This window comes from Pseudarthrobacter sp. R1 (assembly GCF_024494415.1).
In the GTDB taxonomy this organism is placed as follows: Bacteria; Actinomycetota; Actinomycetes; order Actinomycetales; family Micrococcaceae; genus Arthrobacter.
Genome location: NZ_JAMKFI010000011.1, coordinates 270,324 through 325,835 on the forward strand (window position 1 = coordinate 270,324; position 55,512 = coordinate 325,835).

At 65.6% G+C, this 55,512-nt stretch carries 55 protein-coding genes and 4 pseudogenes (1 of these 59 cut by a window edge); 29 read left to right on the plus strand and 30 right to left on the minus strand.

Annotated elements, in window-relative coordinates:
• From M8J71_RS22215 to M8J71_RS22225, 3 genes are all read left to right on the plus strand, one after another.
• A protein-coding gene (locus tag M8J71_RS22215) for a Rieske (2Fe-2S) protein (RefSeq protein WP_256250026.1) crosses the window boundary here: on the plus strand, positions 1 to 35 show its 3' portion. 304 nt of this gene lie to the left of the window's left edge; the window shows 35 of its 339 coding nt (coding positions 305–339); the start codon falls outside the window, past its left edge; its stop codon occupies positions 33 to 35.
• Between the two features lie 174 nt (positions 36 to 209).
• Entirely contained in the window at positions 210 to 1,670 is a 1,461-nt protein-coding gene (locus M8J71_RS22220; protein ID WP_256250027.1) for an amino acid permease, read from the plus strand.
• Positions 1,671 to 1,808: 138 nt separating this feature from the next.
• A complete protein-coding gene (locus M8J71_RS22225; protein ID WP_441338918.1) occupies positions 1,809 to 2,879 on the plus strand; it encodes a DNA polymerase IV in 1,071 nt (356 codons plus the stop codon).
• Positions 2,880 to 2,976: 97 nt separating this feature from the next.
• On the opposite strand, the gene M8J71_RS22230 is transcribed toward M8J71_RS22225, so the two are convergent.
• A complete protein-coding gene (locus M8J71_RS22230) occupies positions 2,977 to 3,153 on the minus strand; it encodes a CsbD family protein (protein ID WP_104998934.1) in 177 nt (58 codons plus the stop codon).
• Between the two features lie 140 nt (positions 3,154 to 3,293).
• On the opposite strand from M8J71_RS22230, the gene M8J71_RS22235 reads away from it, so the two are divergent.
• The 5 genes from M8J71_RS22235 (at position 3,294) to M8J71_RS22255 (ending at position 7,482) form a co-directional block, all read left to right on the plus strand.
• A complete protein-coding gene (locus M8J71_RS22235) occupies positions 3,294 to 3,755 on the plus strand; it encodes an SRPBCC family protein (RefSeq protein WP_256250028.1) in 462 nt (153 codons plus the stop codon).
• Positions 3,755 to 4,432: a pentapeptide repeat-containing protein gene (locus tag M8J71_RS22240; RefSeq protein ID WP_256250029.1), complete on the plus strand. Its 678-nt coding sequence runs from the start codon at positions 3,755 to 3,757 to the stop codon at positions 4,430 to 4,432. Before M8J71_RS22235 ends, M8J71_RS22240 begins: the two co-directional genes overlap by 1 nt.
• A 130-nt stretch (positions 4,433 to 4,562) precedes the next feature.
• Complete coding sequence (locus tag M8J71_RS22245) at positions 4,563 to 5,789, plus strand: thiolase family protein (RefSeq protein WP_256250030.1); 1,227 nt, start codon at positions 4,563 to 4,565, stop codon at positions 5,787 to 5,789.
• Positions 5,789 to 6,613, plus strand: a complete 825-nt coding sequence (locus M8J71_RS22250) for an enoyl-CoA hydratase/isomerase family protein (RefSeq protein WP_256250031.1) — start codon at positions 5,789 to 5,791, stop codon at positions 6,611 to 6,613. Before M8J71_RS22245 ends, M8J71_RS22250 begins: the two co-directional genes overlap by 1 nt.
• The gene (locus tag M8J71_RS22255) at positions 6,610 to 7,482 is read left to right on the plus strand and encodes a 3-hydroxyacyl-CoA dehydrogenase family protein (protein WP_256250032.1); all 873 of its coding nucleotides are present in this window, start codon (positions 6,610 to 6,612) and stop codon (positions 7,480 to 7,482) included. The genes M8J71_RS22250 and M8J71_RS22255 overlap by 4 nt, the downstream gene beginning before the upstream one ends.
• Positions 7,483 to 7,491: 9 nt before the next feature.
• Here M8J71_RS22255 and M8J71_RS22260 read toward each other — a convergent pair whose 3' ends face one another.
• A complete protein-coding gene (locus M8J71_RS22260; protein WP_256250033.1) occupies positions 7,492 to 7,725 on the minus strand; it encodes a DUF6480 family protein in 234 nt (77 codons plus the stop codon).
• Between the two features lie 75 nt (positions 7,726 to 7,800).
• On the opposite strand from M8J71_RS22260, the gene M8J71_RS22265 reads away from it, so the two are divergent.
• Positions 7,801 to 8,409 (plus strand): GNAT family N-acetyltransferase, encoded by a 609-nt coding sequence (locus tag M8J71_RS22265; protein WP_256250034.1) that lies wholly within the window; start codon positions 7,801 to 7,803, stop codon positions 8,407 to 8,409.
• On the opposite strand, the gene M8J71_RS22270 is transcribed toward M8J71_RS22265, so the two are convergent.
• On the minus strand, positions 8,406 to 9,278 hold the full coding sequence (locus tag M8J71_RS22270; RefSeq protein ID WP_256250036.1) for an SGNH/GDSL hydrolase family protein: 873 nt from the start codon (positions 9,276 to 9,278) through the stop codon (positions 8,406 to 8,408). The two genes, M8J71_RS22265 and M8J71_RS22270, sit on opposite strands and share 4 nt — an antisense overlap.
• A gap of 158 nt (positions 9,279 to 9,436) precedes the next feature.
• Between M8J71_RS22270 and M8J71_RS22275 the strand changes: the two genes are divergently transcribed.
• Both M8J71_RS22275 and M8J71_RS22280 read left to right on the plus strand, forming a co-directional pair.
• The gene (locus M8J71_RS22275) at positions 9,437 to 10,156 is read left to right on the plus strand and encodes a tyrosine-protein phosphatase (protein WP_256250040.1); all 720 of its coding nucleotides are present in this window, start codon (positions 9,437 to 9,439) and stop codon (positions 10,154 to 10,156) included.
• Positions 10,153 to 12,249 (plus strand): S1 family peptidase, encoded by a 2,097-nt coding sequence (locus tag M8J71_RS22280; RefSeq protein ID WP_256250042.1) that lies wholly within the window; start codon positions 10,153 to 10,155, stop codon positions 12,247 to 12,249. The genes M8J71_RS22275 and M8J71_RS22280 overlap by 4 nt, the downstream gene beginning before the upstream one ends.
• 21 nt (positions 12,250 to 12,270) lie before the next feature.
• On the opposite strand, the gene M8J71_RS22285 is transcribed toward M8J71_RS22280, so the two are convergent.
• Positions 12,271 to 12,717: a PaaI family thioesterase gene (locus tag M8J71_RS22285; RefSeq protein ID WP_256250045.1), complete on the minus strand. Its 447-nt coding sequence runs from the start codon at positions 12,715 to 12,717 to the stop codon at positions 12,271 to 12,273.
• A gap of 144 nt (positions 12,718 to 12,861) precedes the next feature.
• On the opposite strand from M8J71_RS22285, the gene paaZ reads away from it, so the two are divergent.
• Positions 12,862 to 14,973, plus strand: a complete 2,112-nt coding sequence (paaZ, locus tag M8J71_RS22290) for a phenylacetic acid degradation bifunctional protein PaaZ (protein WP_256250046.1) — start codon at positions 12,862 to 12,864, stop codon at positions 14,971 to 14,973.
• 187 nt (positions 14,974 to 15,160) lie between these two features.
• Complete coding sequence (locus M8J71_RS22295; protein WP_205484679.1) at positions 15,161 to 15,568, plus strand: VOC family protein; 408 nt, start codon at positions 15,161 to 15,163, stop codon at positions 15,566 to 15,568.
• Positions 15,569 to 15,637: 69 nt separating this feature from the next.
• Here M8J71_RS22295 and M8J71_RS22300 read toward each other — a convergent pair whose 3' ends face one another.
• From M8J71_RS22300 to M8J71_RS22320, 5 genes are all read right to left on the minus strand, one after another.
• Complete coding sequence (locus M8J71_RS22300) at positions 15,638 to 15,928, minus strand: hypothetical protein (protein ID WP_163168054.1); 291 nt, start codon at positions 15,926 to 15,928, stop codon at positions 15,638 to 15,640.
• Positions 15,929 to 15,952: 24 nt separating this feature from the next.
• Complete coding sequence (locus tag M8J71_RS22305) at positions 15,953 to 17,065, minus strand: S1C family serine protease (RefSeq protein ID WP_256250047.1); 1,113 nt, start codon at positions 17,063 to 17,065, stop codon at positions 15,953 to 15,955.
• A 96-nt stretch (positions 17,066 to 17,161) separates the two neighbouring features.
• Positions 17,162 to 17,785: a TetR/AcrR family transcriptional regulator gene (locus tag M8J71_RS22310; RefSeq protein ID WP_256250048.1), complete on the minus strand. Its 624-nt coding sequence runs from the start codon at positions 17,783 to 17,785 to the stop codon at positions 17,162 to 17,164.
• Between the two features lie 47 nt (positions 17,786 to 17,832).
• On the minus strand, positions 17,833 to 19,203 hold the full coding sequence (gene paaK, locus M8J71_RS22315; protein WP_256250049.1) for a phenylacetate--CoA ligase PaaK: 1,371 nt from the start codon (positions 19,201 to 19,203) through the stop codon (positions 17,833 to 17,835).
• Between the two features lie 7 nt (positions 19,204 to 19,210).
• Positions 19,211 to 19,678, minus strand: coding sequence for a hotdog fold thioesterase (locus M8J71_RS22320; RefSeq protein ID WP_256250050.1), 468 nt, complete (start codon positions 19,676 to 19,678; stop codon positions 19,211 to 19,213).
• Positions 19,679 to 19,900: 222 nt separating this feature from the next.
• Here M8J71_RS22320 and pta point away from each other — a divergent pair, with 222 nt between their 5' ends.
• The gene (gene pta / locus M8J71_RS22325; protein WP_256250051.1) at positions 19,901 to 21,979 is read left to right on the plus strand and encodes a phosphate acetyltransferase; all 2,079 of its coding nucleotides are present in this window, start codon (positions 19,901 to 19,903) and stop codon (positions 21,977 to 21,979) included.
• A 32-nt stretch (positions 21,980 to 22,011) separates the two neighbouring features.
• Here pta and M8J71_RS22330 read toward each other — a convergent pair whose 3' ends face one another.
• Positions 22,012 to 22,317 (minus strand): hypothetical protein, encoded by a 306-nt coding sequence (locus M8J71_RS22330; protein WP_256250052.1) that lies wholly within the window; start codon positions 22,315 to 22,317, stop codon positions 22,012 to 22,014.
• A 140-nt stretch (positions 22,318 to 22,457) separates the two neighbouring features.
• Between M8J71_RS22330 and M8J71_RS22335 the strand changes: the two genes are divergently transcribed.
• Entirely contained in the window at positions 22,458 to 23,624 is a 1,167-nt protein-coding gene (locus M8J71_RS22335) for an acetate kinase (RefSeq protein WP_256250053.1), read from the plus strand.
• 10 nt (positions 23,625 to 23,634) lie between these two features.
• A complete protein-coding gene (locus M8J71_RS22340; protein ID WP_256250054.1) occupies positions 23,635 to 24,210 on the plus strand; it encodes a GNAT family N-acetyltransferase in 576 nt (191 codons plus the stop codon).
• A 98-nt stretch (positions 24,211 to 24,308) separates the two neighbouring features.
• Here M8J71_RS22340 and M8J71_RS22345 read toward each other — a convergent pair whose 3' ends face one another.
• From M8J71_RS22345 to M8J71_RS22360, 4 genes are read right to left on the minus strand one after another with little or no spacing between them, the layout of a single operon-like run.
• On the minus strand, positions 24,309 to 25,505 hold the full coding sequence (locus M8J71_RS22345; protein WP_256250055.1) for an NAD(P)/FAD-dependent oxidoreductase: 1,197 nt from the start codon (positions 25,503 to 25,505) through the stop codon (positions 24,309 to 24,311).
• Between the two features lie 4 nt (positions 25,506 to 25,509).
• A complete protein-coding gene (locus M8J71_RS22350) occupies positions 25,510 to 25,716 on the minus strand; it encodes a DUF2945 domain-containing protein (protein WP_163168045.1) in 207 nt (68 codons plus the stop codon).
• 8 nt (positions 25,717 to 25,724) lie between these two features.
• Positions 25,725 to 28,160 (minus strand): hypothetical protein, encoded by a 2,436-nt coding sequence (locus M8J71_RS22355; RefSeq protein ID WP_256250058.1) that lies wholly within the window; start codon positions 28,158 to 28,160, stop codon positions 25,725 to 25,727.
• Positions 28,161 to 28,166: 6 nt separating this feature from the next.
• On the minus strand, positions 28,167 to 28,919 hold the full coding sequence (locus M8J71_RS22360) for a peptidoglycan-binding protein (protein ID WP_256250108.1): 753 nt from the start codon (positions 28,917 to 28,919) through the stop codon (positions 28,167 to 28,169).
• Positions 28,920 to 29,208: 289 nt separating this feature from the next.
• Between M8J71_RS22360 and M8J71_RS22365 the strand changes: the two genes are divergently transcribed.
• Positions 29,209 to 29,661 carry an SRPBCC family protein gene (locus M8J71_RS22365; RefSeq protein WP_256250059.1) on the plus strand — a complete coding sequence of 151 codons (453 nt, stop codon included), beginning with the start codon at positions 29,209 to 29,211 and terminating at the stop codon, positions 29,659 to 29,661.
• Positions 29,662 to 29,733: 72 nt separating this feature from the next.
• Here M8J71_RS22365 and M8J71_RS22370 read toward each other — a convergent pair whose 3' ends face one another.
• Positions 29,734 to 31,971: a S9 family peptidase gene (locus M8J71_RS22370; RefSeq protein ID WP_256250060.1), complete on the minus strand. Its 2,238-nt coding sequence runs from the start codon at positions 31,969 to 31,971 to the stop codon at positions 29,734 to 29,736.
• 195 nt (positions 31,972 to 32,166) lie between these two features.
• On the opposite strand from M8J71_RS22370, the gene M8J71_RS22375 reads away from it, so the two are divergent.
• Positions 32,167 to 32,358 carry a hypothetical protein gene (locus M8J71_RS22375; protein ID WP_139030241.1) on the plus strand — a complete coding sequence of 64 codons (192 nt, stop codon included), beginning with the start codon at positions 32,167 to 32,169 and terminating at the stop codon, positions 32,356 to 32,358.
• 208 nt (positions 32,359 to 32,566) lie between these two features.
• Positions 32,567 to 32,989 (plus strand): Hsp20/alpha crystallin family protein, encoded by a 423-nt coding sequence (locus tag M8J71_RS22380; RefSeq protein WP_163168041.1) that lies wholly within the window; start codon positions 32,567 to 32,569, stop codon positions 32,987 to 32,989.
• A gap of 253 nt (positions 32,990 to 33,242) precedes the next feature.
• Here M8J71_RS22380 and M8J71_RS22385 read toward each other — a convergent pair whose 3' ends face one another.
• The 5 genes from M8J71_RS22385 to M8J71_RS22405 form a co-directional block, all read right to left on the minus strand.
• Positions 33,243 to 34,217, minus strand: a complete 975-nt coding sequence (locus M8J71_RS22385; protein WP_256250061.1) for an NAD(P)H-hydrate dehydratase — start codon at positions 34,215 to 34,217, stop codon at positions 33,243 to 33,245.
• The gene (locus M8J71_RS22390) at positions 34,195 to 34,980 is read right to left on the minus strand and encodes a histidine phosphatase family protein (RefSeq protein WP_256250062.1); all 786 of its coding nucleotides are present in this window, start codon (positions 34,978 to 34,980) and stop codon (positions 34,195 to 34,197) included. The genes M8J71_RS22385 and M8J71_RS22390 overlap by 23 nt, the downstream gene beginning before the upstream one ends.
• Before the next feature lie 217 nt (positions 34,981 to 35,197).
• Positions 35,198 to 36,874, minus strand: coding sequence for an alkaline phosphatase D family protein (locus tag M8J71_RS22395; protein WP_256250063.1), 1,677 nt, complete (start codon positions 36,872 to 36,874; stop codon positions 35,198 to 35,200).
• Positions 36,875 to 36,954: 80 nt separating this feature from the next.
• Positions 36,955 to 38,070, minus strand: coding sequence for an LCP family protein (locus M8J71_RS22400; RefSeq protein WP_256250064.1), 1,116 nt, complete (start codon positions 38,068 to 38,070; stop codon positions 36,955 to 36,957).
• 365 nt (positions 38,071 to 38,435) lie between these two features.
• Entirely contained in the window at positions 38,436 to 39,098 is a 663-nt protein-coding gene (locus M8J71_RS22405) for an arsenate reductase/protein-tyrosine-phosphatase family protein (RefSeq protein ID WP_256250065.1), read from the minus strand.
• Between the two features lie 243 nt (positions 39,099 to 39,341).
• Here M8J71_RS22405 and M8J71_RS22410 point away from each other — a divergent pair, with 243 nt between their 5' ends.
• Positions 39,342 to 40,562, plus strand: coding sequence for an FAD-dependent oxidoreductase (locus M8J71_RS22410; RefSeq protein WP_256250066.1), 1,221 nt, complete (start codon positions 39,342 to 39,344; stop codon positions 40,560 to 40,562).
• 75 nt (positions 40,563 to 40,637) lie between these two features.
• Here M8J71_RS22410 and M8J71_RS22415 read toward each other — a convergent pair whose 3' ends face one another.
• On the minus strand, positions 40,638 to 41,255 hold the full coding sequence (locus M8J71_RS22415; protein WP_256250067.1) for a DUF305 domain-containing protein: 618 nt from the start codon (positions 41,253 to 41,255) through the stop codon (positions 40,638 to 40,640).
• 151 nt (positions 41,256 to 41,406) lie between these two features.
• On the minus strand, positions 41,407 to 43,566 hold the full coding sequence (locus M8J71_RS22420; protein ID WP_256250068.1) for a copper-translocating P-type ATPase: 2,160 nt from the start codon (positions 43,564 to 43,566) through the stop codon (positions 41,407 to 41,409).
• Positions 43,567 to 43,849: 283 nt separating this feature from the next.
• Between M8J71_RS22420 and M8J71_RS22425 the strand changes: the two genes are divergently transcribed.
• Together M8J71_RS22425 and nhaA are read left to right on the plus strand one after the other, a co-directional pair.
• Positions 43,850 to 44,521, plus strand: a complete 672-nt coding sequence (locus M8J71_RS22425) for a PAS and ANTAR domain-containing protein (protein WP_256250069.1) — start codon at positions 43,850 to 43,852, stop codon at positions 44,519 to 44,521.
• A gap of 134 nt (positions 44,522 to 44,655) precedes the next feature.
• The gene (nhaA, locus tag M8J71_RS22430; protein ID WP_256250071.1) at positions 44,656 to 45,996 is read left to right on the plus strand and encodes a Na+/H+ antiporter NhaA; all 1,341 of its coding nucleotides are present in this window, start codon (positions 44,656 to 44,658) and stop codon (positions 45,994 to 45,996) included.
• A 95-nt stretch (positions 45,997 to 46,091) separates the two neighbouring features.
• Here the strand turns inward: nhaA and M8J71_RS22435 are convergent, their stop codons facing one another.
• From M8J71_RS22435 to M8J71_RS22460, 6 genes and pseudogenes are all read right to left on the minus strand, one after another.
• Positions 46,092 to 46,355 carry a GlsB/YeaQ/YmgE family stress response membrane protein gene (locus tag M8J71_RS22435; protein WP_256250072.1) on the minus strand — a complete coding sequence of 88 codons (264 nt, stop codon included), beginning with the start codon at positions 46,353 to 46,355 and terminating at the stop codon, positions 46,092 to 46,094.
• 98 nt (positions 46,356 to 46,453) lie between these two features.
• Positions 46,454 to 47,242, minus strand: coding sequence for a GAF and ANTAR domain-containing protein (locus M8J71_RS22440; protein WP_256250073.1), 789 nt, complete (start codon positions 47,240 to 47,242; stop codon positions 46,454 to 46,456).
• 77 nt (positions 47,243 to 47,319) lie between these two features.
• Positions 47,320 to 47,544: a hypothetical protein gene (locus tag M8J71_RS22445; protein WP_163167431.1), complete on the minus strand. Its 225-nt coding sequence runs from the start codon at positions 47,542 to 47,544 to the stop codon at positions 47,320 to 47,322.
• A gap of 160 nt (positions 47,545 to 47,704) precedes the next feature.
• The gene (locus tag M8J71_RS22450; protein WP_256250074.1) at positions 47,705 to 48,475 is read right to left on the minus strand and encodes an MBL fold metallo-hydrolase; all 771 of its coding nucleotides are present in this window, start codon (positions 48,473 to 48,475) and stop codon (positions 47,705 to 47,707) included.
• Positions 48,472 to 49,062 carry a hypothetical protein gene (locus M8J71_RS22455; protein ID WP_256250075.1) on the minus strand — a complete coding sequence of 197 codons (591 nt, stop codon included), beginning with the start codon at positions 49,060 to 49,062 and terminating at the stop codon, positions 48,472 to 48,474. Before M8J71_RS22455 ends, M8J71_RS22450 begins: the two co-directional genes overlap by 4 nt.
• A gap of 13 nt (positions 49,063 to 49,075) precedes the next feature.
• Positions 49,076 to 49,459: pseudogene (locus M8J71_RS22460) on the minus strand (glutathione-dependent formaldehyde dehydrogenase); the annotation flags it as partial.
• 19 nt (positions 49,460 to 49,478) lie between these two features.
• On the opposite strand from M8J71_RS22460, the gene M8J71_RS23755 reads away from it, so the two are divergent.
• Complete coding sequence (locus M8J71_RS23755; RefSeq protein WP_374114885.1) at positions 49,479 to 50,030, plus strand: metal-dependent transcriptional regulator; 552 nt, start codon at positions 49,479 to 49,481, stop codon at positions 50,028 to 50,030.
• A gap of 49 nt (positions 50,031 to 50,079) precedes the next feature.
• Here M8J71_RS23755 and M8J71_RS22470 read toward each other — a convergent pair.
• Together M8J71_RS22470 and M8J71_RS22475 are read right to left on the minus strand one after the other, a co-directional pair.
• Positions 50,080 to 50,337, minus strand: a pseudogene (locus M8J71_RS22470) (Nramp family divalent metal transporter); the annotation flags it as partial.
• Positions 50,338 to 50,420: 83 nt separating this feature from the next.
• Positions 50,421 to 50,783, minus strand: coding sequence for a hypothetical protein (locus M8J71_RS22475; RefSeq protein WP_308292974.1), 363 nt, complete (start codon positions 50,781 to 50,783; stop codon positions 50,421 to 50,423).
• On the opposite strand from M8J71_RS22475, the pseudogene M8J71_RS22480 reads away from it, so the two are divergent.
• The 6 genes and pseudogenes from M8J71_RS22480 to M8J71_RS22500 form a co-directional block, all read left to right on the plus strand.
• A pseudogene (locus tag M8J71_RS22480) lies at positions 50,691 to 50,899 on the plus strand (cupin domain-containing protein); the annotation flags it as partial. The gene M8J71_RS22475 and the pseudogene M8J71_RS22480 sit on opposite strands and share 93 nt — an antisense overlap.
• Before the next feature lie 60 nt (positions 50,900 to 50,959).
• Positions 50,960 to 51,085: pseudogene (locus tag M8J71_RS23800) on the plus strand (transposase); the annotation flags it as partial.
• 16 nt (positions 51,086 to 51,101) lie between these two features.
• Positions 51,102 to 51,488 (plus strand): transposase, encoded by a 387-nt coding sequence (locus tag M8J71_RS23805; protein ID WP_441338919.1) that lies wholly within the window; start codon positions 51,102 to 51,104, stop codon positions 51,486 to 51,488.
• 168 nt (positions 51,489 to 51,656) lie between these two features.
• Positions 51,657 to 51,980 (plus strand): hypothetical protein, encoded by a 324-nt coding sequence (locus M8J71_RS23760; RefSeq protein ID WP_374114886.1) that lies wholly within the window; start codon positions 51,657 to 51,659, stop codon positions 51,978 to 51,980.
• Between the two features lie 54 nt (positions 51,981 to 52,034).
• Entirely contained in the window at positions 52,035 to 53,495 is a 1,461-nt protein-coding gene (locus M8J71_RS22490) for a hypothetical protein (RefSeq protein ID WP_256250076.1), read from the plus strand.
• 1,059 nt (positions 53,496 to 54,554) lie between these two features.
• Positions 54,555 to 55,280, plus strand: a complete 726-nt coding sequence (locus M8J71_RS22500; RefSeq protein WP_256250077.1) for a glycoside hydrolase — start codon at positions 54,555 to 54,557, stop codon at positions 55,278 to 55,280.
• Positions 55,281 to 55,512 lie beyond the last annotated feature (232 nt).

Here is a 55,512-nt window from a genome sequence, read left to right on the forward strand (position 1 = left end):
GGGACCGGAACGTGGTGCTGCGGACGGGCGTGTAGTGCGCGTCACGTAGCATCCCTGCGCGTCTTGTAAGATAGACGAGCCGCGCGAAGCTTCGGCGCCACGAGAGATTCCGATCACATTCGGTTGCCCAACAGGGCATAACGCCGAATTTGTGAGCGGAATCATCCGTGCTCCGGATGCGGCCAACCCCCAACCCACAAGGAATCGTTGTGCCTCAAAGTACCCCCACAGATCTCCAGAACACCACGGCACCATCCACCGCCGTCGACCCCACCCTCAGCGCCGAGGGTTATAGCAAGACCCTGGGCAGGCGCCACGTCACCATGATCGCCATGGGCGGCGCCATCGGCGTCGGCCTCTTCATGGGTGCCGGCGGACGCCTGGCCTCCACCGGCCCGGCCCTGATTTTCTCCTACGCCATCGCCGGCGTCATCGCCTACCTGCTGATGCGGGCACTGGGCGAGCTCATCATGTACCGCCAGACCTCCGGCTCGTTCGTGAGCTACGCCGGTGAGATGTTCGGCAAGAAGGGCGCGTTCCTTTCGGGCTGGATGTACTTCATCAACTGGGGCATGACGGGCATCGCCGAACTGATTGCCATCGGCCTCTACTTCCAGTTCTTCTTTCCCAACGTTCCCGTGGAAGCCTCGGCCATCGCCGCGCTGGCTCTCCTGGTGGCGGTTAACCTGCTGAGCGTCAAAGCGTTCGGCGAGTTCGAGTTCTGGGCTTCCTGCCTCAAGGTGGGTGCCATCCTGATCTTCCTGGTGGTGGGCACCTTCATGGTGGTCACCAACGCCCAGGTGGGTGACGGCAACGCATCGGTGGCCAACCTCTTCGCCGCAGAAGGCGGGATGTTCCCCAAGGGCGCACTGGTGATGGTCCTGGTCCTCAACGCCGTGATCTTCGCCTACAACGGCATCGAGCTCGTGGGCATCACCGCCGGCGAGATGCAGAACCCGGAACGCGAAGTGCCCAAGGCGATCCGCGCCGTCGTCCTCCGCATTGTGGTGTTCTACGTCGGCTCCGTGACCCTGCTGGCCATGCTGCTGCCGTCCGACCAGTACGTGGCGGGAACCTCGCCGTTCGTTACCGTGTTCGGCCAGATGGGCCTTGCCTGGGTGGGCGACGTGATGAACATGATCGTGATCACCGCGGCACTGTCCTCCTGCAACTCCGGCCTGTACTCCATTGGCCGTGTGTTCCGCACCATGGCCAACAACGGCCACGCCCCGCAGTGGCTCACCCGCATGTCCAAGCGGCATGTTCCGTACGCGGCCATCCTCGCCATCGCGGCCTTCTACCTGGTGGGCATCATGCTGAACATCTGGCTGGGCGGCTCGCACGCGTTCGATCTGGCCCTGAACACCGCCTCCATCGGCGTGATCTTCACCTGGGGTGCCATCTTTGCCAGCCAGATCGCGCTGCGCCACAAGAAGGGCGTCACGTCCACGCTGCCGATGCCCGGTTCGCCGTGGACCAGCTGGGCCGGCCTGATCGGACTGCTGGCCATCACGGTGCTGATCGGCTTCGACACGATGACCAGCAAGAGCGGCGAGGTCTTCTACCTGGGCCTCTGGACCCTGGCCACCATCCCATTCTTCGCCGTGGTCCTGTGGCTGGGCTGGCAGAAGGTCAAGCAGAACGAACCGAAGAACGCGCTGTACAGCTAACGGTTCACCCAAGCAGTACGACGACGGCGGGATTCCCTGGGAGGGGATCCCGCCGTCGTCGTTTCCCTGGCCAGCGGTTTCGACGGCGGCACGCCGGGAGTGTGGTGCGGGGCGCCCGACCGGGGCAGACTAAGGCTTGTGGGCGAACCCTGGGTGCTGCATGTGGACCTTGACCAGTTCATAGCAGCGGTGGAAGTGCTCCGCCGGCCCGAACTCGCGGGCAAGGCGGTGATCGTTGGCGGCCGCGGCGATCCCACCGAGCGGGCGGTGGTGTCCACGGCGTCCTACGAAGCGAGGGTCTTCGGCGTCGGCTCGGGAATGCCCCTGCGCGTCGCCGCACGGAAAGTGCCCGACGCCGTCATCCTGCCGGTCGACCAGGAGGCCTACCTCGCTGCGTCCGAGCAGGTCATGGCGGTGCTGGGCTCGCAGCCGGGTGCCACGGTCCAGGTGCTTGGCTGGGACGAAGCGTTCGTTGGCGTGCAGGCGGCGGAGCCCGAGGCCTACGCCCGGCAACTGCAGCGGGCCGTCCTGGAGGAAACCCGGCTGCACTGCAGTGTGGGCGTTGGCGATACCCTGCTCCGCGCAAAGGTAGCCACCACGTTCGGCAAGCCGGCCGGCGTCTTCCGGCTCACCGAAGAGAATTGGCTCGAGGTCATGGGAAGCAGGCCCACCATCGAGCTGTGGGGCGTGGGAACCAAGGTGTCGCGGCGCCTGGCCACGCTGGGCATCAAGACCGTTGCTCAGCTTGCGGCCTCCAATCCTGATGATCTGATCCCAGAGTTCGGCCCGAAGATCGGCCCTTGGTACGCGCAGCTCGGACGGGGCGACGGGTCACGAATCGTCGATGACACACCCTGGGTGGGACGCGGGCACAGCCGGGAAACCACCTTCCAGCACGATCTGACTGAACCCGGGCAGATTAACGACGCCGTCCGGGAGTTGGCAGCGCACGTCCTGAAGGATGTCGCAGCCGAGGGGCGGCCGGTAGTCGGATTGACCCTCAAGGTCCGGTACGCGCCGTTCATCACCAAGACCTACGCCCGGAAGATTCCCGAGACATCCGACCCCGCGGAAGTGCTTGCGCGCACGCTCGACCTCGTGGCGAAGATCGAGCCGGGCCGCCCCATCCGGCTCCTCGGACTGCGCGCCGAAATGACGATGCCCGAAGACTCCCGGCAGGGGCATACTCCAACCCGCAGCGGTTGGTGAAACTGGCTGGACAGCAGAATGGCGGCGGATCCGTGGGATCCGCCGCCATTTCTGGCTGTTGCAGCACGCCGTTCGCTGCGGCTGCATCAGCGAGGAGCTAGTCGCGCTTGAACTCGTCCTTGACGCTTTCGCCGACCTTCTTGGCGTCGGCCTTGACCTGGTCCGCCTGGCCCTCTGCCTTCAGGCGGTCATTGTCGGTTGCGTTGCCCGCAGCTTCCTTGGCCTTGCCGCCCATATCTTCTGCTGCGTTACTGATCTTGTCTCCGAGGCCCATGGTGGTGGCCTCCTTTCGTTTCTGTTGATCAAACAATGCATTTTCACACTAACACGAAGCTTGCTTACTATTTCAAGCCCGGGCTTTCCTTCCTGGAGGGGCGTCTGTTGAATGTCTGTACCCGCGGCTAGGCTCGGAACATGGAGCACACCACCAGCCTCACCCAGCACATTCAGGCGTCACCGGAGAAAGTCTGGTCCGTCATCACGGACATCCCTGGCTCGGCGGCAACGCTGTCCGGAGTCGATTCAGTGCAGCTCCTCACCGACGGCCCCTACGGGGAAGGGACACGCTGGAAGGAGACCCGGAAGATGCTGGGCAAGTCCGAAACGGTGGAGATGTGGGTGGCGGAAGCAGAGCGACACCGCAGCGCCACCGTCAAGGCCGTCCAGGGCGGCGCGGACTACACCACGAGGTTCAACCTTGCCCCGCGGGACGGCGGCACCGAGCTCACCCTCACCTTCGGCGCCGAGGTCATCAAGCCCACGGTAGCGAGCCGGCTCCTGATGCTGCTGTTCGGCAGGATGGGTATGGCCGCCACCCGCAAAGCCCTGACCAAGGACCTCGCGGAGATTGCAGCCAAAGCAGAATCGCTTCCGTAGTGGCTGCGCATCCTTCCAAGGCCGCTGACCCGAAGGTTATTGCCCCCAGGCTCACGCCGGTGCGGCTGGAGAACCTTACTGACCAGCCGGCGTCGGACTTCCGCCGCGGTGAAAGGTACGACGGCGGCCGGTACAGCCGCACCGAGGCTGATGGTCTGGAACTCAGTGGGACAGACTTCGCAGAGTGCGAGTTCCAAGGGGTGTCCTTCAATGACACGCAGCTCCGTGGGTCCTCGTTCCGGGACTGCATCCTGGGCGAGCTGTATGCGCCGGTGTTCAAGGCCGCCCGCTCCACCTGGCGGGACGTCGAGCTGCGGAACCCGCGGCTTGGCTCCGCTGAACTGTACGAGAGCGGCTGGCAGTCAGTCCGTATCGAGGGCGGCAAGCTGGACTTCCTCAACCTGCGCGGCGCCAAGCTCACCGACGTCCTCATCAGCGACTGCATCATCAACGAACTGGACCTGGGCTCAGCCATGGGCACCCGCGTTGGGCTCAAGAACTGCACCATTGGATCCCTTGACCTCAGTGGGGCCAAACTCAAGGACTTTGATATCCGGAGCACGGGGTTCCGCAGCATCAGCGGGCTCGGCAGCATGGCGGGCGTCGTGGTGGACGAGTACCAGTTGGGGCTCCTGGCACCCCTCCTGGCCGCGCATCTGGGCGTAACGGTGCTCTAAAGCCTTCGCGGCAAGCGCCGGTACCCATCCAAGACCCGCCCGTGTACTATTTACAGAACGAACGGTCGGTAAGTGCTGAGCTCTGCCTGCCGCCGATGACAGTGCTGTTTATCGCGTGAAGGGTGTTTCCATGGCTGCAACCGCAGGTCCGCAGGCTTTCCTTGTTGGCGGGGTCCGAACGCCGGTGGGCAGATACGGCGGGGCGCTGTCCTCCATCCGCCCGGACGACCTGGCGGCCCTGGTAATCCGGGAGACCGTGAACCGGGCCGGGCTTGATCCGGACAGCATCGATGAGGTGATCCTGGGCAACGCCAACGGCGCTGGGGAGGAAAACCGGAACGTCGCACGGATGGCCACCCTGCTTGCCGGTTTGCCCCTCCACATCCCCGGCATCACCGTCAACCGGCTCTGCGCCTCCGGCCTCAGCGCCATCATCCAGGCGAGCCACATGATCAGGGCCGGCGCCGCGGACATCGTTATCGCCGGTGGTGTGGAATCCATGAGCCGCGCGCCCTGGGTCCAGGAAAAGCCCACCGCCGCCTTTGCCAAGCCCGGCCAGATCTTCGACACCTCCATCGGCTGGCGCTTCACCAACCCCCAGTTCCACAAGGGCGAACTGTCCCGGGACGGCAAGATGACGTACTCCATGCCCGAGACGGCCGAAGAAGTGGCCCGTGTGGACGGCATCTCCCGGGAGGACGCCGACGCCTTCGCGGTCCGCTCGCACCAGCGCTCCCTTGACGCCACCGCTGCGGGCCGGTTCAAGGACGAAATCGTCCCGGTCGCCGTCAAGACCCGGAAATCTGAGCATGTTGTGGACACGGATGAAGGTCCCCGGGCGGACACCACCATGGACGTCCTGGCCGGGCTGAAGCCGGTGGCGAACGGCGGCACCGTGGTCACGGCCGGCAACTCGTCGTCCCTTAACGACGGCGCGTCAGCCATCATCGTGGCGTCGGAAGCGGCCATCGAAAGGCTGGGGCTGACACCCCGCGCCCGCATCATCGATGGTGCCTCGGCCGGTTGTGAGCCCGAAATTATGGGTATTGGCCCGGTGCCGGCAACGCAGAAAGTCCTGAAGCGGAGCGGCCTCAGCGTCGGTGACCTCGGCGCCGTCGAACTTAACGAAGCGTTTGCCACGCAGTCCCTCGCCTGCATCCGCCGGCTGGGCCTGGAACCTGAAATTGTGAACAACGACGGCGGCGCCATCGCTTTGGGGCACCCGCTGGGTTCCAGCGGGGCAAGGATCGCCATCACCCTGCTGGGGCGGATGGAGCGTGAGGACGCGCGGATCGGGCTGGCCACCATGTGCATCGGCGTCGGCCAGGGGACCGCCATGCTGCTGGAGAAGGTCTAATGCCGGGCGCTGTGGACCTGGCGTCGGAAAAGTTCCATGCGCTGCTGGTGGAAGAGCGCGGCGACCGCGTGGTGGTGCTCCTCAACCGCCCCGAGGTCCGAAACGCCATCGACCAGCAGATGGTGGATGAACTCCACGTCGTCTGCGCTGCCCTTGAGCAGAACCCGAAGGTGCTCATCATCGCCGGCGTGGACGGTGTTTTTGCCTCGGGAGCGGACATCGCACAGCTGCGGGAACGCCGCCGGGACGATGCCCTGCAGGGAATCAACTCCACCATCTTCGTCCGGATCGCCAAGCTGCCCATGCCCGTGATTGCCGCTTTGGACGGTTACTGCCTCGGCGGCGGGGCAGAGCTCGCCTACGCGGCTGACTTCAGGATCGGCACACCGAACGTGCGCATCGGCAACCCGGAAACGGGGCTGGGCATCCTGGCCGCAGCCGGGGCCAGCTGGCGGCTGAAGGAACTGGTGGGGGAGCCGGTGGCGAAGCAGATTCTGCTGGCCGGCAGGGTCCTCGGGGCCGAGGAAGCCCTTGCGGTGAACCTCATTAGCGAGGTCCATAGCCCCGCCCAGCTTCTGGACGCTGCGCATGACCTGGCGGACAGGATCGGCCGGCAGGATCCACTGGCCGTGCGGATCACCAAGTCGGTGTTCCATGCACCGGCGGAAGCCCACCCCCTGATTGACCAGCTGGCCCAAGGCATCCTCTTTGAATCCGAGGCCAAGTTTGACCGGATGCAGCGGTTCCTGGATAAAAAGGCCAGCAAGGCCAACAACAGCGCCGGTGCGAAGGCCGGCACCGAGACCGGAGAGAAGAATCCATGAGCACACCGCAACCTGCCCCTGGCCTGCCTTCCCGCATCGGCGTCCTGGGCGGCGGCCGCATGGGTGCCGGCATCGCGCACGCCTTCCTGGTGAAGGGGGCGGACGTGCTGGTGATTGAGCGCGACGAGCAGTCCGCCGAGGCAGCCCGGGAACGGGTCGAATCAGCCGCAGCCAAGAGCATTGAGCGCGGCGCCGTCGACGCCAGCCTCGATGAGCTCGTTTCACGGCTTACCGTGGGCGTGGACTACGACGCCTTCAAGGACCGGCAACTGGTGGTCGAAGCGGTGCCCGAGGACTGGGACCTGAAGGTCACCGCGCTGCAGGGCATCGAGGAGCGGTTGGCGGATGATGCCTATTTGGCGTCAAACACGTCATCGCTGTCCGTGAATGGACTGGCCGGGGAACTGAAGCGGCCGGAAAACTTCCTGGGCCTGCATTTCTTCAACCCGGTGCCCGCGTCCACCCTGATCGAGGTGGTGCTGGGCGAACGCACGTCTCCCGGCCTTGCCGCTGCGGCGAAAGGGTGGGTGGAGGCACTCGGCAAGACCGCCGTCGTCGTCAATGATGCGCCGGGGTTCGCGTCCTCCCGACTGGGCGTGGCGGTCGCCCTGGAGGCGATGCGCATGGTGGAGGAGGGGGTGGCGTCCGCCGAGGACATCGACGCCGCCATGGTGCTTGGGTATAAACACCCCACCGGACCGCTTCGAACCACGGATATCGTCGGGCTGGATGTGCGTCTGGGCATTGCCGAATACCTGCACTCCACGCTGGGGGAGCGCTTCGCCCCGCCGCAGATCCTCAAGGACAAGGTGGCCCGCGGCGAACTGGGACGCAAAACCGGGAAGGGTTTTTTTGACTGGCCCAGCTAGGACCGCCGGCTAGTCGAAAAAGCCCACAATGTAGCCGACGAAGTATAGGAGTGACAGCAAAACCACTACTGCGATGGCTGCAATCACGAAGAACTGCGTGCTCTTCTTGGTGCCGTGTTCATCATGGCCCTGGGTGGTGGTTGTGGAGGCTTCGCCCGGCGGCGTTTCCCCTGGCGGCACTCCGCCGCCTGGCTCCAGGCCAGTGAGCTTGTCGTCTTCCGGGTCCGGATTGTGTCCTGACACGTTATCTCCCTCGTTTGCCGTCCTGGTGCTTTGCCCAGCGTAACCGGCCCTGTTGGTTGGACCTAGGCTGGTGCAGTGACCTTCCTTGAACCCCTTACCCTGACTGGCCGGTATGTAACCCTGGAGCCGCTGAATCCGGACCATCACGACGGCCTGGTTGATGCTGCACGCGACGGCGAGCTGTGGCGCCTCTGGTACACGTCGGTGCCGTCGCCGGACGAAATGGCAGCGGAAATCGAGCGGCGGCTCGCCCTGCAGGAGCAGGGCTCGATGCTGCCGTTCACTACCCGGCTGATCGATCCGGCCACCGGCGGCCCCGGCAGGATCATCGGGATGACCACCTACATGAATGTCGACGCCGGCACTCCCCGTGTTGAGATCGGCTCCACCTGGAACTCCGCTTCCGTGCAAGGGACCGGGACAAACCCGGACTCCAAGCTGCTCCTCCTGCGGCACGCGTTTGAGGTTCTTGGCTGCCCTGCCGTGGAGTTCCGGACGCACTGGCTCAACCACCAGTCGCGCGAGGCCATTGCGCGGCTGGGTGCCAAGCAGGACGGCGTACTCCGCAACCACTCTAGGACGCGCGACGGCCTCCTGCGCGACACGGTGGTGTTCTCCATCCTCGAACACGAATGGCCCATGGTCCGCGCCGGGCTGGAGTACCGGCTGGCCCGGCGGGGCTAGGAAACCGAGTAGGCGCCGGCGGCACGCAGGACCTTAAAGTACGCCTCGTAGCCGTCCTCATTGGGGTGGAAGTTATCCGGATTGACGGGTTCACCTGGGCCGGAAGGGATCAGGTTGATCCAGGGATCCGTGGGTGACAAAGCGCCATGGCCGAGGAAGGCCGACCGCACATCAACAAACTGGACGTCGGGGTCTTCCTTAGTGGCGGCGTTGGCGGCAGCCGCCGCCGCCAGGATGTTTCCATTGAGGAGGTCAGACAGTTGCGTGGCCTGGTAAATGAACTGCGCTGCCGGATCGGTCCTGCCTGCTTCGATGGGATCGAGGAGGTAGGGGTAGCCGGTGACCACGATCTTGGCATTGGGCGCTGCAGCCTGTACGCCCCTGATCATCGAGAGCAGCTCGCTGTACAGCTGTCCGCCCTGAAGCTTCGTCATCGCACCGGTAATGGCAGTGTTGCAGGCCTCGCCGGGGGTGGCCCCTGCCAGGGCCACGCCGCATGCGGTGATGATGGCGCCGAAGCCGATGTTGTTGCCGCCTGCCGTGATGGTTACCAGCTCGGTGCTCTTGTTCAACTGACGGAGCTGGTCGCTGACCACATCCTGGGTGGTCTTGCCGCTGCAGGCCGCGTTAACCACAAGCTTGATGGCCTTGGACTCATCAGCGAGCTCGGAATACGCGTTGTCGCTGCGGAAGCAATCATCCAGGTACGGCCCGGCGCCCTGCCCGGCGGCAAAGGAGTCTCCGAGCGCAATGTATCTGGTCTTGTCCGCAGCCTCGGCCGGGGCAGTGGCCACCCCTGCAGCCATGGCGAGGGCGGCGAGGCCGGCAACAAAAGCCGAGTGGCGCCGTCGTACTACTGGATTTCCCATTTTGTTCCCCTTCGAACGTCCGCCGCGAACTGGGCGCAGTCAGCTAGTCGCCACCGTATACCTCGCTAACCGGTCACTGGTAGGCCGCACCCCAATGTCGGCCGGGCCTCTACCCGTTAGAGGTGCAACGGATGTGACTCATGTGATTAGCTGTGCGGATGAACAGAGCGGACGGACCGATGGGCTGGGACGGCGCTGTCAACGCGTGGCACGTGGCCGGCGGGGTTTACCGGATGGGGCGGCGGGAGTGGCTGACCACGGCTGGATGGCGGCACGCCTACAGCGACGGCGTCCGCACCGTGATAGATCTCCGCAACACTCCCGAGGCCCGGCGCCGGGACAGCGATCCCCTCGTGGCGGATTCGGCGTTGGCTGGGATCATCCTAGTTTCGGCGCCCACCGAAGAGCCCGGCCATCCGCGCTTTACAGAAATTTCCGGCCCTTACCTCAACGACCCCGCCTATTATGCGGACAACGCCAGGATCTTCCCGGAGAAGCTGTCGGGAGTTTTTCGTGAGCTGGCCGCAGCATCGACGCGGGGCAACGTGGTGCTGCACTGCGCCGCCGGAAGGGACCGCAGCGGCATGGTGGCCGCCATGGTCCAGGACCTCGCAGGGCACTCCGACCAGGAAATCGCAGAGGGCTACCGGCGCGCCGCCCGCGGCATCAATGAGCGCTACCGCACCCACGGCCCGCCGCACGACCGCGAACGCTATGTTGAGGAAGCCGAGCTGGCCCCTGTGCTCGAGCAGCGCGGAGACGCAGTCGTGGAGTTTGTGCGGAGCCTGGACACCCGGGCCTTCTTGCTGCGGCACGGCCTCAGCCCTGCTGAGCTGGACGCGGTGATGGCACTCTGCGGAGCCGGAGTGTCACGATGAGCGCCGACAACCTGCGGAGCGCCGGAAATCTGCGGCGTTTCCTTGCCTCTGGCGCCGCCGCGGGAGTATTGGCGTCGTCGGCTTTTGCCGTAAGTCCGGTGTGGGCGGCGGACGCCACTGAGTTGCCCGAGCCTCCTGCAGCCGTCACTGATGCACAACATTCCGGCCTGTCTGCGGCTGCCCTCGAGGAAGCTGTCCTGCGTGATCTGGGAATGACGCCCGAGGAGTTTGCTGCGGCGGGAGAGCGGGGTATCGAGGCAGCAGGGGTGGCCAACCGGCTGCGGGACGTCCCTGGCTACTCGGGGATCCGGCTCCAGGACGGGCAGATTCTGGTGTCGGGCTCCGGGGCGGAGCTGCTGGCGGAAGTTGCTGTGCTTGCACAGACCGTCCCCGCCCTTGCAGTGGAGGACGCCGCCGGTCCGGTGGCGGCCGAAGCACGTGTCGATGACAATGCGCCAAGCCCGGGCTCCGAACTCGCCGTCAGTACTGAGCAGCTGTTCCAGGCGTATATCCGTGAGGTGGGCACCGAGGGCCTGCAGGCCGTAGTGGCCTCGGGCGGAAAGTTTGTCATCCGGACCGGTGGCGTAAATTCGCCGGAAGCGGGGTCGGATGCTGTTGAGGGCGGTACGGCTGAGTCTGGCTCAGCGCCTGGCGGTCCGACGGCTGCCACTGCCCCTGTGGGCTCCGGCAAGAAGTCGCCTTCCGAGTTCGTGGCTCGGTTTGCCAATGTGGAGCTCGACGGCGGCGCTCCGCTGGCGCCAGAGGCCGACGTTCCCGGGGGAGTCGGCTACATTGCGGATACGGGGTGGTTCTGCTCGACAGGCTTTTCTGCCTTTGACCCTGCCGGGCTGCCGGCAGTTCTTACCGCAGGGCATTGTGCTTCGGACGGTGCTGCCCAAACGGCCGACCTGGAATCCCAGTTCAACAGGTTAGGGCTGCTGGGCAGGTTTGGCTTCAGCCAGTTCGGCGGCACTGGCAACTCGTGGGTGCTCGATCCCAACACCGCCATCGGCCCTGACAACACTGCAGTAACCGATCCAGGCAACGTCGGAACCGATATCGCCGTCATCGAGTCCCTCCGCCCCGACCTGGACCCGCTGCCCGCCACCAGTACCTGGGGGGACACCTCGGAGCCTGAGCCTAATGTCAAGATCATCGGCACGACCGATCCCGTAGCAGGGATGCCTGTCTGCCGTTCGGGCAGAACCTCCGCCTGGTCCTGTGGCAAAGTCGACGCGGTTGGGATTTTTATTGTCCCCGGGCCGACGTATGTTGAGCCCACTGAAACCAGCGATCCCGGTGAACCCCTCGACCTGAGGGCGGTCCGGGGCTTCATGTCCTACGGCGTGCAGTCCAGCGGTGGAGACTCCGGCGGACCCTACGTCAGCGGAAACTACGCTGTGGGAACACACGCTGCCGGGGACACACCCGATGAGTTCGGCAACGTCATCCAGAATTTCGCCGTTGGTGCCACCCTCACTGACGGCCTCAGCGTCCTGCCCGGCTACCAGCTGGAGCTGTTCCTCAATAAGCCGGTGGTGGCATCCCCGGCGCCGGGCGCCGTGTACGAGGCTGGCCAGGCAATCAGCGGCAGCGTCCCGGCAGCGCCGGCCACAGCGATTGCAGCCGGGTCGAAAGTCCGCATCAGGGTCGAGGGGAAGGAGCTGTTCGAGGTCCCCGTTAACGCTGACGGAACCTGGGCCTTTCCAGCCCCCGAGGGGAATGGGCCGCTCCGCTTCACGGCCGAGACGGTCAACGGGTTCAGCGTCTCCGGAACCAGCAGCTTCGAATTCACCGCCCCCGCTGCATCGGCTGAACCCTCTGCCGCGGCTGACCCAGCCCCGCTGGCACGGCCGGCTTCCGCGGACGGCCCGCCCGCCGTCGTCGTGACCCCGCCCGTCAGAACCCCTCCTGCCGGCCTCGCCAATACCGGAGGCAACGCCGACCGGAGGGATACCGGCAACCTGGCCTACACCGGCCCGTCCGCGCTTCTCCCCGCGGCAGGCGCTGCCGCAACCGCAATCGCCGTCGGTGCCGTGCTGATGGCGCTGGTCCGCCGTCGGAGGACCCAGACGCCCGAGAAAAGGTTCTGACACGCTCGAGCGCCGGCCGGGTTACTTGTGCCGCCGCATCAGCAGGTTGGTGATGCGCATGGTGCAGAGCCGTTGGCCGGCCTCGTTGGTGATGACCACCTCGTGCGTTGTGAGCGTCCCGCCCAGATGGATGGGTGTGGCGGTGATGGTCACCTGGCCCTCCCGCGCCGAGCGGTGGTGGGTGGCGGAGACATCCACACCCACGGCCGTCTTGCCCATGGTGCTCGCATGGATCACGGCAGCCCAGGACCCGACGGCTTCGCCCACGGCCAGCGACGCCCCGCCGTGCAGCAGCCCGAAGGACTGCCTGTTTCCCTCCACAGGCATGGTGGCCACCACGCGCTCCACCGACTCCTCGAGGATCTTCACACCCATCTTCTCGTCGAGCTCACCGAGGGTAATCTTCCACAACTCGTGTGCATCAGGGTGGTTCTCCACAGCTGCATCCTTCGGTGAGGCGGCGCTCATGTGATCTCCTTCTGGGTGGTCATTTCGGGCCCGGCCTTCTAGTCTGCACCACGGCCTGTCATGTATGGTGAATATATTACCGAACGGACGGTCAGTAATCACTGGCCGCCTTTGTATGCCCCTTGTTGGAAGGACCCGTCAACGATGACCACCACCGCCACAGCTCCCCAGGCCACGGTCGACACCGTGGAGACCGTGCCCAGCTTCATCATGGATGCGTGGTGGACGCCCGACGACGGTTCCACCGGTTCCGCTGTCCCCGTACGCGACGCGAGCACCGGGGAGATCCTGGCCAAGGTGAGCACGGAGGGGCTGGACCTTTCCACCGTCGTCGACTACGGCCGCACCACCGGACAGGCCGAACTCGGGCAGCTGACCTTCCACCAGCGCGCCCTCAAGCTCAAGGAACTGGCGCAGTACCTCCACGCCCGGCGCGAACACTTCTACTCCTTCTCCGCCCAGACCGGCGCCACCAAGGTCGACTCCATGATCGACATCGACGGCGGCATCGGCGTCCTCTTCACGTTCGGCTCCAAGGGCCGGCGCGAACTGCCGAACTCGCAGGTGGTGGTGGACGGGCCCATGGAGGTACTGTCCAAGGACGGCTCCTTCGCCGGCGAGCACATCTACACCCGCATCCCGGGCGTCGCCGTGCAGATCAACGCGTTCAACTTCCCCGTGTGGGGCATGCTGGAGAAGTTCGCCCCGGCCTTCATCGCCGGCGTTCCCACCATCGTCAAGCCCGCCACGCCCACCGGCTACGTGGCGGCGGCCGTGGTGAAGGCCATTGTTGAATCCAACATCCTCCCCAAGGGCTCGCTGCAGCTGATCTCCGGTTCCGTCCGCGGGCTGCTGGATGTGCTGGACTACCGCGACCTGGTGGCCTTTACCGGCTCTGCCTCCACCGCCCTGTCCCTGAAATCCCACCCCAACGTGGTCCAGGGCGGCGTCCGGTTCACCTCCGAAACCGACTCCCTGAACGCCGCGATCCTGGGCCCCGACGCCGTTGAGGGAACACCGGAATTTGACGCCTTCGTGAAGTCCGTCGTCACGGAAATGACCGCAAAGGCGGGGCAGAAGTGCACCGCCATCCGCCGCGCCATCGTCCCGAACGAGCTGGTAGCCGCGGTGTCCGCGGCCGTCGGCAAACGGATCTCCGAACGTGTTGTCCTGGGAGACCCCCGGGCCGACGGCGTCACCATGGGTGCGCTCGCATCCGTGGAGCAGCTCGAGGACGTCCGCGCGGCCGTGCAGTCAATGCTCGACGCCGGCGGTGAGCTCGCGTACGGAACGCTCGAATCGCCGTCGGTCACCTCCGCCGACGGATCCACGGGTGTGGTGGACGGCGGCGCCTTCATGGCTCCGGTCCTGCTGAACTGGCATGACCCCGAGGCGGAGGAAGTGCACTCGCTGGAGGCCTTCGGCCCCGTTTCCTCCGTGATCGGCTACAGGGACATTCCCGATGCCATTCGCCTCGCCGCCCGCGGTAACGGCTCCCTGGTGGCCTCGGTGTGCACCAACGATCCGGCCGTGGCCCGCGAACTCGTGATGGGCATCGCCGCCCACCACGGCCGCGTCCTGATGCTCAACCGCGAGGACGCCCGCAGCTCCACCGGCCACGGCTCCCCCGTTCCGCACCTGGTCCACGGCGGCCCGGGCCGCGCCGGCGGCGGTGAGGAACTGGGCGGGATCCGCTCGGTGATGCACCACATGCAGCGCACGGCCATCCAGGGCTCACCGAACATGTTGACCGCCGTTACAGGGGTCTGGCACGCCGGGGCCGACCGCAACTTCACCGTTGAAACTGAGGGGACCCACCCCTTCCGGAAGTCGCTGGAAAAGCTGCAGATTGGAGACGCCGTCCGGTCCGAGCTGCGCCAGGTCAGGCTGGAGGACATTTCGGCCTTCGCCAACTCAACCGGCGACACGTTCTACGCGCACACCAACCAGGAAGCCGCGGAAGCCAACCCGTTCTTCCCGGGCATCGTGGCCCACGGCTACCTCCTGCTGGCCTGGGGCGCCGGACTGTTCGTGGAGCCCGCCCCAGGCCCGGTCCTGGCCAACTACGGGCTGGAGAACCTGCGCTTCGTCACGCCGGTGGCTGCTGGTGATTCCATCCGTGTCACGCTGACTGCCAAGAAGATCACCCCGCGTGAAACGGACGAGTACGGTGAGGTTGCCTGGGACGCAGTGCTTACCAACCAGAACGACGAGATCGTGGCCACCTACGACGTCCTCACCCTGGTCGCGAAGTAGCCCCACCCCCCGGGACGCTCTCTCACTTAATGCGCGATTTCCCCTGACGCTCTCTCACTCTCCTGAGGGAAGTGAGAGAGCGTTTCGGGTTGGGGCGCATTAAGTGAGAGAGCGTTTGAAGCAGGGGAAACGGGCGGCGCTTTTCGGTGCGGGCGGGCGTAAAATTCTCCCCGTAGGAGGTGGCCATATGACCCTAAGAATGAACACAGCCACCACCGTCCTGCCAGTCGATGATCCGATGCGCGCCCGCAGGTTCTACACGGAAAAACTCGGGCTCCCGCACCGCGGCATGACAGACGATGGAAGCGAACTACTCGGCACCAACGGCGGCCCGATGCTGCAGCTGATGCCCGTCTCGGATGGAAAACACTCCGAGCACACTGCGATCAGCTTCGAGGTGACGGACATCGAGCGGACCGTCCGGGACATGGAAGCCAGGGGAGTGCAGTTCCAGGACTACGACCTGCCGAACCTGAAGACCGAGAACCACATCTGCACCACGAACTCGGAGAAGTGCGCCTGGTTCATGGACACGGAGCACAACATCCTCTGCGTCCACGAATCGCTGGGTGTCCAGGCCGAGTACGAACTCTAAAACCCCCTAAAAGCGGCAGGGACGCCCCGATCAACCGGGGCGCCCCTACCGTCGTTTACGCCGGAAGTGTCAGGATTCGGCACCGCTGTGCAGGCCGTCGTCGCTGCTGTCGTCCGACGGCGCCGCCCCTGTCTGGTCGGAGAGGTCCATGTTGCCGCGGGCTTCATCCATGGTGGGGCCGCCGGAGGGAACGCTGTAGGTGTCCGGGCGGATGCCGTGGGACTGTTCCTCGATCAGCGCCTGCTCCTCGCTGAAGCGGATGGCGTTGGCTTCGTCTGCGGCATCCTGGGGAATGTCCTCGCGGACCTTGGACGGGTCCGGAATGATGAAGCCGGCGTTCGGTTCTTCCTTGGCGCTCATTGTCTAACCTTCCTTTTGGGTTTACTACTCTGTTGGCCGGTCGATAAGGTCCGCTTTGATGTCCAGCGTCTGGTCATCCCGCCGGACTTTGAAACCTACGGTATCGCCGGGGTTGCGGTTCCGGAGTTCAGCCAGGAGCTTCTCGGGCGCATTCAGCTCCGCTCCTTCCATGGATTCCAGGACGTCGCCGGGGCGGATTCCGGCCCTGCCCGCCGGGCCGTCCCCGTCCACGGACAAAACGACGACGCCGGTGGTTGCGTCGATGCCCAGCTGGTCCGCGATCTGCGGCGTCAGTTCGCCCGGGGTGAGGCCGAGATAGGCGTGTTCGGCCGTACCATCGGCGAGCAGCTCCTCCGCCACCTGGACAGCGGTGGCGGCAGGGATGGCAAAGCCCAGGGATACGGCGCCGGCGGATGGCGGGATGTAGGCCTCGCTGATGCCGATGATTTCACCGCGCATGTTGATGACAGCACCGCCGGAATTGCCGGGGCTGATGGGCGCATCGGTCTGGATCAGGTCCACCAGGGAGAGGCTGTTGGAGGCGGAACCCGGAATTGAACGGTGGAGGCCGGAGATGATGCCTGCGGTGGCGGTGTTTTCAAAGCCCAGCGGGGAACCCAGTACCAGGGCACCTTCTCCCACGCGGGGAAGGCTGTTCTGGTAGGTGGGCTTGGGCAGGCCGGTGCGGTTGGCCTGTACCAGGGCCAGATCCGTGACAGGATCCGTGGCCCGCACAGTCCCCTCTACCCGCTGCCCGTCCGCGAAACCGACCTCAACCGCGGTGTTGCCCCGCACCACATGCTCGTTGGTGAGGATGAGGCCGTCCTCCGAATACACCACACCGCTGCCCAACCCGCCCTCGGTGAAGATGGTCACCACGGACGGGGCCAGGTTCTCCACCAGCTGGGGAATGCCGCCGGCTGCATCAGGAGCGGGGGCATTCGCGGTGGGTGAAGCGGTTGCGTTGGACGGGCTGTTGGTGCCGGCAGTGGTGGCGGCGGACGGGTCGCTGGGGGCCGGAGGAGCAGGCAGGCCGGTGCACCCCGTGAGGCCCAGGGACACCGCCAGTACCGCGCCTCCGGCTGCCGCACGCACGCGGGCAGGCCGTCGGGATCCTCTGCTGATACTGGTGCTCATGGAAGGCCTCCTGCGGATGCTGGCTGGTCCTACCACCGTAACCGGGCAGCCGCAGAAATACCAAGCACACTTAGTATCTTGGCCCGGCGAGGGGGCCTAAGGCTGGGAGTGGAGCCCGTCGAACGCCATGGTGATGACGTCGTCCGCAAGTTTTTCGGGCGAAAGCGAGCCGCCGGGCTTGTACCATTCCACGATCGAGTTAATCATGCCGAACAGGAGCCGGGTGACGGTCCGGGGATCGATATCCTGCCGCAGCGAGCCCTCGTCCCGGGCATTGGAGATCAGCGCGGCCACCTTGTGGTCGAAGGTGCGGCGCCGTTCCAGCGCGTTGCGTTCGATCTCGGTGTTGCCGCGCAGGCGCAGGAGCAGCGTGACGAACGGGAGGCGGTCCACCAGCACGGACACCGTCTGCCGGAGCACAAACTCAAGCCGCGCGTCGGCCGCGCCGGAGGTAGCCTCCGGTTGTTCGAGGATGGCCTCAAGGCCTCCAAGCGCGTGGTCAAGGGCGAGCTTGAGGAGGTCGCCCTTGGACGGCACGTGGTGGTAGATCGCCGACTTTGAAATGCCCAGGTTGTCCGCCAGGATGCCCATGGACGTTGCGTCGTAACCGTGCCGGTTGAAAACGTCGACGGCGATGCGCAGCACCGACTGCTGGTCGTAACCGGGCCGGCCGCGCTTGGCGCCGGCGGCGGTACTTGCTGTTTCAGTGGTGCTGGGCATGGTGCCTAGTTTCTCATGAACGGTCGGTCAGTCTGCGCGTGCTGGTCCTAGCCTTTCGGCCGGAGGTCGTAGATGCGCCGCAGTTTGCCGTTGGACCGCTCAAGTGAGCCCGGCTCCACCACATCCACGGTGCACGAAGAACCCACGTGGATCTTGATCTGCTCCTGCAGGGCGCGCGCCGCCGTCGTGCTCTGCTCGGGGGTGACGGCGTCGCGGCGTTCGATCCGGACGGTGAGCTGGTCCATCCGCTGGCCCTCAGGGCGGGTGAGTTCGAGCTGGAAGTGGGGGCTGAGCTCGGGGATCCGCAGGGCGATTTCCTCGATTTGGGACGGGAAGAGGTTGACGCCGCGGAGGATGATCATGTCGTCGCTGCGGCCGGTGATGCGGCCCATCCTGCGGTGCGCGGGGCGGGCTGTGCCGGGAAGGAGCCGGGTGAGGTCCTTGGTGCGGTAGCGGATGATGGGCAGCGCTTCCTTGGTGAGCGACGTGAAAACGAGTTCGCCGTGTTCGCCGTCGCGCAGGACGTTTTCCTTGCCCACTACCGGTTTGAAGGCGTCGATGATTTCGGGACGGAAGTGGTCTTCCCAGATGTGGCTGCCGTCCTGGGTTTCCACTGCCTCGCCGGCGACGCCCGGGCCCATCACCTCTGAAAGCCCGTAGATGTCGCAGGCCTTGATGTTCATGGTGACTTCGAGTTCGTGCCGCATCTCCTGGGTCCAGGGCTCGGCGCCGAGGACGGCGAACTTGAGGGAGGTGGAGGCCGGGTCGATGCCCATGTGCGCCATGGCGTCGGCGATGGTCAGCAGGTAGGTGGGGGTGGCCAGGATGGCGTCGGGCTTGAAGTCCTGGATCAGCTGGATCTGGCGTTCGGTCTGCCCGCCGGACATCGGGATGACGGTGCAGCCGAGGGCTTCCGCTCCGGCATGGGCGCCCAGGCCGCCGGTGAACAGGCCGTAGCCGTAGGCGTTGTGGACCTTCATGCCGGGACGGATACCGGACGCGCGGAAGCAGCGGGCCACGAGTTTGGCCCAGTCCGCCAGGTCCTGCTTGGTGTAGCCGACGACGGTGGGCCGGCCCGTGGTGCCCGAGCTGGCGTGCACGCGGGCTACTTCGCTCTGCGGCACGGCGAACATCCCGAACGGGTATTCGGCGCGCAGGTCTTCCTTGGTGGTGAACGGGAAATTGCCCAGGTCGCTGAGTTCACGCAGGTCGGCGGGGTGGATGCCGGCGTCGTCGAACTTGCGCTTGTACAGGGGTACGCGCTCGTAGGCGTAGGCCACGGTGTGCTGGAGCCGGGTGAGTTGCAGGGCCTCGAGCTCGTCGCGGGAGATGGTCTCCTCGCGGTCCAGGACGGCGTCAGGCGCGGCGGTGGACGTTGCTGCAGTCGGGGCGGGGGTTTCGGGGGCGTGGAGGGTCATGGTCTACCTACTTCTTGGGGATGGTGCGGCTGCGTCCGCGGAACTCGGCAATGAGTTCGCCGGGGGTGTCGGAGTTGGCGGCTTCTGCCGGAGGGGCGTCGGCAGCGAAAATTTGGATGTCATAGAGGCCGCTGCGCCCGGCGCTGGAGCGGCGGTCCGCGACGGCGGTCAGCACCTGGCCGCGGAAGGCCGGCTTGAGGAAATTGATGTCGACGCCGGAGGCCACAGTGATGTTGTTTTCCTCCCCGGGTGCCGGGACGGCAGGGTTGCACGCAAGCGCAAACGCCGTATCACCGAAGGCGAAGATCATTCCGCCGTGGGCCATGCCGAAGCCGTTGAGCATTTCCTGCCGGAGCTTCATGCGGATGGTGGCATGGCCGTCGCTCAGTGAGAGGACTTCGATGCCCATCCACTCGGAGGCGTAATCGTTCTCCAGGATCTGGTGGTGGGGCCCGGAAAGGGTTGTTTCAGCCATGCGTCATTGCCTCCAGCTTTATTTACCGAATGTTCATTAGGTAATCCCATGAGGGGGTGCGGTGTCAAGGGGAACGCCTTGCCACGGGACGCATGGGACGGCAGCGACGGGCCTCCGGATTGCCCCGAAGACCCGTCTCGCGGAGCGCGAAGCGTCATCTCGCGGGGTGGGAAGTGCAAGGATGGGAGGACCGGCACCAGCACACCAGCAAAAGGGCGGACCATGGCCAAAAGCATCTACGTCAGCGCAACCACCCCCGGATCGGGCAAATCCCTCGTGGCCCTGGGCCTGGCGGATACCCTGCACCGGCATGCCGACAGGATCGGCTTCTTCAAACCTGTGGTGCATGGCCCGAATGCGGCGGACGATCCCATGGTGGCGCTCATGAAGTCGAGGTTCGCGCTGGAGGATGAGCGCTGCCGCGGCGGCCTTACCCACGAGGAGGTCCGGTTCCTGCTCGCCGAAGGCAATCGCGAGGAGATCGATTCCCGCTGCGTGGAAATCTTCGCCGAGATGTCCCGCCACTGCGACGTCGTGATTGTGGAGGGCACCGACCTCACGGGCCAGGACGCCGCCGTCGAATTCGACCTCAACGCGCGCCTGGCCAACAACCTGGCCGCCCCCGTGGTGGCCGTGGTCGGGGCCAAGGGGCGGACCGTGGCTGAGGCGGCGGCCGCCGTCGAGGTTGCCCGCAAGGAGCTCGCCGCGGAGAAATGCGCGCTGCTGGCCATTATGGTGAACCGCGCTGACCCGGACGACGTCGACGCTATAGCCGCCGCCGTCAAGCCCGGCGCCTCCAAGCGGCCCGTCTACGTCTTGCCCGAGCTGGAGGAAATCGCCCGCCCCACCACCGGGGAAGTGGCTGCCGCGCTTGGCGTGCGGCAGATTGCCGGCCGGGCGGACATGGAGCGCGACGTCCGGGACATCAAGGTGGCGGCCATGAACGTGGGTAACTTCCTGAACGTGCTGGACGAGGGTGCCTTGGTGATCGTGCCGGGGGACCGCGCGGACGTGATGGTGGCCTGCCTCGCGTCGTCCTTCTCGCCCGAGTTTCCCGTGGCTTCAGCGCTCATCCTCACGGGCGGGCTGGCGCCGGACGCCAACATCTATCCCCTCCTGGCCCAGGCGCCATTCCCCGTGTTTGCCGCCCCGGAGGACACGTACACCACGGCCCGCCGCGTCTCGGAAGTCCGGAGCGAGATCTGGTCCGGGCACCGCCGCAAGGTGGCCTCGGCCCTGGGCCTCTGGTCCCGCAGCGTGGACGAGGCGGAGCTGGTGGAGCGGCTGCACCTGCCGCGGGCGGAGCGGATGACCCCGCTCCGCTTCCTGCACGACCTCATCGAACGGGCCCGGGCGCAGCGCCGCCACGTGGTTCTCCCCGAGGGGACGGATGTACGGATCCTGCGCGCGGCGGAAATCCTGCACCGGCGCGACGTCTGCGACCTGACCGTGCTCGGGCCGGAATCGGACGTCCGCGAGCTGGCCGCTGCCCGCGGTATCGACCTGTCCGGCATCAACATCGTGGATCCCGCCACCTCCGACCTGCGGCAGAAGTTCGCCGAGCAGTACTCGGAGCTGCGGGCACACAAGGGTGTGGACCTGGCCAAAGCCCTGGAGATCATGCAGGATGTCAGCTACTTCGGCACCATGATGGTCCAGCTGGGCGTGGTGGACGGGATGGTGTCCGGAGCTGCCCACACCACCGCGCACACCATCCGGCCCGCACTGGAGTTTGTGAAGACCCGCGAGGGCGTGAAAATCGTGTCGTCCGTGTTCCTGATGCTGATGCCGGACCGGGTGCTGGTCTACGGTGACTGCGCGGTGAACCCGGACCCGAACGTGGAGCAGCTGGCGGATATCGCGCTGGCCTCGGCCGAGACCGCAGCTCAGTTTGGCGTCGAGCCGCGGGTGGCCATGCTCTCCTACTCCACCGGCGGTTCCGGGTCCGGCTCGGCCGTGGACCAGGTGCGGCAGGCCACCGAGCTGGTCCGCCAGCGCCGCCCCGACCTCGCCGTCGAAGGCCCCATCCAGTACGACGCCGCCGTGGACGCTTCGATCGCCGAATCCAAAATGCCGGGCTCCTCCGTGGCCGGGCAGGCCACCGTGTTCATCTTCCCGGACCTCAACACCGGCAACAACACGTACAAGGCGGTGCAGCAGAGCTCGGGTGCTGTCGCCGTCGGGCCCGTCCTGCAGGGGCTGCGGAAGCCGGTCAACGACCTCTCCCGCGGCTGCACCGTGGAGGACATCGTGAACACCGTGGCCATCACGGCCATCCAGGCGCAGGCGCCGGCCTCGTAGCCTGCGCGGCACAGGCTTCCCTTTTGCAGGGATCAGCTGTTGTCCGGCTTGGCCAGGCTTTGATCGTCCTCCTGCTTGGCCGGCTCGTCGGACAGGCCCTGCGGGGTCAGGTCGAGATCCTCGGTGTTTTCGGGGGCCTGCGGGGCTTCGCCGGTTTCGGCGGCCTTGACGTTGCCGGTGTCGTCCAGGGCAGGGTTGGCACCCTCAACGCCAGTGGGATCCTTGGTACCGGAGCCTGGGCCGGCGTCGGAGTCCGCCTGCGGTTGGAGGGGTGCCGTGCTGCTGGAACCCGTGTTGGTGGGGTCGTTCTCGTCGATCGAAGCGGGCTCGTTCGTCATGGAATTGTCCTCTCGGGGCGTGGTCCAGCCTGTCCGCCGACTCTAGGCACAGCCCGCTCACAATCGCAAGGAAACTGCGTGGCACCAGGGCAACCTATAGTGTGGTTTGAACTGCAGAAGCCAGGCTCAGGAGGCCCCGCATGCTCGTGCTTGTCATCAATTCCGGCTCGTCCTCGCTCAAGTACCAGGTGCGCGACGTCGCCGCAGGGAGCGTCTTGACCGAGGGGCTGATCGAAAAGATCGGCATGGGCAACGGCGGCGACGGTGACGGCGAGATCGAGGGCCCGCGGGACCACGCCGAGGCGCTGGAGCAGGTGGACGCAGCCATCCACCAGGAACTGGGCGGCCTGGAGCTGGCCGCCGTGGGGCACCGCGTGGTGCACGGCGGCGAGCGGTTTGCCGAGCCGGTGCTGATCGACAACGAGATCACCCGCGCGATCGAGCGGCTCAACCCGCTGGCGCCCCTGCACAACCCGGCCAATGTCCTGGGCATCCGCGCGATCACCAAAAAGTGGCCGGACATGCCGCAGGTGGCCGTGTTTGACACAGCTTTCCCCCGCACCCTTCCGGAGCACGCCTGGCGCTACGCCGTCCCGGACGAGCTCTACACGAACCACGGCATCCGCCGCTATGGCTTCCACGGCACGTCCCATGAGTACGTCACCCGCCGCGCCGCCGCGCTGCTGGACCTTCGGGTTGAGGAGTTCGACGGCGTCATCGCCCACCTGGGCAACGGCGCCTCCGTCACGGCCATCAGGGGAGGCCATTCCGTGGATACGTCCATGGGCTTCACCCCGCTGGAGGGCCTGGTGATGGGGACCCGTTCGGGCGCCCGGGCCCCCTCCATCCTGGTGTTCCTCGGCCGGGCCGGCTGGACCCCTGAAGACATCGACACCATGCTCAACCGCGAATCCGGGCTGAAGGGCCTGGCCGGCAACAACGACATGCGTTCGGTGGTCGAGGCAGCCGAGGCCGGGGACGCCAAGGCGGCCACCGCGCTCGGCGTCACCTCGTACCGGCTGGCCAAATACATCGGCGGCTACCACGTGGCTGTGGGCGGAGCCAAGGCGCTGGTGTTTACCGCCGGCATCGGAGAGAACTCGCACCAGTTCCGCGCGCTCGTGGCGGAGAAGCTGGGTGCCCTGGGCATAGAGCTCGACGCCGGCCTGAACGCCGAGCGGTCCAAGGAACCCCGCGTCATTTCCACCCCGGAGTCCGCCATCCCCGTCCTGGTGGTTCCCACTGACGAGGAACGCGCCATCGCGGAGGCGACGGCCGCCGTCGTAGGATCCGGGCCTGCCCGCTAGCCTCCTTCCCATGCCTGAGATCACCCTGCCGATCCGCACAGAGCGGCTGATCCTGCGCCGCTTTGAGGGCAGTGACCTGGACGCCTTCCACGCGTACCATTCGCTGGCGGAGACGGCCCGGTTCCTGCCTGGACCGGCCAAGAGCTACACGGAGTCGATGGAGCGGGTGGGCCGGTACGCCAACTTCGTTTTCGAGAAGGAGGGCGACTGGGTGGCCCTGGCTATCGAGTCGGCAGACCAGGCCGGGCTGCAGGGCGAGGTGGTGCTGAAATGGTTGCCGGGCCGGGCCCAAGGCGAGGTGGGCTGGGCCCTGGCTCCGGGTGCCAGGGGCAAGGGCTACGCCACCGAGGCCGCAGCGGCGATGCTCCGGCTTGGCTTCGAGGAGCTGGGCCTGCACCGGATCGAGGCGCGCCTGGACGAGCTCAACACGGCGTCCGCGGAGCTCTGCTGCCGTTTGGGCATGCGGCAGGAAGCGCGGCACGTGGACAAGTGGCACTACAAAGGCCAGTGGGCCACTGAGTTGATCTACGCGGTCCTGGCCGACGAGTGGCGCGTCCACCAGGCCCTAAAACGGACCAGGCCCTAAAACCCCGAACCCCCTGGCGACGCTCTCTCACTTGATGCGGCCTTTTTTCGAACGCTCTCTCACTCGATGTGGCCTTTTCTTAAACGCTCTCTCACCCCTCAGGCGCGGCCCTTGAGGATCAGGTTCCAGTACACCTGGGGGAAGATGTCCCGGTCCACCACCCAGGACAGCTTGCTCTCGTTCCAGGTGGGCACACGGGGGATCGTGGGCATGGGCCGGTACCGGTCGTCGAACTCCGCAAACACCACGGTGTTGCGCGACACCGTGAACGGGCACACGGAGTAGCCGTTGTACTTGGCCGGCAGCGGTTTCCCCTTCCGGGCGGCCACCAGGTTCTTGGCCAGCACCTTTGTCTGCTTGCGCAGGGCACCGCCGGACTTGGAGTTGGTGGTCCCGGCCGCGTCGCCGAGGGACCAGACGTTGTGGAACCGGATATGCCGGAGGGTCTGCCGGTCCACCTCCACAAAACCGCCCGCATCAGCCGGGGCGGGCAGGTCGGTTGCCTTGAGCCAGTCCGGCGCCGACTGGGGCGGGACGGCGTTCAGGACGTCGTAGTGCAGGTTTTCCTCGACGCCGGACTCGATGTTCCGCACGGTCGCCTTCTGGCCCGCAGCATCGACGGACACCAGTTCGCTGTTGGTCCGCAGCTCGATGCCGTACTCGGCGATCTTGCGGTCCAGTTCCCGGTCCACCTCCGCCACCCCGAACACAGTGGGGTAGGGCTGGACCATCACAACCCGGATTTGGTCCAGGACGCCCTGTTCCCGCCAGTAGTCGCAGGCAAGGTACATCGGTTTTTGGGCTGCGCCGCCGCACTTGATGGGGCCGGCCGGCATGGTGAACACGGCGGTGCCGGATTTCAGGGCGCTGAGCAGTGTCCACGCCTTGGACGCCAGCTCAAACTCGTAGTGGGAAGCCCCATTGGGGGAATGCACAGCCTCGGCCAGGCCGGGCACCGCGTCCCAGTCGTACTGCAGGCCCGGGCAGACCACCAGCTGGCCGTATGCCACGGTGGCTCCGGATTCAAGGTTGACTGTGTTCGAGTCCGTGTCCACGCCCGTGGCGGAATCGCGGATCCAGGTGACACCCTTCGGGATCAGGGGTTCCTGCGGCCGGACGGCTTCCTTGGCTGCTGCCCTGCCGCCGGCGATGTGGGAGAACAGCGGCTGGAAGTAATGGTGCTCGCGGGGCTCAATGACGGCCACGTCCTTGACGCCGTAGCGCTCCAGCCGGGCAGCCAGGGAGATGCCGGCGTTGCCGCCGCCAATGATCACAACCTCGTGCTGTGCGGCCACTGCGCTACTTCTTTTCCGTCAGGGCGGAAGCCTTGTGGGCGGCCCGCGCGCCGGTCTTCGCCGATTCCACCACGTACTGGGGCTCGTCCTCGCTGGCGCGGTGTTTGTTGCCGTCCAGTTCGAAGTCGCTGGTCTTCTTCTCCACGATCTTGCCGTGCGTCTTGCCCTGTGGCGTGTTCCATTCCACGGACGTTCCCTTGCTCAACGACATGTGCTCTCCTAGCTGGGATTTACGGTGGGTAGGGGTTCCACAGCGGGGGCTGTGCCCCCAGTATCCGCCGTTGGGGCCGGCGTCTCAATGGGGGCGTACGACGGCGGTGCGTCGCCGGGGGCGGGCTGCGTCGCCGGTGCTGTTGCGGCCCCCGTTCCTGCCGGAGCAGGTGCCAGGGCTCCCGTGCCGGGTGGACTTGGGGCGGGTGTAGCCGGCGCAGCTGGACTTGTGGGATCCGATGTTGCCGCCGGTACGTCGGTTGGGCCAGGAGTGACGGTTTGGGTGGAGCCCTGGGCGGCACGCGGATCGGCCTGGACGATGGCCGTGATCTGGTCTTTGAAGGCGGCGAGCCGGCCCTGGATTTCCGAAAGCGGCACGTTCTGGATGTTCCGGCCGTACTCGGCAATTTCTGCCCACAGGGCCGCCAGCTGGGCCATGCCGGATTCACTCAGCGGACCATCCAGTGTGAGGACCAGTTGGCTGGCCAGCGCATAGGTGACGCACTTGAGGCAGTTGTAGTTGGCCGCGGCCGAAAGGTTCTCCGGGACGATCACGTCCGCCTGGCCCACGATGAGGACCACCTGGAAGCCCACCGCCACCGCTGCGCAGCCGGTGCAGCTGGCAAAGGCGTACGCCTCGTTCCTGGTGTCAACGGGATCCCCGTCCTCGGCCCACACCAGCGCGAAGGCCACACTGTAGGTGACAGAACCGTCGGTGGTGTTCACGGCCAGGGCCTGGTTGCCGTCCTGCTCAGGCGCCGCCGGCCGGTCGAAGGGGAAGACCCACGACGGCGGGGCAGCCGCTGCGGGAGAAGTGGAAGGGGATGAAGCCGGGCCGGAGCCGGGCGAAGCCTCCACCGGCACCAGCACCATGCTCAGCTGCGGGTTCTCCCGGGTTGGCTTAGCAGCGCCTTCGGGCCACAGCGCCACGGTCCTTCCGCTGCTGCCTTCCCGCAGGACGGTGTCCGCAGCAGGGAGGATCGACGTCGTTGCATCCGCCAGCGTGCCGCGTTCGTACGGTTGCACCGGACGGTACGTCCCGCCGTCGGGCCACCATGCCCAGCCCAGCCCGGCGAGCAGCGCCGCCACAACACCCATGGCCGCCGTGCGCCGCAGGACGTTGCCGCGCGTCTTCTGCCAGAGCCCGGTAACCAGCTGCCGCAGCAGCCGCAGCAGGATGTACAGCATGCCCAGCATGGGAAGGGCCACGGCCGCGATGGCCAGGACCCGCACTGCAGCGCCCGCCGGGTCGCCCGCGGAAAGGCTTTCGGTGAACAGTTCCTGCTGCCTCACGGCACTGCTCCATGCCGTGGCCAGCAGCCGCGGCAGGGCGAGCACCATCATGGCCAAACTGAACAGCAGCAGAGGCACGGTCACCAGCACCCAAACACTCACCACGGCCCTTGCCCAGGGCTTGAGCACCTTGTTTTCCGGTTTTCCCCAATGCCAGGGCAGCAGGCCCAGGAGGGTGGGCTTAATGCGCTGGAACAGGTCGGGTACGCCGGTGGCGTCAGCCAGGATGTGATAACCGTCGAACCTCACCAGGGGGAGCAGCTGCCGGACCATCTGCAGGATCTGGGTGACCACCACCAGCAGCAGGGCATCAAAGCCGGTGGCCCACCACAGCCCCATGATCCCCACTGCAACAATCGCGTTGAAGTACAGGCCGCCAAAATCTGTGCGTATCCGGCCGCCGCGGCCCAGCCGGTACGAATCGGTGACGTCAGTGAAGAACGCCGGCCAGACGAGGTAAAGACCCATGCCCATGGCGCCGGGTGTTGCGCCTCCTTTGCGCGCCGCTGCGGCATGGCCAAACTCGTGGAAACCGGCGGAAAGGATGGTGATGGCAAAAATCAGCAGCAGCAGTGCCGGGTTGGCGAACGCCTCGTGGGTGGCCGAGCCGAGGCCCTTCACCATCAGCACCCACCAACAGGCGGCCAGAAACGCAGCTGTGACGGCCACGACGATCAGCGGATTGAAGAGCACCGCGAAGGGTGCCGTGATTTTCCGGGTGCGTTCGGGGTCCGTCACGGTGTAGCGGAAGCGCATGCCCAGTAACGGGTCTGCCTTCCGGACTTCCGGCTCGGAGCCATCAGCCAGGCGGAGCAGGCCCATGGGCAGCAGCTGGGAGTCCATCAGTGTGCGCACGTTGTCGGCGCTGATGAGGCGTCCGGAACCCGCCGTGGCGTGCTGCGCGATCTCTTCCACGCTCCGGTTTCCGTCTGCAGCTTCCAGCACCAGGTACAGCAGCCGGGTCAGCTGCAGGGTCTGACCGTCCGCGCGGCGGACCAGGGAAGGCGGTTCCCGGTAACCCGACCCCTCGGACTGCCCCAACAGCTGGACGCCGTCGGCACGCGAGGGAACCTGCAGCGGGTGTTCGGCAAGGGAGGCAGGGGACGACGGCGGGCCGGCCTCAGGGCGCGGCCCGCCGGTGGCGTGGGTCATCTGTGCTTACTGTTCGAGGTTGGACTGCTGGTCCGCGGAGGCGTTGGCTTCGCCCTCGATCTGCTGCGAGATGATGGCGTCCTGCTCGGCCACCGCGTAGGCCTGGCTGTCGATGGAGCCGATGTTCGCTGCGACGGCGGCGTCGATAGGAGCGGCGACGTTTGCGTTCGCGGCCACTGCGCCGTTGATGGGTGCGGCGATGTCGGCGTCGGCCGCGAGGTCCACGTTGACGTTGAGCAGGTCCCCGTCCAGTGCGGCGGCGGGATCCACCGGCAGTGCGCCGACGTCGGGCAGGGCGCCGCCCAGGCCGTCCTCGGGGACGATGCCGTCTGTGGCCGTTCCGTCGGGGAGGAGGCTCCCGGCGTCGGCCGTTCCCGCAACGGTGCCCGGTTCAGTGGTTCCGGTGCCCGCCGTGGTGCCGCCGTCGTCAACGGTGTCGTTGCCCTGGTTGATGGTGCTGTCCTGGGTGGATTCGGCGTTCGCGTCGGCCACGATGCCCTGGTCGATCATGACGCCCTGGTCCGCCAGGGCCTGGGCCTCGGAGCCAAAGGAAAGGATGTTGGCCGAGGCTGCGGCGTCGATCGGTGCGGCCACGTTGGCGTTGGCCGCCACCGCAAGGTCGATGGGTGCTGCCGCATCGATGCCCAGGTCCAGGTCCGCGTTCAGGTCAAGGACAGAGGCAACTTCCTTGTCCGGCAGGGCTGTTGCTTGCTCCGACATCAGTTCATCGTCGGTCAGGGGACGCATTTCCTGTTCCATGCTCACGCAAACCTCCAGATTGGGCGCCGGGTGGCCTGCCCCCAGCGGGCAGTCGGCGCCAGACAATAGTAAGCATGATGAGCATTTTTTAGTACAGGTGGGTCCCGGGGCGGGACGTGTTACCGCTGGTCACGCCGGTTCGAGGGTGCACGCACAGCTTCCCCTCCCGCCGCGCCCAGCCCTCGTGACACGGCATTGACACTGCCTCGCGGAGGGTCCAGTCTGTGGCTGTGCCTGCCTTCCTGCCGGCAGAGCTGCCGGCACCAGGTGCCCTTCAAAGGAGAACTCAGTGCCTGTTGTAGAAGAAACTGTTGTTATTGCCCGGCCGCCGCAGGAAGTTTTTGACTTCCTCTCGAAGTTTGAAAACATCGCCGTCTACGATTCCTCGGTCACCTCGTCGGAGCAGATCGGCGACGGTCCCCTCGGGGTGGGCGCCCGTGGGCGGGGGACCAGCAAAATCATAGGAAAGCAGTTCGACTGGACCACCGAGATCATCGAATTCGATCCGCCCCGGCGGATGGTCTCACGCGCCGTTGAAGGCAAGCTGGAATTCACTGTAACGCTCGCACTGGAGCCGTCCGACGGCGGCACCCGCCTGACCCAGCGGATCGATGCCGGATCAGGCCTGGGCGGCGTCTTCGGCAAACTGGCCGACTCCCTGGTGGAACGCGCCCAGGGGCGGACGGTCCGCGCCAACCTCGAAACCCTGGCGGAGTGGTTGGCCGAACACCCGCAGTCCTGACGTCCCGCCACTTTGGCGGCGCAGCGGCGGACGTACGACGGCGGGACGCGCCCGCCGTCGTACGCTTCAGTCCTACTTCAGGCCGGCTCCCGGCAGCAGTTCGGTAGCCCCCAGGGAGTCGGCGATGAACGCGTAGTCCCAGGCCCTTTCGCGCCACTGGACGTAGCGGCCGGACGCGCCGCCGTGGCCGCCGTCCATCTCGATCTTCATCACCACCGGTTCGGATCCGGTGGTCCTGTTCCGCAGCTCCTGCACCCACTTTGCAGGCTCCACGTACAGCACCCGGGTGTCATTGAAGGACGTCACCGCGGCGATCTTCGGGTACCGGGCAGGGCCCACGTTCTCATACGGGGAGTACGACTTCATGTAGGCATAGACCTCGGGGTCCGTGATCGGGTTGCCCCATTCCTCCCACTCGAGGGCTGACAGCGGCAGTTCCGGGTCCAGGATGGTGGTGAGGGCATCCACGAACGGCACCTGGGCCACGATGGCGGCGTACTTTTCAGGAGCCATGTTGGCCACGGCACCCATCAACAGTCCGCCGGCCGAGCCGCCGAGGGCCGCGATCCGGGACGGGTCCACCCAACCGGAATGTGCCAGCCAGTCCGTTGCGTCGACGAAATCGGTAAAGGTGTTCTTCTTCGCCAGTTTCTTGCCGCTCTCATACCAGTGCCGGCCGAGTTCGCCGCCGCCGCGGATATGGGCAATCACGAACACCACGCCGCGGTCCAGCAGGGACAGCCGCGCAATGCCGAAGCCGGGGTCCATGCTCAGCTCGTAGGAGCCGTACCCGTACACCAGGCCCGCCGCCGTCGAATCCTGCTCCACAGCCTTGTGGCGCAAAACCGAAAGCGGGATGCGTGTGCCGTCCCTGGCCTCGGCCCACTCGCGGGTTGCCACGTAGTCGTTGCCGTCGTAGCCGCCCAGGACCGGGCTTTCCTTCCGTAGGAGCAGTTCGCCGGCGGGCTGCCCGGGGGTTGGCAGGACGAAGTCGTAAACCCGCGACGGCGTGAAGTAGGACGTGTAGCCGAGCCGGATCACCGGAGCCTCGTAGTCCGACCCGCCAACTCCCGCGGTGTACAGCTCCTCGTCGAACGCGGGCTCCACCGGTGTTTCCTGGGCCCCGGTCCCCAAACCTGCCAGTCCCATGACCTGGACCCGCTCGATGGTGTCCTTGCGGATGGAGATGATGAGGTGCGTGGAGGTGACACCGGCACCATTGACGCGGACGTCGTCGGAATGTTCGACGACGGTGTCCCAGCGCTGCTCGGCGAGCGGCTTGCGAAGCTCGGCCAGGTCCGTCAGGGAGACCATGGAGTTGATGGCGCCCCGGTTGTGCGTGAGCAGGATGCGTTCCGTCTTCAGGCCGTCCGGGCCGGGCAGCAGGAACGGTTCGGCCTCATAGAGCACGCGCTCGTGCCGGGGGATCACGGTGGTGAGCTCCTGGGCCGGGTCATCGAAGCGGAGCAGGCGGGTCTCGCTGTACTCCGAGCAGCCGATACCCAGCACGAGGTAGCGGCGGTCGGCAGAAAGCTCGAAGCCCAGCCACATGGCGACGTCGTCTTCCTGGTAGATCACCACGTCCTCGGTGACGGGCGTTCCGAGGGTGTGGGCCTTGACCTGGTAGGGGCGCCAGGAGTCGTCCACCACGGTGTAGAAGATGCGGGTGCCGTCGGGGGAGAAGGCGACGCCGTAGAAGATGTTCTCAATGACGTCCGGCAGCAGTCCGCCGGTCCGGAGGTCCTTGATGCGCAGGGTGAAGCGTTCATCGCCGGCGTTGTCCACGGCGTACGCATAGAGATTGCCGTCCACCGTCACGGCCGTGCCACCCACCGAGAAGAACGGCTTCCCCTCGGCTTCGATGTTGCCGTCGAGCAGGATTTCCTCGCCCGGAATTTCGACGCCGGGCTCCACTGCGGGGGGAGTCCAGTCCGCGACGGGGTTCCCGGTGTTCTGGGCCCGCACCCGGCACTGGATGCCGTACTCCTTGCCTTCCACCGAGCGGCTGAAGTACCACCAGCCGTCCTTGCGGTGGGGGACGGACAGATCCGTCTCCTGCGTGCGGCCCTTGATCTCCTGGAAAATCGCCTCGCGCAGCGGCTCCTGATGCGCAGTAACCGCTTCCTGGTAGGCATTCTCGGCCTTGAGGTGCTCCACAACCTCGTCGGATTCCTTGTTCCGCAGCCACTCGTAGTGGTCCACAAAGGTGTCTCCGTGGTGGATGCGCTCGGAGGGGATCTTCTTGGCCACCGGGGGAGTGGGCGTGGTGGCGGTGGTGCTGGCGGAATCCTGCAGCGGAGTCTGGGTCATGAATTCAATATATAGATCCCCGCCGACAATGAACCGGCCGTTCGCTACCGGACGATAACCCCCACCCGCCATCCCGGACGCGCCATCATCTCCCGGAGAAATCCAGGTCGTGAAATAGCGCCCTAGTAGGCTTCTGGCGGCAGGCGTATCCTGTTCACGCTAAGGCACATCCGCCCAGCGTGAGAGGGGAAGTTTATGACCATCCCGCCAGTGCACGAGCCCGAGCCGTTTCCGCCGGAACCGGGCCCGGACCAGCCTGATCCCACCCAGCCCGGCCATCCCGGGCCGCCGGCCCCCAATCCGTTCCCGGCACCGGAGCCGCCCGGTCCGCTGCCCGTCCCGGACCCGGGTCCTGCGCCGCTTCGTCCCGATCCCACCCGCAGCTAGAACAGCCAATACACCGCGTTCTGAAGGGGCCTTCGCGCACCGCGAAGGCCCCTTCGCCATGCCTGCTGCACCGCCCGAAAGCAGTAGAAATTTTTTTCAAAAACCGCTTGCGGATCTGTTGGGCTGGTGCTAAAAAATCTATATCAGCCAATACAGATCGGCTGGTACCAAAACAGGTGTTGGACCGTCTCTTACGAGGAGGGAAGCCATGTTGATGCGAACCGATCCGTTCCGCGAGCTGGACAGGCTGGCCCAGCAGGTCCTCGGCACGGCAGCGCGTCCGGCAGCAATGCCGATGGACGCATGGCGTGAAGGCCAGGACTTTGTAGTCGCCTTTGATCTGCCCGGCGTCACCCCGGATTCAGTGGATCTGGATGTGGAACGGAATGTCCTGACGGTGCGGGCGGAGCGTCCCGAACCTGCAGGCAAGGACACCGAGTTGATCGCCTCCGAGCGGCCGCGCGGCGTGTTCAGCCGCCAGCTGATGCTCGGGGACACGCTGGACACTGACAACGTGAAGGCTTCGTACGACGCCGGTGTCCTGACGCTGCGGATTCCGGTCGCCGAAAAGGCCAAGCCGCGCAAGATCGAGATTGAGACCAAGGGGGCAAAGCAGGAAATTTCCGCCTAGTCGCCAACAAGGATCGGGACGTCGGGTATTGATTGTTGACTGCCTCTTGGGGCGGATAGCCATTCTGAGCACGCCACAGCGCCTTTCGCGCATCGGCAGGTGAGGCCTGAACTTCCCGATACGGTGGCCCCCGGCTTCGGCCGGGGGCCATCCCACCGCCCAGAGGCATCTCACTCTCAGAGGCATCCACGCACGGGATCTTCCACTGGCCGCGGGGGCATCCAGAGCCCGGGCTGCAACCGTCAGGATGGGGTTAAGTGTTCAGCTCCAGCATCAGCGCGGGCAGTTCGTCGGCCAGTTCGCGGGCAAGGAAACCGAGGGGGCCCAGCCTGCTGGCGAGCCTGTCGGCTGCTGCGGCATGGAGATGCGTGCCCCAGCATGCCGCCTGTGCGCTGGTGGTTCCCCGCGCCCGCAGGCCCGCGATCGCCCCGGCCAGGACGTCCCCGCTGCCCGAGGTCCCCAGCCCGCCGTAGCCGGTGGTCATCTTCCAGAGCTCGGATTCCTCCGGTGCGTCTCCGCCGGAGGGCCGGGCGATATAGCCCTGGCAGCTCACGACGGCCTGGAACTTATCGGCAATTTCAGCCACATCCGCTGTCAGGTCCTCCACCTCGCGCTCCAGCAGCACAGCCGCCTCCTTGGGATTAGGTGTAAGGATCAGGCGCCCCTTCCACGGGTCCAGCCGGTCCGCCAGCTTCACGAGGCCGCCCAGGGCATAGGCATCAAGTACGACGGCGGGACCACCTCCCGCGTTTCCCTCACCCGAGCCTGAACCCCCGGAGCCCGAACCACCAGGGCCGTCCCCTTCCCGCTCCAACAGCGCCCGGAGCAGTTCCTCGGCAAGGTCCGGGTCGTCCAATCCAGGGCCCACCAGGATGGCATCGGCACGCTCGAGGTAGGAAGAAATCCGGTCCAGTCCTTCGCCGGTCACGGACCCGTCTGCCGTCTCTGGGAGTCCCATCGCCCCGCATTCAGGCAGCGCCACACCGAGCTGCATGGCCACGGATTCCGCCACGGCAAGGGTGAGCTTTCCGGCGCCGGCCCGCAGCGCAGCAGTACCTGCCAGCAGTGCGGCACCGGGCGTGGCCCGCGCACCGCCGATGACCAGCACCGAGCCGCGCGAATACTTGTCCCCGCCCGGCGCCGGCAGCGGCCAGTCGCGCAGCAGCGACGGCGTCACCAGGGTAGGTGAAGCGGCGGCAACGGACTCACTTTGGGTGGACACTGGCATCCCCTGCGTGTTCGGTAACAGTCACGCCCTGCTCGGTGAGGTGGTCCGCCACGTTGAAACTCTCCAAGGTCCAGGGCCCCTCGCCCGACGGTCGCACGTAGCGGGTCAGGGAGGCATTAAGCACTGACGTGCTTGCCGCCAGGTCCAGGATCTCCCGCTCGGTCATTCCCTCCAGCACGTACCGGAACAGCAGGATCACGGCATCGTGGCAGACCAGCATCACCCGGTGCCCGGTGCCGAGGTTGTTGAGTTCATCCAGCACGGACCGCAGCCTCAGTGCCACGTCAGCCCAGGATTCGCCCCCCGGCGGCCGGTAGTACATCTTGCCCAGCCACTCGCGGCGCTCGGCCTCTTCCGGGAAACGATTTTCGACGCCCCGGCGGGTCAGCCGGTCCAGGATGCCGAGTTCTCGGTCCCGCAGCCGTTCATCGGTCCGCACTTTCAGGGGCCAGCCTGCGGCCTCGATGGCGATCTCGGCCGTCTGGCGCGCGCGGGCGTAGGGCGAGGAGACCACGGCATCAGGCCGGAGGTCCTCCGCGATCCGTGCCAGCGCCGCGCCCAGGGCCTTTGACTGTTCCTGCCCTGTACCGGACAGGTTCACGTCAGCATCCCGGGCGGGCACCTCGATGACCTCGGCCCCCGCCAGCCGCGCATCAGTTGCGGCCACGTTGCCTTCGCTCTCACCATGACGGATCAGGATCAGCTCCACCGCCCCGGCCTCCTGGACAGCCTCAGTCAGCCCATCCTCTTTCACAAGAATCACCCCGTCCGTGTGCCTTGCCGAATGCAGGAACATTACCAGCGGCGTACCCACGGGGCAGGGAAAGTAAACGAGGGAGAGTAAACGCACGACGGCGGCCTGCCGCCAAAGCCGCGCGGCCCCACCACAGCAACGCGGGGTCACTAGGTGCCCAAAATCCACGGAATATTGGGCCTAGAATGACCCCGCGTTGCTTGGCAGGGTGGCTTTCTGCCGGCAGCTACCGCTCCGGCGTCAGCACCTTCGAGAACACAGTGGTGCCGTTGGCATTGCGCAGGCTCACCGTGAAGGAGTTGTCATCCAGCTGGACGTGCCCGAAGAACTGGTTCTCGCCGTCGCGCGGTGATTCACCCGGGAAGCGGCCGGCCTTCGAAAACACCACCTCGGGGCCGAACGTCCCGTCCATCGCATTGGGGCCGAAGGACCCGGCCGCGATGGGACCGGCCACGAACTCCCAGAACGGGTCGAAGTCCGTGAAGGCCGCGCGCTCGGGGGAATAGTGATGGGCAGCGCAGTAGTGCACGTCGGCCGTGAGCCACACCACGTTCTTAATCCGGTTGTGCTTGAACGCACTCAACACCCCGGCGATCTCGAGCTCGCGTCCTAGCGGTGCACCGGCGTCGCGGTTCGCCAGGCTTTCCTGGTTCACGGCGCCGTCGGGCACGATGATACCCAGCGGGAGGTCGGCGGCAATGACTTTCCACGTGGCCTTCGATGCCGACACCTCGCGGATCAGCCAGTCCACCTGTTCCTGCCCCAGGATGGATGTGGCGTAGGGCTCCTTGCCGTCGGTGTTGGGCGACTTGAAGGTGCGCATGTCCAGGCAGAAGATGTCCAGCTGCGGGCCGCGGCTGATCTTCCGGTAGATGCGCGCGGGCTGGTACTGGCCGGCGTCGTCGAACGTTCCCGGCCGCCACACCGCTGAGGAGTCAGCGATGGGCATGTTCTCCTGCCACGCCTGCCGGCCGCGTGCTGCGAGGGTATTGACGTCTCGCACCGTGTAGCGGGGGTCATCGAGGATCTCGCCGGGGTACCAGTTGTTGGTGGTCTCGTGGTCATCCCAGTTGGCGATTACCGGGACATCCGCGAACATGGCGCGCATGTTGGCATCCATCAAGTTGTACCGGTGCCGGCCGCGGTACTCGGTGAGGGTCTCGGCCACCTTGGATACCTCCTCGGTCACCAGGTTCCGCCATACTCGCCCGTCCCGTTCAACCACGGTTTCAGCCAGCGGTCCGTCCGCGTACACGGTGTCGCCCGAGTGGATGAAGAAGTCCGGCCGCGTCTGGTGCATCGCCCGGTAGCCGCGCATCCCGCCGATCTCCTCGTTGATGCCCCAGCCCTGTCCCGCGGTATCGCCGGTCCACACAAAGCTTTGGGCGGACGACGCCGGCACGTCACCTCCGGCGCTTGTGTCGCCGGTGCGGCCCTTGCCGTTGAATGTCCCGGCATCGGGGGCCGTGCGGAAGGTGCCGCGAACGGTCTCGCCGGCCGCGCCGCCGTCGTCCTCGAAACTGATCTCGAGGGCAAAGCGGGTGTTGGACGGCAGCTTCCCGGCGGGGATCTTGGCGGTGAAATCGGAAGCCTGTGTGGCGCGCGGACCGCGAAGGGTGCGCTCAAAGGAGCTCCGGCCGCGCAGGATCTGGCCGCCGTCGTCGACCGCCCTTAGCACCGCCTTCATCCGTCCGGTGCCTGAAGCGCGGGACCACAGCACGGCAGAGTCGGAGGTGACGTCGCCGGTGGCGATGCCGCTGGGCAGGGTGAGGCGGTTCCGGACCAGTGCGATGCCGGCCGGCGACTGGCGTGGGGCGGCCGCTTGCGCAGCTGTGGGCGTGGCGGTCAGTGCGGCGGCGAGGACGGAGCCTTTGACGATGGTGCGGCGAGAAATGTCAGTCATGCCGTCAAGCCTTCCGGCAGCCGGCACACGGACTCTTTCCCACCGGTGAACGCCGGGTAAGCCCGGGCTGAACAACCGCCCTACGGCACTGCCGTGAAGTCCCCGATCCGGCCCTCCCGCAGCGCGGCCCCCACAGCGCTGATGGCACCGTAATCAGGGAACAATACGGACTGGCCCGCGATGAATCCGGAGCCGGCCGTCGGCAGAGTCATGGTTTCAATGGCATTCGCGTCCAGGTTGCGCAGGCTGTATGCGAGGATGGCCGCCTGCACCGGGTCAAAGCCCTTGTTCACGGTAAGGCAGCAGGAGGCGAAGTCCACCAGGCCCCTTACCGCTGTCACATCGTTCAACGCGCCGCCGGCAGTGAGGCGGGCAAGGACGGCACGCAGCAGAATCTGCTGGTTGCGCACCCGCTGCAAGTCGCCGTCCACGAACGCGTACCGCTCCCGGGAGAATTCCAGCGCAGCCTGGCCGTCCAGGCGGTTCACGCCCGGACCGAACACATGCCCTGTATCGTGCGTCGACTGGAACGGGACGGGGACGTTGACGTCGATGCCGCCCAGCCCGTCCACTAGAACCTTGAGACCACCAAAGTCCAGCATCAGGGTGTGGTCGATGGTGATCCCGAACAGTTGCTGCACCGTTTGGGTGGTCATGTCGATGCCGCCGTACTGCAGGCCGGCGTTGATCTTCCCCCCGCCGAAGCCGGGGATGTCCACCCACGTATCCCTGTTGATCGAGACGATGTACAGGGTCCGGCGGTCAGCCGGGACGTGGACAAGCATGAGGGCGTCGGAACGGTGGTCCATGGGCTGGCCGGTCGCTGCCGTATGTGCTGCAGCATCCTTGGCGACCCCGCGCATGTCGCTGCCGATGACCAGCACGTTCATGGGCACGGCGGGATGTTCCGGAATGGGTGGCGGCGGTGGCGGTGGCGGGGGAGGAGGCGGGGCAGGAGGTGTAGTTTCTGATGGTGTCCCGGAGGGCGTGGGCGACGGGATTTCGGTCTGCACCGCGGCGGGCTGCGCCTCCGTGCCGGCTCGGTTAAGGCTGATGACCGCGACGGCGGCGACCACCACTAGGACGAGTGCCAGCAGTGCCGCAATCCACCGCCGCCGTCCGTTCGCGAGCAGGCCATGCGGATGGGGGTTGGAGGGGTTGGTACCGGATGGTTCAGAACCGCCTGGCGTGCTCATTGTGCCTCACCTCATTGTGGGATGGTGGGATCAGTGTCCGCCCGCCGGGCCCCCGCTGGCTATATACGTGTCCAAACTGTCATCTGCGGGATGTTTTCGATTAAGTCGGGGTCCGGCAGCACTATGCGCTGGCCGTAAATGGCTGCCCATCCCCGAAAGTTAGCAACGGCGGAACCGCGATACATCAGGGGAATCCGCAGAAATCCCGCAGGGTTTCCACCGAGGCATCACGACGGCGGCAGCCGGGGCAGGCGGCGGCGGCAGGCGGGGGCGGCCGGACGACGGCGGTGGCGACAGTCGGGGCAGGCAGATCAGGAGGGGCGCCGTCGTCGAAGTCGCCGGAAAGGTGCCGGATCGCCGTAACGCTACAGCGAGCCCGCACGCGTCCCGCGAACGGGAGCGTTGAGCCGTGCGTGGCGCAGGATGGACACGATGGCAGGCGCGAGTTCGTCCTCCATCTGCCGGTACACCTCCGGTGCCCGGCGGTAGGGGTCGATGATGTCATTCTCGGCCGAGTCCGCGGGCAGCGACAGATGACGCACAGCGGCCGCCCGGGCCGGCAAGCCCTGCCAAAAGGTCTGGTTGGCTGCCAGCGGGTCGCCGTCGTCGGGCGTTCCTCGCTCCGGTTCCCTACCCTCCGCAGCGGCAGCGCGCTGGTCGAGGACATCAAGCATGCGGGCGAACTCGCGGACGGTGAACGTCCTTTTGAGGAGCGACGCGTCGAGCTGCAGTACTTCGCCGCGGTGTCCGGAGGTCATGGTGAGCACCAGGTCCACACCGCGCAGGATCTTCGGCGTCAGCTGGCGCGCGGCAAAGTTCTCGGAATCGCCGCCGAACGTGCGCACAATGTCTGCGGAGATCGGCTGCATGGGGTCGCCCACCATGGCGCGGGTCCCTGCGCTTGCCACCTCGAAGCCGCCCTCCAGCACCTGGTTGAGCCCCGCCTGCAGAAGGCGCTCGGCCACAGGGGACCGGCAGATGTTGCCCGTGCAGACGGTCAGGATTCTTACTGGTGCGGGTGAGTCCAAGGGAGATTCTCTTTCCAGCCGGTGCCTCCGTGCTTTTCAACTTAACATGCAACAGCCCGACGGCGGCCTCCCCACCCCGCACGCTCCATCACCTTCCGCAGGTTTTTCCCGAACGCTCCATCACCTTCCGCAGGTTTTTCGCGAACGCTCTATCACCTTCCGCAGGTTTTTTCCGAACGCTCTATCACCTTCTGCAGGTTTTTCGCGAACGCTCTATCACCTGCTGCAAAGGGACACGATGATATGTCTGTGGAGAGCGATATCGAACGCGATTGCGTGATTGCCGGCGGCGGCCCGGCAGGGATGGTGCTCGGCTACCTGCTCGCGCGCAGCGGCCTGCGAGTCACGGTGCTCGAGAAACACGGGGACTTCCTGCGCGACTTTCGCGGCGACACGGTGCATCCGTCCACCGTGAGCCTGCTCGGGGAGCTCGGGTTGCGCGATAAGTTCCTGCAACTGCCTCTCACCCGGTTGCCCACCATGGACGCAGTTCTCGACGGCCAGCGCTTGACCCTGGTCGACTTCGGCACCCTCCCGGGGCCCGACAACTTCCTCGTTCTGGCGCCTCAGTGGGACTTCCTGAACTTCCTCGCCGGCGAAGCGGCGGCATTCCCCAACTTCGAGCTGCGCATGGGCACCGAGGCGAGCGGACTCATCCTCGAGCAGGACCAGGTGCGCGGTGTTCGGGCGGTCACGTCCGACGGCGGGCTGGAGATCCGTGCGCCGCTCACCGTTGCTGCCGACGGACGCAGTTCCGCCTTGCGTACCGCTGCAGGGTTGACTCCCGATGACTTCGGAGTGCCCATCGACGTGCTGTGGTTCAACCTGCCCAAGCCGCCAAACCCGCCACCCGCAACCCTTGGTTACATATCTGCGCAGGGGATGGTCCTCACCATCGACCGAGGCGATAAATACCAGTCGGGCATGGTCATCCAAAAGGGAGGTTTCGACGAGCTTCGAAGGACAGGGCTCGACGGCCTACAAAAGCGGATCAGTGACGCTGCACCCGTCCTGCGCCCCGTCGTCGCCACCCTCACAGACTGGGACCAGATCAAGCTGCTCTCTGTCCAAATCAACCGGCTCCCGCGCTGGTACCGTCCCGGGTTCATCGCGATTGGTGACGCTGCCCATGCGATGTCACCGATGTTCGGTGTTGGAGTGAACTTCGCCATCCAGGATGCCGTTGCACTGTTCAACGCCATCGCCCAGGACCTCGTTCAGGGAACGGCGCCGGTGGGGAAACTCGCGGCGGTGCAGCGGCGTCGGGAGCGGCCGGTGAAGGTCATGCAGCTGCTGCAGCGCAACGGACACAAGGTACTATTCAGGGCGACCGCCGGAAGTCGCGTTGCGCCACGTTGGCTTGTCCTGCTCCTCCGGGCCGCCTCACCCCTGCTGCGCCGCCTCACGGCACGTTTGGTCGGGGTAGGAATCCTCCCCGAACACGTGAAGAATGGCGGCCCTTGACCGCAGGGGCGTGCCCGAACCTGGGACGCTCTCCCACCCTTCGTGCGATAGGTGAGAGAGCGTCGAGCGGGGAGTTCAGAGCCCGGCCAGGAGCTGCTTCATCTCGGCGATTTCCGCTTCCTGGGCGGTGACAATGTCGCGGGCGAGCTGGACTGCCTGCGGATGCTTGCCAGCACTAATCTCCTGCTGAGCCATCTCCACGGCGCCTTCGTGGTGTCCGGTCATCTGATCCATGAAGAGCCTGGCGGCCTCAGCGCCCTGAGCCGCCTTGAGTTTGTCGATGCCTTCGGCGTCCACCATGCCGGCCATGCCTTCCCCGGAGTGATCCGACACCGCAACGGGGACGTTCCAGCTCTTCAGCCATCCGGTCATCGCCTCGATTTCGGGCGCCTGGGCGTCCTTGATCCTGGTGGCCAGCGCGGCAACTTCCGCCGGCAGGTCCGGCTTGGCCAGGACGATGTCGCTCATCTCAACCGCCTGTGCGTGGTGGGGAATCATCATCTGCGCGAACGTGAGGTCGGCCTGGTTATGGTCGGCGTTGGCCTCCGGCATCGTGCTGGACGTCGCGCTCGGGCTGCCGTGATCCGCGCCGTGGGAGCTGCTGCCGCCGGGGGTCCCGGTGCCGGCGGCGCAGCCGGCAAGGCCAAGCGAGGCGGCGAGGGCTGCGGCGACGGCGAACGTGCTGATCTTCATGGCAATGGGTCCTTCTGGTGGATATGAAAAAGCGTTGTGAGAGAGCGTTTGGGTTTTGGCGGCGTTAAGTGAGAGAGCGTTTGGGTTTTGGCGGCGTTAAGTGAGAGAGCGTTTGGGTTTGGGCGGCGTTAAGTGAGAGAGCGTTTGGGTTTCAACGTACCTCGGCCGGGTTGAGGCGCACCCTCCGGAGCAGCTGGGCGTTCAAGGCCACCACGATTGTGGACACGGACATCAGCACGGCACCGGCGGCCGGGGAGAGCACCACGCCGGCAAAAGCAAGCACGCCGGCGGCCAAGGGCACGGAAAGGATGTTGTAACCGGTGGCCCACACCAGGTTCTGCCACATCTTCCGGTAGCTCGCCCGCGACAGGTCCACCATCGACAGCACTGCGCGCGGGTCGTTTCCGGCCAGCACCACACCTGCCGATTCCATGGCCACGTCCGTACCCGCACCAATTGCGATGCCCACCTCGGCCCGGGCCAGCGCCGGTGAGTCGTTGACGCCGTCGCCCACCATGGCCACCTTCAACCCCCGGGCCTGCAGCTCGGCTACTTTCTTGTCCTTGTCCGCAGGCAGGACTTCGGCGAACACCTCGTCAATGTTCAGGTCGGCAGCCACGGCCTGGGCCACCTGCCGGGCGTCGCCGGTGATCATGCCCACCTTGACGCCGCGCTTCTGCAGTGCAGCTACGGCCTGGCGCGACTCTGCCCGCACCGCGTCCTCGAGGCTGACAGCCCCAAGCACCCGGCCGTCGTCGACCACGTGCAGCACGGCCGCGCCGCGGTCCATCCACCCGCTGGTCGTGCCGGCCAGGGCAGAGGGTACGACGGCGCCAAGCTCGCGCAGGAGCGCGGGCCCGCCCACGTGCACCGTGCGGCCGCCCACGGAAGCACGGACGCCGCGGCCAGTCAGCGAGCTGAAGCCGGCAACGGCGGGCAGCGTAAGATTCCGTTCCCGGGCTGCGCGGACGATGGCCCGCGCCACGGGGTGTTCACTGTCGGATTCGACGGCCGCGGCCAGGGCAAGCAGCGCATCAGCGTCTTCACCGGGGACGGTTGCGACGTCCTTCAGCTCCGGCTCCCCGGTGGTGAGGGTGCCGGTCTTGTCGAAGAGGACCACATCGATGGTGCGCATCCGCTCCAGCGCCATCCGGTTCTTGATCAGGACGCCGGCGCGGGCAGCCTGTTCGGTGGAGATGGCGATCACCAGGGGGATGGCCAGGCCCAGGGCGTGCGGGCAGGCGATGACCAGGACCGTGACGGTGCGGGTTACGGCTTCGGGGACGCTGCCCAAAAGTGTCCACACAATGAAGGTGATCACGCCGGCGCCCGCCGCGAAGTAGAACAGGAAGGCTGCCGCGCGGTCAGCCAATGCCTGGGCCCGGGACGAGGATGCCTGAGCTTCGGCCACCAGCCGCTGGATCCCGGCAAGGGCGGTATCGTCACCGACCGCATCCACCCGGACCCGCACGCTGTTGTCCGTGGCCACTGTTCCTGCCACCACGGCATCTCCGACTCCCCGGAGCACGGTTTTGGATTCGCCGGTGATCATGGATTCGTCGAACTCGGCCTGCCCGTCAACCACCGTTCCATCGGCAGGCATCCGGGCGCCGGAGCGCACCAGGACAAGGTCGGCGGGCCGGAGTTCGGAGACGGGCACGGTTTCGGTTCCGTTGTCCGTAATGCGTTCGGCTTCATCCGGCAGCAGCGCGGCGAGGGCATCCAATGCACCCTGCGCCGAACCCAGCGCCCGCATCTCGATCCAGTGCCCCAGCAGCATGATGGCCACCAGCAGCGCAAGTTCCCACCAGAAGTCCAGGTCGAAACCGCCGAGGCCGAGGCTGGTGACCCAGGAGGCAACGAACGCGACGCTGATGGCCATGGCGATCAGGAGCATCATGCCGGGCCGGCGGTCCTTCAGCTCCTGCAGGCCGCCTTTCAGGAAGGGCTGGCCGCCGTAGAGGAAGATCACCGTGCCGAGGACAGACGGGATCCAGGCTGAGCCCGGGAACATCGGGGCCATGTACCCCAAGAGGTGGCCCACCATTGGGCTGAAGTAGACCACGGGAACGGACAGCGCCAGCGTGAGCCAGAACCTGTTCTTGAACATGGCCGTGCTGTGACCGGCGTGCTGTCCATGGGTGCGGACGGCATGGTCGTCGTCGTGGTGGGAGTGGTGGGCAGCTGCCCGGGTGCCGTGATGTTCGTGGCTGGCCGGGGCCACAGCAGCTCCCGCTTCCGTGAGCGTGCCGCTGGTCCGGCCCCCGGCGTCGTGATGGTGCGTGTGGTGCTCGTGCTGATGGTCAAGCATGTCAGTTCCATTCCTTGATGAAGGATCGATGGGTGCTGGGGTTGAACGGCTGTGAAAGGCGGTGCAGGGCACCGGCCGGGACATACCACTTCACTGACAACACCTGAAATATACCCCCAGGGGGTATATTTCGTCAAGGGGTCGCGCGTCTCGCATTGCCTTTGGATTCAGTCGTGGAAGGGCTGTCTGCTCTGTCGCCCGTGCAAGTTTCCGGACATACTTGGATGACTTGGCAACGACGCCGGGACGTCCTGGCGGGCGGAAGGAAGGACCGGAGGTGGCTGTGGCTGAACTCAGCGGCCCCTACACGTATTCGAGCGCTTTGGGCGACAACCAATGCGTGGCGGGCACATTCCATGTGGACCTCGACGGCTGGAAGATTGAGTGGTCGGACGGGATGTTCGAACTGCATGGTTATGAGCGCGGTGATGTGGTCCCCACGTTGGAGCTGCTGTATTCGCACAAGCATCCGGAGGACAGGCCGCGGTGCGAGGAGATCGTGGCGCAGGTCTGCAGGACCGGCGGTTATTTTTGCATGTACCACCGGATCATCGACGCCCGGGGACGGACCCGGCGGGTGCTGACATCCGGCGACGCGATTATGAACGCGGAGGGGGAAGTCACCTCCATCGAGGGCGTAATGGTGGACCTGACTTCCACGCTCCAGCGTGAAACGGAGCAGACAGCCCGGGATGCGGTGGCCGGTGCCACGTCCACGCGCAGTGTCATTGACCAGGCAAGGGGGATCCTGATGGGCCAGCTGGGAATGGGTTCGGACGATGCCTTCCAGATGCTGGTCAGCACCAGCAGCCACCGCAATGTAAAGCTGGTGGTGGTGGCCGCGGAACTCGTGCAACTGGCCAACTCGGAGGAGACGCGAGGCTATCTCACCGACGCTGTGCGGGCTATCCAGCAGGATGGCAGGAGGCCGGCAGCCCGCCGCCGCGCCAGCTGATTCAGGCGGGGCAGCAGCAGGGCTGGACGTACGTCACACCAGGAAACCGGAAAATCGGTTCTGTAAGATGGTTTGAAGGTGCGCCGGGAAGTCTGGTCGGCATGACTTTGTCGACCCGAATTTGAGGACGCTTCATGAGTAAAACGCCCCCACCCAACCGCACGCGTTCCACCATCTTCGGACGGGGCAGCTACGCCGAATCCCTGCGGATCGGGGAGATCCTCCGCAAGGAAACAGTCGGAGGGGCGCTGCTGGTGGCCGCGGCGCTCATCGCCTTGGTCTGGGCAAATTCGCCCGCATCCGACAGCTACTTCGTACTCCGGGACTACAAGGTGGGCTACGAGCCCTGGGACCTTGAACTCAGCTTGGGCGCTTGGGCGGCAGACGGGTTGCTGGCAATCTTCTTCTTCCTGGTGGGCCTTGAGCTCAAGCGGGAGTTCGTGGCGGGGGATCTCCGGCAAATCAGTAAATCGATCGTCCCGGTGGCCGCTGCAGCGGGCGGCGTGGTGGTCCCGGCGCTGATCTACGCCGCCATCAACCTCACCAGCCCCGAGACGCTGCGCGGCTGGGCCATCCCCACAGCCACGGACATCGCCTTCGCAGTGGCGGTTCTGGCCATCATCGGCTCGCACCTGCCCAGCGCGCTGCGGATCTTCCTGCTGACCCTGGCCGTCGTCGATGACCTCATCGCCATCACCATCATCGCGTTCTTCTACACCAGCGACCTGCAAGTCATGCCGCTGCTCCTGGCCCTCATCCCGCTGGCCGTCTATACGTTCCTGGCGCAGAAGTACCGCTTCTTCTTTGGCCGGAAAGCTTCGGCGGCCTGGGTCATCCTGCTGCCGCTCGGCGTGGTCACCTGGGCCCTTGTCCATGCCTCCGGTATCCACGCCACGGTGGCCGGTGTGCTGCTGGGCTTCGCCGTTCCCGTGATCCGTTCCCAGGCAGCCGGCGGGCCGGAAGCAGGACCAGGCCTGGCCGAGGTCTTCGAGCACCGGTTCCGGCCCATATCGGCAGGGGTGGCTGTTCCCATCTTCGCCTTCTTCTCCGCCGGGGTAGCTGTTGGCGGCTGGGAAGGACTGGGTTCCGCGCTCGCGGATCCGGTGGCGCTGGGCATCATCGTGGCGCTGGTGCTGGGGAAGCCCATCGGCATCATGGGCACCACCTGGCTCCTGACGAAGACCAGCAGGGCAGAGTTGGACAAGTCGTTCAAGTGGATCGACGTCTTCGGGGTTGCACTGCTGGCCGGTATTGGGTTCACAGTGTCCCTGCTGGTGGCCGAGCTTAGCTTCGGGCAGGGGAGCCTGCATGATGACCACGCCAAGGTAGGCATTCTCGCTGCGTCGCTGCTGGCAGCCCTGCTCGCAACGGCCGTATTGAAAACCAGGAACCGCCAGTACCGTGCAGCTGAAGCTGCCGAAAAAGTGGACGCCGACCAGGACGGCATCCCGGACGTGTACCAGGAAAGGCCTTAGCGCCGGTTAGCCGTGGAGTTTTTGTCCACCTATGCGGACTTCAGAGGTGAAGCCTGCATACGTGGACAAAAACTCCGGGTTCTGGCGGGTGGTCTTTAGCGGCGCACGGACCGGCGGCGGCCCACAACGGCTTCGGCCGTGCCCACCAGGAGTACGGAGGCAATGACGGCCACGATGAAGCCCAGGAAGTTCAGTTCGAAGATGTCTCCGGTGCCCAGCAGGGAAGCGACCACTCCGCCGATCACCGAGCCCATCAGGCCCAGCAGCAGGGTTGCCAGCAGGCCCAGGTTTTGCTTGCCCGGCTTGATGAGGCGGGCCAATGCGCCAATGATCAACCCTGCAACGATGAATCCGATCATGATGTGCTCCTTCGTGGTGGTAGCGGGCAGGTGGCGCCGGACTGCCGCGGTGGTGCCGCATTGGCTTCATTCTATGCACGGCCGGCATGCGGCTTTTCCTACGTCTCCAAAACCATTCGAAGGTTGTCGCCGGCTCCGGCGGCACCCCTGCCGCTGATCGCCCCGACCACGACGGCGGCAGTTTCCCGGAGCCTGGTGTTCCGGGCGCTGGAGGACCTGGTGAGCTGATAAATGGCTTCATCATGGGTACAGCGTTTCTGCGCCATGATCACGCCCACTGCCATATCGATCATGGCCCGGGATTTCATGGCCGCGGCCAGGTCATCGCTGGTGTCACGCAGTCCGGCCAGCTTCAGCGCCAGTTTCAGCGACTTTGAAGCGTTGGCCACGAAGTTCTGCGCGGTGGCAATGTCCAAAGGCGAGAGGCTTCCCGGCTTCTCGGCGTAGAGGTTAACCACCGCTTCCGCCTCATCGGAAAGGTGCAGCGGGACAGCCAGGATGCAACCAATGCCCCGGTCCCTTGCCGCGCCCGTGTACTCGGGCCACCGCCGCTCCATGCTCACGTCCTGCACCAGGATGGTTTCCTGCCGCCGCAGGGCGGTGAGGCACGGTCCGTCCTCGAACCCGTTCTGGAGCTCGTCCAGGGACCGGGCAAGATGGTCGCTGCTTGCCGCAACCGCAGGCTTCCGGTGCCTTACCACCGTCACTCCACAGTGGAGCGGACTCACCGTCGTGGACAGCGTGGACGCGGCGAGTACTGAGAGCTCCTGGAGGAACGAGCTGACGTCCACACTGTTGAGGACCAGTTCCTGCAGCCCGCGGTCCTCAGCGGAGATCCACTGCTCTCCGCTGTCCTCCGGGTTGCTGTTGGGCTGCCTCTGGCTCAACGCCGGCCTCCTTCACCGAAAACTCTTCCGGATTCAGAGGTTACTGTGTCCGGCCGCTGCCGGAAAAGCGGCCACGCTCAGGCGGTGGCCAGAGGCTTGGCCTGTTGCTCCACGTGCCGGATCTCCAGCGCCTCCGGATCCAGCAGCTTCCGCGCCCCGGTCCTCGCGTCCAGGATCCAGAACAGTTCCAGGGCGGGTACGACGTCGGTCACCCGTCCCCGGTGAAAGAGCTTGCCGTTGTGCCACGCTTCGATCTGGTCGCCGATGCGAAGCTGGGCCGTCATTACTTTTGGTGCCTCCATGATGCGGTGCCTCCTGCTGTTGTATCCCCGTAAGAACAGCTTGCCGTGGCGAGGTTGCTGAATTGTTTCAACAGGGTGTTTTTTCTGTGTCAGCAGCAGGGACTGCGGACGACGCGTGTCCCGCGGGGGCATCACGACGGCGGGCTGACGCCCACCGGGATCAGGCAGCCGCCTCGCGCCGGGCTGCCTCCACTGCCTCTTCAATGCCGCCTGTCCAGGGTTCACCGTGGCCGGGCAGGACCAGCGAAGCGCCGGTCCGCGCCAGCTGCGTAAGGGTGTCCAGGTTCTGCCGGCTGTCCATGGTGGCGGCTCCTGCCACGATGCGCGGTCCCGTCCGTCCCGAATAGGGATCAAGCGTCACCAGGGCGTCCCCGCTGAACAGCACATCCCGGTCCCGCAGGTACAGGCCGCAGTGCCCGGCGGTGTGGCCGGGGGAGAACACCACCTCGGGCGATCCCGGCACCGGCAGCGTGCCGGACCCGGCAGGGAACAGGGTTAAGTCGTCAACGCCCTTCACCCGCAAGGCGCCCGCCCTGGTCATGCTGGCCAGGACGGGCAGGCCGCCGGGATGCGCCAGCGCAAAGACGAAACGGGACTTCTCGTGCTGGTACCGGTAGGGGTGGCGGGCGATGAAGGAATCACCGCCGTGCACCCACACCGGCACCTTGAACTCCGAGTGCAGCCGGTGCGCCAGGCCCATGTGGTCGAAGTGCGCGTGGGTGAGCACCACCGCCTTGATGTCGCCCACGGCATGCCCCAGGCCCCGCACCGATTCCTGCAGCGTCTTCCACATCGCCGGCAGCCCGGAGTCCACCAGGGTCAGCCCGTCAAGGCTCTCCACCAAATAGAAATTGACGAAGGCCTCGGAGACGCAGTGGACGCCGTCCGCCACCGTGGTGAACGACGCCCTGCCCGAGGTGGCCTGCGTCATTTCCGCCCCACCGCCGCCCGCTTGAGTGCCCGGATTGCGGCTACGCCACCTAAACCGGCAAGGACCCAAGGGGCGGCCACGATGATCGGGTCGATCCACTGGTGGTTGGTGTCGGCGCGTTTTTGTCCCAAGCGGGAGCTGAGACCGCCCCGGCGGAATTCGCTGAGCACGCCGGTTTCAGTGATGGGGTTGTCCGGGTGCAGGGTGGCCAGGGACTTCACGTGGTGTTCCGTGGCGTCCACGCGGTCTGCGGCGACGAGCAGGAGCCAGTGCGCTGCCCGGCCTTCGCTGTATTTGTAGGCGTATTTCCGGATGGCCCCGGAGGCGCCCTTGGGTGGGGTGGAGGTGCCGAAAACGGGGGTCAGGAATGCGTGTTCGACGGACCGTTCCCGGGGCCATTTCTCGGGTTGGCGTTCGGGGAAGTCCCAGTGCGCGCCGGTTTCGATGCCCGGCTGTTCGCGGGGGTAGGAGGGCCTGTCGGCCGGGTCGAGGTCAGCACCCCAGCCCGGGATGCGGGCGCGCAGGTCCTCCGCTGACTCCTTCAGCGCCGGCTTGGCCGAGGTGTAGGGCGTTGGTATCGCAGCCATGATGGTTTTCCTTTCAGGCCGTGGGGACGACGAGGGGTTTGATGCAGTTATCGAGCTTCGCGGAGAAGATGTGGTAGCCCTCGGCGATGTGTTCCAGCGGGATGCGGTGGGTGATGATGTCGCTGGGCTTGAGGTAGCCGTTGCGGATGTGTTCGAAGAGCCGGGGCCATTGCCGTTTGACCGGGCATTGGTTCATCCGCAGCGTCAGGCCTTTGTTCATGGCGTCGCCGAATTTCACGGCGCTGAAGATGGGGCCGTAGGCGCCGACGACGGACACGGTGCCGCCCTTGCGGACGGAGTCGATGGCCCAGTTCAGGGCGATGGGGGAGCCGCCCTGGAGTTTGAGTTTGCTGCTGGTGACGTGCTGGAGGAAGTTGCCGTCGGCTTCGGCGCCTAGGGTCGCTAGTATCAGAACCATGCCGCTGCTGGATCTGTCCTCCGCCGCCCAGGACTATCTGAAGCTGATTTGGATGGGTGCTGAACACGGCTCCGCCCCGGTCACGGTCGGCGGGCTGGCCAAAAGAAAAGCATGGAATGAGTACCTCTACGCCTCCGAAGGCGTGAGGAAGCTGGCCGAGGCGGGCCGTGTCACCCACGCCCGCTATGGACATATGGAACTGACCGCAGCCGGCCGTGAGCAGGCCGTGGTGCTGGTGCGCAGACACCGGCTGCTCGAGACGTTCCTGGTCGAAATACTCGGATACGGCTGGGACGAGGTCCATGACGAGGCAGACGTGCTCGAACATGCAGAATCCGAAACCCTGATCGGAAGGATCGACCGGCTCCTCAGGTGCCCGGCGCGTCAGCAGCAGAATAGTGACCTTCAGCGGTCCACCCATGCCACGCCGGATGGGGCCCCGGCGATGGTATCGGTGCCTTCAATTCCGCGGAGGCTGGACGCGGCCAGCAGCAACATGGCGATATTGACCACACCGGCAAGCATCAGCGAACCGGCGACGTCCGGGTGATCCAGATCAGCTGTGTCGCGCCGGCCACCAGTTCGGCCTGCAGCCACTACAGCCGGCGCCTGCGGGTACCCATGCGCCTGCCCAAGATCTCCGGCAGGCTCAGGCCCGTGTCCAGACCCAGCTTCGCCAACTGGTACTGGACCAGGACCGCCATTAGATTCGCTGCCACCAAGACCCACTCGAGCAGGTACCCGAAGTTGGCTTCCGCCGTCAGGTTCGCCTCGACGTTGCAGGGATCCACATAGGCAATAGCTGCCACAAAAGCCGGACCGAGCACCCTCCGCCCCGGGATGGCTGCCGGGGACATCCACTTCCCCCGAATACATTGATGGCCAGCTATTCGGTGCCCCCAAGGCGCCAAATAGCTGGCCATCAACAGTCTGTAGGTGCTTAGGCACCCGCACGGACGAAGGTGACCGCGCCTTTGGAGGTCATCCACGTCAAGGGGTGGATGGCTGTTTCATTTTTGCCGTTGAGTCCGGAGCTAAGGACCTGGCCGTTGCCGAGGTAAATACCGGCGTGGCCGGGCTGCATGACCATGTCTCCGGGCTGGGGATCGGTGACGGCCGTGCCGTAATTCTTGAACTGTATCGGCCCAAGGTCCCCGACGGGAATCCCTGCAGCGTTACCTGCTCTATTCCTGCGGTGAGGGGACATCGGGGTGTAGGCCGTTTCGGCACCCGGGACGGAAAAATCATTGAAGTCCACCCCGGCCAGACGATTTACACTCCACCCGGCGAGGAGCACTGGCACGCCGCCGCCCCGGCTGCTTGATGGAACACATTGCCATGCTCCAAAAGGGCGAAGACCCATCCAAGACCACCACCTGGGCCGAGCACATCACAGACGACGGCTACAACGGTCGCTGACCACCTTCCGGAACGGTTTTCGACCTCGGACTTGCGGTCCGCATTGCGGAAGAACTGGATCTGTCCCGGTTTTACGACTCGTATGCGAAGACCAAGGGTCAGCCGCCGTACGATCCGCGGCTGATGGTTCGGGTCCTGTTCTATGGCTACTGCGTCGGGGTGCGTTCCTCTCGGGAGTTGGAACGGGCGTGCGTGGACGTTGGTGGCGTTCCGCTGGCTCGCCGCGGAGCAGGCCCCGGATTTCCGGTCCATCGGGAGGTTCCGCCAGCGTCATCTTGCGGCTTTGGGGAACGTGTTCCTTCAGGCCCTGGAACTGCGCCGGGCCGCGGGCATGGTCTCTTTGGGCCGGGTCGCGTTGGACGGGACGAAGGCGCGGGCCAACGCGACCCGGCGCAAGGCGATGAGCTATGCGCGGCTGACCGAGAAGCAAAGGGTCCTGGCTGCGGAGGTCTCGGACATGCTCGCCGACGCGCAAAGTGTGGATGCGAACGAGGATGCGAGGTTCGGGGCGGATAAATGCGGGGACGAAGCTTCCGCAGGCTCTGGCGGACAAGGAATTGCGGCTGGCGACACTGGCCGCGGCCCGTGAAGCCCTTGAAGCGGAAGCTGCGGAAAAGGCCCGCGGGGAGGCCGAGCGCAAGGCACGCGATGGTGGGGATGATGACGGGGCCGTGACGGCCAAAGGCGATCAAGCCGCTGCTGCCGGGGGTGAAACCACGGTGCGCAACGGAACTTCACCGATCCGGACGCGAGGATCATGAAGACCGCTGACGGGTCATTTCACTACAACTACACCGGCCAGGCCGTGGTCGATGCCGATCATCAGGTCATCGTTGCCACGGAGTTGAACAACATCGCCGTGGACGCGCAGCAGTTGGTCCCGATGATCGAACGCAGAAGGCAGACGCTGGGACAGTTGCCCGCCCAATGGACCATTAATGCCCGGTATTGTTCAGCCTCCAACCTCGAACGCGTCCGGCAGATCGAGGCCGAGAGCGCCGGAGGCACCGAGTTTTTTCATCGCGACCGGCCGGCTCAAAGACGGCGAAGAGATCCCCGCGGCGCGGTCTCTGCCGGCTGAACAATAGGGGATTGCAGGGGCAGAACAATGGGGGGGTACCGGGGATTGCTTTTGATGTTTACAGCACTAACACTGAACAACCTGAGGGTTGACCGTGATTTTGAACTCCGGGGAGTAAAGATGCTTGGATATCCGCTATTCAACACCGGCAAGGGCAGTCGAGGTCCCAGGGCTTCCCAGCTTTTTTTGAGAAGGGGAGTCGGTGGCCCGGCTGGTCTTCGTCTGCGCGGGTCACGGAATTTACGGCTTCGCGCACTGCTGACAGTGCTGTTGGTTGCGCTGGCAGGCCTGGTGGTGCCGGTTGGGGCGTCGGCTGCCACGGGTGATGTCGGGGTCGAGGGTCCGTCCCATTCCGGGACGGGGACGCCGACTGGTACGAAGCGGCAAACGAATGCGTTGTGGTTCAACGACGGGATCTGGTGGGGGAACCTGTGGGACACCGCCAGCTCTGATTTCCATATTTTTAGGTTCGATGCCGTGAGGAGTGCGTGGGTCGACACCGGGGTGGCGACGGAAACGCGGGCGAACACTCATTCTGACGTGCTGTGGGACGGGAAGACGCTGTATGTGGCGAGCTATCGGTTCGTTAACGACGGTCTGCCGGCTGAGCCGAACAACCCGAGCACGCTGCGGCGTTACAGCTACGACGCGGGTACAAAGAAGTACTCGTCGCTGGGTTCGACAAAGATCAACGACCGCAAGGTTGAGACCCTGTCGATTGATAAGGACTCCACGGGTCGGGTGTGGGCTACCTGGCAGCAGGACAACCGGATCTATCTGAACGTCACTGCCACGGATGGCAAGACGTGGGGAACGCCGTTCGCGCATCCTGCGTCATTGAGTAACGTCTCTGTGGACGACAATTCCGCTCTGATCGCGTTCAACGGGAAAGTGGGGGTGATGTGGAGCCGGCAGGTCGGTGACGCCACCGACGGCATGTACTGGAGCTACCGCGCCGATGGAGCGTCGAACACCTCCTGGAGCACACCTGTCGCGGCGGTGAAGGGGCAGCGCAGCGGTGATGACCACATGAACCTGAAGTGGCTGGACTCCACGGATGATAAAGTTTTCGCCGCAATTAAGACCTCGTTCACGTCGGCGTCCCAGCCGCTGATCCAGCTGTTGGCATTGAACGCCAGGACGTCGACCTGGTCGGCGAGCACGATCGCGACTGTATCGGAGTGCCCGAACCGGGTGATCGTCCTGATTGATGAGAGCACGCAGAGGCTGCGTACCTTCGCTACCTATCCAAAGCCCAGTGGTACGACGAACGCCGGTGTCTGCACAAGTTCAGGGGGCGCGATCTACGAGAAGTCCGCGCCGGTAAACGACCCCGGCAAGCTCGCCACCGCGACGAAGACGCCTCGCATCGTGGACGCCGACCAATACGTCCACAACGTAACGTCGACGAAACAGAACCTCAACGCTTCGGCAAGAGGCACGGCCAACAGCGGTCTGCTGTTGCTGGCCGATGTGAACGCCACCAGCAGGTACTGGCACTTTTACTCACCCTGACGAAGCAGGCGGTAGTGCTACGACCGCTCAACGGTGAAGGGTACGTCACCGGCTGCTGATGCGGCTGCTGTGGCGGTGACCGTATGCACGTCCACGTTCGTGTTGAGGCCTGGACCAGGAATTGCTCGTCCTGATTCAGGCCGCAGCCGAAGTCAAACTCAAGGACGCGCCCACCTCGACAGTGACCACGAGCTAGACGTGCGAGGCAGGCCCGCAAACACAGTGCGGGTCGGCCATCGCCCCATCTCGTGCTGGCTTCGCGGCCGGGCGAGACCAACATGTGTGACGACAGAGTCAGCCGGGGCCGTTGCCCGGATCCTCCGCGCCGAGCTTATAGTCATTGACAATATTGGCCTGTTGCCGGTGTGGCCACGGACACCAGTGAAGGCCTCTACCGGGTCGTGGACGCAGCCTACGAGAAACGTCCCGTCGCGATCAGTTCAAACCTCCCCGCGCCGGCTTCGACGAGCTGATGCCGAAAACCCTCGCCACCGCCACCACTGGAGTTTGAGCTGGCGGGGGCTGCTGCCAGTTTCGAGGCACCCGGTATTGGCTGGTTCCGATGCCTTAACCCCCCTGCCAGGTTGGGGGGACGTCATCTCGCCTTTGCAACGTGCTGACCGTAAGTACCGAAACTGAGTACTCGGTACTCGTGACTCGCTGCACAGCCGATCCTAGGCTGAACGAACGCAGATGAGGCCGGCGCTGCGTTCTTGCCCGCAGTGCCCTGCCGGACCACGCTGGGAGTACAACATGGAAGCAGCCGTCGCAGTTCCCTATTTGGCTCTCCCCGAACGTGCAGTGGCACCCGTGAAGACAAATCAGCTCCGCTCGCGGATTCGAACTTTCATCGTGATAATCGCTTTGTCGGCTCTCGCAAGCGGCACGATCGGCGTCGCTGCAGATTCACCGCGAAGCAAAGGTGCTGAAGCGGAAGGCAGGGACCCGGTGGCCCCCGTTTCCGGTTCTGCACAGCCCACTGCGGATGCTGCTTCTCCGGAGCCAAGTGCTGATTCCGGCTCTCCCCAGCCCACTGCGGATGCAGGCTCCCCAGCGCCAATGAAGGAAAGCGATTCTGCGGAGCCGGCTGCAAATGCCGGTTCCGCGTCCTCAGATGCCTTGCCGGTGGGCGACCTGCCCGGCTGGACCCAGGTATTTGCAGAGGACTTCACCGAGGGAGATGTCCCCCTTGGCGGCTTCCCGGGCCCCATCTACGGCACGAGGTGGAGCGAGAACTACAAGGACGGCACTCCGGACACGGCTGGTCAAAAGCAGCCAAAGGGGCAGAGAACGTCCGGGTACTACCCATCAAAGGTCTTGAGTATCCATAACGGCGTCCTGGACATGTTCCTGCGCTCGGAAAACGGCATCGCAATGGGCGCGGCACCATCCCCCATAATTGGCGGAGCCACCCAGCGGCCCTACAACAGCCTGGTGTACGGGCGCTACTCCGTGCGCTTCAAGGCTGGCCCCCTGCCGGGATTCAAACTAGCCTGGCTGCTCTGGCCCGACAGCAAGCAGTGGCCAAAGGACGGGGAAATCGATTTTCCCGAGGGGGACCTGTCCAAGGCCATCTACGCTGCCGTGCACGGCCTTGACGCAAGTGGGACGCATGTGACAGAAGTCCTTCGCCCCGGCGCCGCATTCACGTCCTGCATACCGCCACCACCGAGTGGAGTCCCGGGAAGATCGAGTTCTTCCTTGATGGAAAATCCATTGGCGTTGTCACTTCGCTCGTGCCGGACAAGCCAATGCACTACATCCTGCAGACCGAGTCCTGCCTGACAGGCTGTCCGGCACCTGAAACCAGCGGCCATGTGTACGTTGACTGGGTAGCGATCTGGACGAAAAACTAGCCATCAGCCGTTCTTGGGCCCAGCAGCACCGACAGTGCCCTCGCAGTACGCGTCAAAGCACCTCCCAGCCCACTTCCCGGGAACTCCGGGAAGGGGGCAGGAGAAACGAACTCCTGCTTAGCCAGAGGTACGGCGAAACAACGTTGCTTGCTCCAGACCGC

Coding starts and splice junctions, on each gene's coding strand:
- M8J71_RS22230 (WP_104998934.1), bottom strand. CDS start 3,153: ATGGGCCTCGGAGACAAGATCAGTAACGCAGCAGAAGATATGGGCGGC.
- M8J71_RS22235 (WP_256250028.1), top strand. CDS start 3,294: ATGGAGCACACCACCAGCCTCACCCAGCACATTCAGGCGTCACCGGAG.
- M8J71_RS22245 (WP_256250030.1), top strand. CDS start 4,563: ATGGCTGCAACCGCAGGTCCGCAGGCTTTCCTTGTTGGCGGGGTCCGA.
- M8J71_RS22250 (WP_256250031.1), top strand. CDS start 5,789: ATGCCGGGCGCTGTGGACCTGGCGTCGGAAAAGTTCCATGCGCTGCTG.
- M8J71_RS22255 (WP_256250032.1), top strand. CDS start 6,610: ATGAGCACACCGCAACCTGCCCCTGGCCTGCCTTCCCGCATCGGCGTC.
- M8J71_RS22270 (WP_256250036.1), bottom strand. CDS start 9,278: ATGGGAAATCCAGTAGTACGACGGCGCCACTCGGCTTTTGTTGCCGGC.
- M8J71_RS22275 (WP_256250040.1), top strand. CDS start 9,437: ATGAACAGAGCGGACGGACCGATGGGCTGGGACGGCGCTGTCAACGCG.
- M8J71_RS22280 (WP_256250042.1), top strand. CDS start 10,153: ATGAGCGCCGACAACCTGCGGAGCGCCGGAAATCTGCGGCGTTTCCTT.
- M8J71_RS22285 (WP_256250045.1), bottom strand. CDS start 12,717: ATGAGCGCCGCCTCACCGAAGGATGCAGCTGTGGAGAACCACCCTGAT.
- paaZ (WP_256250046.1), top strand. CDS start 12,862: ATGACCACCACCGCCACAGCTCCCCAGGCCACGGTCGACACCGTGGAG.
- M8J71_RS22295 (WP_205484679.1), top strand. CDS start 15,161: ATGACCCTAAGAATGAACACAGCCACCACCGTCCTGCCAGTCGATGAT.
- M8J71_RS22300 (WP_163168054.1), bottom strand. CDS start 15,928: ATGAGCGCCAAGGAAGAACCGAACGCCGGCTTCATCATTCCGGACCCG.
- M8J71_RS22305 (WP_256250047.1), bottom strand. CDS start 17,065: ATGAGCACCAGTATCAGCAGAGGATCCCGACGGCCTGCCCGCGTGCGT.
- M8J71_RS22310 (WP_256250048.1), bottom strand. CDS start 17,785: ATGCCCAGCACCACTGAAACAGCAAGTACCGCCGCCGGCGCCAAGCGC.
- paaK (WP_256250049.1), bottom strand. CDS start 19,203: ATGACCCTCCACGCCCCCGAAACCCCCGCCCCGACTGCAGCAACGTCC.
- M8J71_RS22320 (WP_256250050.1), bottom strand. CDS start 19,678: ATGGCTGAAACAACCCTTTCCGGGCCCCACCACCAGATCCTGGAGAAC.
- pta (WP_256250051.1), top strand. CDS start 19,901: ATGGCCAAAAGCATCTACGTCAGCGCAACCACCCCCGGATCGGGCAAA.
- M8J71_RS22330 (WP_256250052.1), bottom strand. CDS start 22,317: ATGACGAACGAGCCCGCTTCGATCGACGAGAACGACCCCACCAACACG.
- M8J71_RS22335 (WP_256250053.1), top strand. CDS start 22,458: ATGCTCGTGCTTGTCATCAATTCCGGCTCGTCCTCGCTCAAGTACCAG.
- M8J71_RS22340 (WP_256250054.1), top strand. CDS start 23,635: ATGCCTGAGATCACCCTGCCGATCCGCACAGAGCGGCTGATCCTGCGC.
- M8J71_RS22350 (WP_163168045.1), bottom strand. CDS start 25,716: ATGTCGTTGAGCAAGGGAACGTCCGTGGAATGGAACACGCCACAGGGC.
- M8J71_RS22355 (WP_256250058.1), bottom strand. CDS start 28,160: ATGACCCACGCCACCGGCGGGCCGCGCCCTGAGGCCGGCCCGCCGTCG.
- M8J71_RS22360 (WP_256250108.1), bottom strand. CDS start 28,919: ATGGAACAGGAAATGCGTCCCCTGACCGACGATGAACTGATGTCGGAG.
- M8J71_RS22370 (WP_256250060.1), bottom strand. CDS start 31,971: ATGACCCAGACTCCGCTGCAGGATTCCGCCAGCACCACCGCCACCACG.
- M8J71_RS22375 (WP_139030241.1), top strand. CDS start 32,167: ATGACCATCCCGCCAGTGCACGAGCCCGAGCCGTTTCCGCCGGAACCG.
- M8J71_RS22380 (WP_163168041.1), top strand. CDS start 32,567: ATGTTGATGCGAACCGATCCGTTCCGCGAGCTGGACAGGCTGGCCCAG.
- M8J71_RS22385 (WP_256250061.1), bottom strand. CDS start 34,217: ATGCCAGTGTCCACCCAAAGTGAGTCCGTTGCCGCCGCTTCACCTACC.
- M8J71_RS22395 (WP_256250063.1), bottom strand. CDS start 36,874: ATGACTGACATTTCTCGCCGCACCATCGTCAAAGGCTCCGTCCTCGCC.
- M8J71_RS22400 (WP_256250064.1), bottom strand. CDS start 38,070: ATGAGCACGCCAGGCGGTTCTGAACCATCCGGTACCAACCCCTCCAAC.
- M8J71_RS22410 (WP_256250066.1), top strand. CDS start 39,342: ATGTCTGTGGAGAGCGATATCGAACGCGATTGCGTGATTGCCGGCGGC.
- M8J71_RS22415 (WP_256250067.1), bottom strand. CDS start 41,255: ATGAAGATCAGCACGTTCGCCGTCGCCGCAGCCCTCGCCGCCTCGCTT.
- M8J71_RS22420 (WP_256250068.1), bottom strand. CDS start 43,566: ATGCTTGACCATCAGCACGAGCACCACACGCACCATCACGACGCCGGG.
- nhaA (WP_256250071.1), top strand. CDS start 44,656: ATGAGTAAAACGCCCCCACCCAACCGCACGCGTTCCACCATCTTCGGA.
- M8J71_RS22435 (WP_256250072.1), bottom strand. CDS start 46,355: ATGATCGGATTCATCGTTGCAGGGTTGATCATTGGCGCATTGGCCCGC.
- M8J71_RS22445 (WP_163167431.1), bottom strand. CDS start 47,544: ATGGAGGCACCAAAAGTAATGACGGCCCAGCTTCGCATCGGCGACCAG.
- M8J71_RS22450 (WP_256250074.1), bottom strand. CDS start 48,475: ATGACGCAGGCCACCTCGGGCAGGGCGTCGTTCACCACGGTGGCGGAC.
- M8J71_RS22455 (WP_256250075.1), bottom strand. CDS start 49,062: ATGGCTGCGATACCAACGCCCTACACCTCGGCCAAGCCGGCGCTGAAG.
- M8J71_RS23755 (WP_374114885.1), top strand. CDS start 49,479: ATGCCGCTGCTGGATCTGTCCTCCGCCGCCCAGGACTATCTGAAGCTG.
- M8J71_RS23760 (WP_374114886.1), top strand. CDS start 51,657: ATGAAGACCGCTGACGGGTCATTTCACTACAACTACACCGGCCAGGCC.
- M8J71_RS22490 (WP_256250076.1), top strand. CDS start 52,035: ATGTTTACAGCACTAACACTGAACAACCTGAGGGTTGACCGTGATTTT.
- M8J71_RS22500 (WP_256250077.1), top strand. CDS start 54,555: ATGAAGGAAAGCGATTCTGCGGAGCCGGCTGCAAATGCCGGTTCCGCG.